This is a genomic window from Bacillus sp. ISL-41, assembly GCF_018613235.1.
GTDB lineage: Bacteria > Bacillota > Bacilli > Bacillales > Cytobacillaceae > Mesobacillus.
Window position 1 is genome coordinate 8,342 of record NZ_JAGGQP010000052.1, and the last position, 57,671, is coordinate 66,012.

Here is a 57,671-nt window from a genome sequence, read left to right on the forward strand (position 1 = left end):
CGAGGAGTTAGGAGCCGCAGCTAGACAAGTGACTCGAGGGGCTAGGCGCTGGAGCTGGACACTAATCTAAGTATAAAAATCGGACTTTATTAAAAGAAAATATAGGCCGGCTTGTCATTCAAACCGGCCTATTCAATTAAATAATTTCTAATTCTTTGCCTACTTTTTCATAAATAGAAATGGCATTGTCTAGCATTTCCTTCGTATGTGCGGCCGAAGGCATATTCCTTACGCGGCCAGTACCACGGGGTACGGTAGGGAATACGATTGACTTAGCGTATACTCCCTCTTCGTACAGCCTTTTGCTGAACTCTTGTGTCTTGACTTCATCCCCTATGATACATGGGGTGATTGGCGTCTCAGAATGGCCAATGTCGAAACCAAGCTTTTGCAGTCCATCCTTGAGATAGTTTGCATTGTCCCATAGACGCTCGTTCAGTTCTGTACTGTCCATCAGGATTTCAATGGCTTTAATGCTGGCTGCAACATCGGCTGGAGTGAGCGAAGTCGAGAAAAGGAATGGACGGCTTCTTACTTTCAGCCAGTCAATTAAATTTTGTTTACCAGCTACATATCCTCCGACTACACCAATAGCCTTTGATAAAGTCCCGATTTGGAAATCGACTTTATCTGAAAGTCCGAAATGCTTAACAGTTCCAGCACCTTCACCCAATACACCTGAACCGTGTGCATCATCAACATATGTAATTAGGTCGAATTCTTCTGCGATTTCAACAATTTCCGGAAGTTTTGCGATGTCACCATCCATAGAGAACACGCCGTCAGTGATCACCATGATTTTATTGTATTGGCCTGACTCTTTCGCTTCTTTCGCTTTTGCGCGAAGGTCTTCCATGTCTGAGTGGTTGAAGCGGATGATTTTTGCTCTGGATAAACGGCACCCATCAATGATTGATGCATGGTTCAATTCATCAGAAAGGATGGCATCATTTTTATCCATAACAGCTGAAATAGCAGCCATATTACACATGAATCCTGATTGGTATGCAATCGCAGCTTCTGTTTTTTTGAATTTCGCCAGAATTTCCTCAAGTTCTATATGCAGCTTGAGTGTACCGTTGATTGTCCGTACTGCACCTGCTCCCACTCCAAATTTGGCAATGGCTTCATCTGCAGTCTTTTTCAATCTCTCATCAGTTGCAAGTCCAAGGTAATTATTAGAGGAAAGATTGATCATTTCCTTACCATTGATTGTTATCACTGGTCCATTAGGGCTTTCAAGCGGGTCGATTACATTATATAAACCCTTCCCTTTTAGATCCTCCAGGTTCTCGTTTAAGAATTGATCCAATGTTTTACTAGACATCGTAAATCCCCTTTCTGCCGTTACATTTGGCATGTCATTATAATGGATACATCTGTCTTTTTGGAGAGGACAATTAATTTGTCACTTTTTCCGTATTTCATGTGTGTTCACAAAATATACTTTATCATATTTATTTTATTTGTACATCTATGAAGGACAGAAAACGCTTTCTTTTTTTACCTGTTTATTTTCCCCTATTTTTCGCCACAATGCATGATATTTTCTGAAACTGCATTCACATTGAAGACAGGTTTCTTATTCAACCTTAACACTGGTTTTAAAAGACGTTTTCTGGACTGTAAGCACCAAACTTTTATTCACGTGACTTTTAAAATTAGGTTTGAAAGTTTATTTGAGGGTATAGAAAAGGGAGCCAGTCTGCAGGCAAGCAGTTTGGCGGGGGCAGTGAAATTTGAGTTCTACATAATAATCACTTCCTCCTTATTTCAAATAGAAATAGATACTGAATATGGAGGCTGCTTTTATGAAATACCCTTTGAATGTAACATCTGAAATTGGCGAGTTAAAATCCGTGGTCCTGCACCGGCCAGGAAAAGAAGTCGAAAACCTTACGCCTAAGTACTTAGAGAGACTTCTTTTTGACGATATACCTTATTTACCCGCAGTCCAGAGAGAACATGATTATTTCGCCGATGTATTAAGAAACCGTGGAGTTGAGGTTCTTTACCTGGAAAAATTAATGGAAGAAGCATTGAATACTGAAGAAATACAACAACAGTTCATACATCAAGTATTGAATGAAAGCAAAAGCAACTTGAATGGCTCAAGGCAAACGGTTGAAGAGTATCTTCATTCACTTTCAACTGATCAAATGATCCAAAAAGTTATGTCTGGTGTACTTAAATCAGAAATCGAGCAGGAGAAAAAGGTTCACTTACATGAGTTGCTCGATGATTACTACCCATTCTTTCTTGATCCAATGCCAAACCTCTATTTTACCAGGGACCCGGCAGCTGTAATTGGAAATGGCATCTCTCTAAACAAGATGTGTGAGGGTGCAAGAAAAAGAGAATCATTGTTCATGGACTTTATTATTAAACACCATCCACGGTTCATCAATCATGATATTCCGCATTGGTATGATCGTGATGAATATTATCCATTAGAAGGCGGAGACGAGCTGGTGCTTAGTCCTGAGGTAATTGCGATCGGGGTTAGTGCAAGAACGTCCGCCCAGGCAATTGAAAAGTTGGCGAAACGAATCTTTACAAGAAACAATACTATAAAAAAAGTAGTTGCAGTTGAGATCCCTAAATTAAGAGCCTATATGCATCTAGATACTGTGTTTACAATGGTGGACCATGAGAAGTTTACGATCCATCACGGGATTGAAGGACCTAATGGAAATATGAAAATCTATATCCTTGAAAAAGGCATTGATCCTGACAAGCTCAACATTTCGGCACGCTCCAATTTAACTGAAACACTGAAGGAAGTCCTGGGCCTGCAGGAGCTCGTATTAATTCCATGCGGAGGAGGACATGAAATCGCAGCGGCCCGTGAGCAGTGGAACGACGGCTCCAATACACTGGCTATTGCCCCAGGTGTAGTTGTCACCTATGACAGAAATTACGTCTCAAATGACTTGTTGCGCAAAAATGGTGTGGAAGTTATTGAGATTCCAAGCTCTGAGCTATCAAGAGGACGCGGGGGCCCGCGCTGCATGAGCATGCCGATTTATCGAAAAGATGTATAATAATATGAAGATAGAAAAGGCAGTCCTCATTCATTTGAGGACTGCCTTTAGGCTGTTTCTAGGTGGTTGCCAGATAGCTTTGCAGTTCTTTGATCAATTGCTCAGCCCCTTCTTTGCTTAAGACGATTCTTCCTTCTGCCAGTGACATATTATCATTGCTGATTGTACCGGTTATGAGGCAAGTCAGATCTGGCTGGTATTTCTTCAGGATTATCATATCCTCATCAACAAATATTTCGAGCGGATCACTTTCCCCGATACTCAGTTTTTTCCTGAGTTCCATCGGTATGACCACCCTGCCAAGTTGATCTGTTTTCCTCACAATTCCAGTAGCCTTCATAAAGCATCCTTCCCTTCTAAAAAAGTATGGGATGTGGATGTCAGTTCTTCGAATAAATTCTAGCCCAATACAATTATAGCAAAACAAGTCATAATTTTACATTATGAATGTGTCATTTTAAGCAATCAGTGTTTGACCGTTACTAGAACCTATAAAGCTTCATCTAAGCATCAAAGTAGATTTAATAATCGATTTAAGACGATTGCAACACAAAAGGGCTAAATTCTAAAATTAGAATTTAGCCCCTAGTCTTATTTATGATGAAAAGGACATTTGCCTTCTATTGGTTTGCTATCGTCTCCAATAAAATACATTTTCCATTCTCGATGATCCGGGTCGCCATAATGGCTTACATTAGGGTGCTTTGGCAGGTTGTCCCATTTCTCAACGCGCTCCCTTACCTTTTCCCGTGACATAATTCCGCCCTTTGACGTTCCTTCAAGTCCCTCGAAAATCCGACGCGGCTGAAAACCAAGAACGAGACTATTGCCCAAGTCCCTAGTTTTCCGCTGTTTATAGGCCGGTGCATTTCCGAAAGCAAAAAATGGTTCGCCTGCAAACGAAAATGCCCATAAATGATGATCTGGATCTTTTGGATAATCAGCAGGCCATGGCTGCGTATCCTTTTCATGCAGGAACTGAAGCACATTCCAGAAGTATTCACGATAGTATTCAATTGTTTTTTCTTCCATTTCAGGTTCCACGAATACAAATAATCCATGTCTTATAAGTGGCTTGGCATCATCAAACAATGCAATGAATTCTTCAATAGCGCCGGGTAATTGATCCCAATTGTCCCGGCTTATATATGAATAACGGAGTTCTCCTTTTTTCTCGGCAGTCATTCCAAAGTAGCAAGGAAACTCTCGATTTGTGACAACATCCCGGAAATTCTTATATTCTTTTATCACCCATTCAGGTACAAGGTCTGGATTGACCATATCTTCCTTAGTAAACAAATAACTATTGGTAACTGCCATATTTTACACCTCAATTTAGTTAGTCAGTTACCATTTACCCTGTCTCTATGGTCCTAAACTTTATAATGAAAAAGTAAAAACACGCATTTCTGCGTGCTTTACTCTATCTTTATCTTACTCCCTGGCTCTGTGGTGCGGAGGAACTATTATTCTTCAATAAAACCTTTAATCCTGACCCGATATCAGATGCAAGAATATAATTCCTATCGACAAACACTCCCCAAACATCACTTCTTTCAGGAACATATTGACCTACTTGAACCGGTTTTGCTGGATCAGTAATATCTACTGCATATACTCCCCCTGCATAGTGGGACAAGTACAATGTGTTTCCATGGACTTTAGGGTCGTGGACTGTATTTGCGAAAGTAACACGATCCTCGACGTTATCAACCAAGTCGGTCTTGAACTCACTTAGCAATTTAGGATTTGTTTTATCCTTAATATCGAAGATCCTTGTGTAGCCATAGGATTGTTCATAACCTTCTTTCGTTGGGTTATAGACTTCCCTTGTCTCAATCAGTACATTTCCTCCTTTGGCAAGGGTCGCCGAATGCGCGGATCCCTGCTGGTCAGAACCGAAATCTGTACGTCCTAGATATTGAGGGTTTTCGGGACTGCTGATATCAAAAATGACTGTTCCCAGATCCCACATTGAGACATAGGCATACTTTCCGGTTTCATCTATCATCGTGCTGTGGTTGAATACTGGACGAATTTTTCCATCAGGAGAACTCCAATGGTATCCGTTAAAATCGTCCGGAATTTCCTCAAGCATTCTTGGGTCGAACTCCCATAGTTTTTGAGGGTTTGCAGGGTCGCTGACATCGACAACCTGAAAGTCCTTCTCCTCCCCATGGCTATAATAGTCTGCATAAGGATTGGCAGCAAGTACAATTGCACGGTTCCCCTGCATCGTTAAGTATAATTCGTGTGTACCGTTAGTCTTTTTCGTAACTTCATAGAATCCAAGCTTTTTGGGTTCTGAAGGATTTGTAACATCATAAAGCAAGAATCCGCCTTTTGAGTCAGGGTTATTACGGCTAAGCTGCTGTACGCTCACCACTGCAAGGTCTCCTTTAAACGATGGAGTGTTGACGCTTTTTACGATTACTTTTTCCTGCCAGGTTCCAGGGATATCATTATTGGCAAACACAGCAACCTCTTCAGGGTTTGACGGATCCTTCATATCAAATACCCTTACCCCGCCATTTCCGCCATTTCTTGTATGAGTTCCAAGATAGGCATAACCTTTATGCGCATAGACATCTGCAAAGCTGTTTTGCTTTCCGTCAGCCCTTACCGTCTCCATTTCAGGAGCTGCTGCTTCATGTAAAAATTGAAGGTTTTTGCTGCCCTCCATTACCGGGACAGAAACGTTGCTATAACCAGCCCTCTCTCCTTTTTCAATATTAACATCACCAAGTTCGTCGTGGGCAAGGACATTGAATGGAATTGAAGAGACCGTCAAGGCACCAACCAGAATCAGACTAGATAACAACCGTTTTTTCATTATATAAAACCTCCTTCTATGTATTGAATAACAATATAGCAGAGGTGGAAACTCGTCTTCAATTAATAGACTGTATTTTTTGTAAATTCAGTTAATTTATCCTAATAAAGGAATTTTCTGCTAAGTCTATGGTTGTTGTTTCGGGAACCGAATTAGGTAATATGCCACAAAGCTGGCAGGAACAGTTTCCATATCTTCCAGCCTAGAAAACGCTGGTCGAAATCCAGAGATTTTAGTATGATTAAGAAATGTGATTGTAAAATATTTGTTCTCTTAAAATAGATTAAAGCGAGGATTTTATCATGAGTTTATTGAATGTAGAAAATTTAAGCCACACATTTGGGGATCGTACCCTTTTTAAGGATGTTTCTTTTCGTTTGCTGGCAGAAGACCACGTTGGTCTTGTAGGAGCGAACGGTGTCGGAAAGTCGACCTTGATGAATATCATTACCGGGCAATTGATACACGATTCCGGTAAAGTCGAATGGACTCCAGGTGTTGAGTATGGATATCTTGACCAGCATACAGTTTTGACACCCGGAAAAACAATCCGCGATGTATTGCGTGATGCGTTTCTTCCTCTTTTTAAGAAAGAAGAAGAACTGAATGAAGTCACAGCAAAAATGGCGGACGCAACACCTGAGGAGCTCGAAAAGCTACTTGAACAAATGGCCGAAATCCAGGATGCCTTAGATGCAGGGGGTTTCTATTCCCTTGATATGGAGGTCGAAGAAGCTGCGAGGGGTCTTGGTTTGGATGCAATCGGTATAGACCGCGATGTTTCTGCTTTGAGCGGCGGTCAGCGCACAAAAGTCCTGCTTGCAAAGCTTTTGCTTGAAAAACCAAAGGTTCTCCTGCTTGATGAGCCGACCAACTACCTTGATGTCGAGCATATACAGTGGCTCACAAAATACCTGAAGGATTACCCTTATGCTTTTATCCTGATTTCACATGACACTGAATTCATGAACCCGGTTTCAAATGTTATTTTCCAGCTGGAATTTTCAAAGCTGACGCGCTATACTGCTACCTATGAAAAATTCCTGGAATTAGCTGAGATCAACAAGAATCAGCATATTAACGCCTATGAAAAACAGCAGGAATTCATCAAGAAACAAGAAGATTTCATTGCCAAAAATAAGGCGCGCTATTCGACAACAGGACGGGCAAAGAGCCGACAAAAGCAGCTTGACCGTATGGAACGGATTGACAGACCTGAAACAGCCGTCAAACCTACTTTTGAGTTCAAGGAATCACGCGCAAGCAGCCGTTATGTTTTTGAAGGCACCGACTTTGAAATTGGATATACTCACCCGCTTCTCCCGAAATTGTCAGTTACGATCGAGCGCGGTGAAAAGATTGCGATTGTCGGAATGAATGGTGTCGGTAAATCGACCTTGTTGAAAACGATGCTTGGAAAAATCCCAGCATTGAGCGGAAAAATTGAACGCGGCGACTTCCTCTACCCTTCCTACTTTGAACAGGAAGTGAAAGCAGGAAGCATCACGCCGATTGAAGATGTCTGGAGCGAATTCCCGGGCATGGATCAGCATCAAGTACGCGCGGCATTGGCACGTGGCGGCCTGAAGAATGAACATATATCACGTCCGTTGAACCAGCTTAGCGGCGGAGAGCAGGCAAAAGTTCGCCTGACAAAATTGCAGATGCACGAGAGCAACTGGCTGCTGTTCGACGAGCCTACCAACCACCTTGACATTTCTGCAAAAGCAGAATTAAAACGAGCATTGAAGGCTTATAAAGGGACGATAGTCCTCGTCAGCCACGAACCAGACTTCTACGAAGATTGGGTAACAAAAGTCTGGAATGTGGAAGAATGGGCGGAAAAGGCGAAATAGAAACATTAGGAACCTGATGGAGTTGCCCCGTCAGGTTTCTTTTTACTAAAGTGCTAAATGGCTCTGTTAAAAACCGTCTTTACTTAATATTAACCATGCTTGGACACCGAATAATCCCCCCTTCCATAATATTCATATTAAATTTCATCAAAATGTATTGAGTTATTCTCTTGTTATTGATAAATTTTATAGGATGCATAAAATTTATTTATAAAGGTGATAACAAATGAAAAAATGGCTAACATTATTAAGCTTATTGATGCTCTTTACCCTTGCGGCTTGTTCTGACAATGGTACAGACGATGGACAAAAGGACACAAAAAAAGAAACGATAAAAATTGGGGCGATTCCTGACCAGAATGCAGCAGACTTGAACAGGAGCATGGAGGATTTTGCGAAGGACTTAGAAGAGAAGACAGGATTAAATGTGGAGTATGTCCCTTCTGTGGATTATTCAGCGCTTGTCACTGCCTTTGAACGCGGCGAAATCCAGCTGGCCTGGTTTGGGGGCCTTACTGGTGTACAGGCCAGAAACTTAGTTCCTGAAGCTGAAGCATTTGCACAGAGACCAATTGATGAAAAGTTTAAATCCGTATTTATTGCCAATAGCGATGTTAAGATTGATAAGTTAGAAGATTTAAAAGGAAAGTCATTTACTTTTGGCAGTGAAAGTTCGACTTCCGGTCATTTAATGCCGCGCTACTTTATGATGGAAGCTGGCCTAGACCCGGATCAGGATCTTGATGGAAAACCTAACTACTCCGGTTCACATGATAAAACTTATAAACTAGTGGAATCAGGTTCGTTTCAGACTGGTGCATTAAATATTTCTGTATGGGAAGCAGCTGTTAAAGAAGGAAAAGTAGATGAATCAAAGGTAAAAGTATTTTATACAACGCCTGAATACTATGACTACAACTGGACATTAAACAAGGTTGATGCAGACACCAAAGCCAAAATCAAAGAAGCAATTCTTTCCATGACTTCAGAGGATAATGAAATCATGGCGTTATTGCAGACTGATAAATTTATAGAAACGAAGAATGAAAATTATGAAGCAATAGAAAAGGTCGCAAAGCAACTCCAGATCATCAAGTAGGTGGATTTTCATGCAGGAAGCAATAAGCCTTAAGCAAATATCAAAAATCTATGAGCGGAAGATAGCATTATCTTCCCTCTCTTTTACTGTTAACAAAGGAGAATTAGTTGCCCTTATTGGTCCAAGCGGAGCAGGCAAAACTACATTGCTGAACTTGCTGTCAGCCATTCTTCCACCAAGCCAGGGTGAAATCCTTATAGACGGCCACCCTCTCTCTGAGCTAATGGATCATAAGAAGAGAGCAAAAAAAATCGGTATCATCCGCCAACAGTTTGACCTTGTGGGAGAGCTTCCGGTCATCCATAATGTTCTTGCTGGCAGGCTTTCTGAATGGGGCCTTATTAAATCTATCCTATCCATGCTGATCCCACAGGATAAGGAATATGCTGCCCAGGCACTCAGACGGGTAGGGTTGACAGATAAATTGTATGAAAAAACTTCTTCCCTCTCAGGCGGAGAACAACAACGAGTAGCGCTTGCAAGGCTTCTTGTCCAAAGTCCTGAAATCGTCCTAGCCGATGAACCGGTTGCCTCCCTGGACCCAGCGCGTGCCGAAGACGTCCTGGAATTATTAGTAAAAATCGCTTTAGAGGAAAAGCAAACACTAATCGCAAGCCTTCATTCAGTAGAATATGCAAGGAAATACTTCGATAGGTTGATAGCCCTTAAAGATGGTGAGATCTTCTTTGACCTCCCCGCTTCTTCCGTAACTGATGACCAGATCAAGAACCTTTACAGACTAAAGGAGATCTCTTGATATGGATAAAAGATGGTTGAGCTTTGAGCTTCATAAACGGAAAATTTTAACACTGCTCCTATCGTTGGTGTTTATCATGAGCTTATTCTCTGTTGAATGGAATAGCGAATTGATTCATAGCAAGGGGTTAGAAACAGCCAAACAAATTGCGGCAGCATTTTTCACGCCTGAATTATCAGGTGACATCCTTATTCTGGCCATGGAGTCAAGCTGGACTACTCTTTCTTATGCTTCGGCCGGCATGAGCCTTGCGATTATCATTGCTTTTTTCTATGGAATTCTCGCCTCAGGAATTGTGGTATCAGAAGGTAACATCAAAAGGTATATTCGGCCTTTTTTCAGAGGCCAGCTTGGCTTCATGAGAGCTATTCATGAACTCGTTTGGGCCTGGTTATTCGTCGCCTCGATCGGCCTCTCTCCTTTTGCCGCGATTTTTGCACTGGCTATCCCCTACGGCGGCATCCTTGGAAGAATTTTTGCAGATATGCTAGAGGATATATCACAGGAACCCATTAAAGCATTGGAAGCAGCAGGAGCTTCAAAACTGCAGGCTTTATGGTATGGCTACTTGCCGTTGGTAAGAGCGAACATTACGAGTTATGCGATGTACCGGTTTGAATGCGCAGTCCGTTCGTCCGCCATCATGAGTTTTGTCGGTATCGGCGGCCTGGGGTATCAAATTCAGTTGAGTCTAGATGACCTTCACTATGATGAAGTTTGGACTTTCGTATACTTTTTAATCGCCCTAGTCATCGTGATTGATCTCTGGAGCAATCAATTAAGAAAGAGGCTGGTACAATGAAGAAATATAAACTTAGCTTTGTGACAGCTTCCGTCTATGCTTTATTGCTACTTATGGTTGGCTCGTGGGTTTCGATCTTTATTGTTGAAAAAGCAAGCTTGACCTTACTTTTTACAGAAAAGAATCTTTTTTACGCTAGCAAATTCTTTAAAGGGCTTTTGGGTATCGATGAAGAAAGTCCAGCCTATCTTCATGCTGAAAACTGGAAAAACGCACTCAATCTTACATTCGAAACTTTGATGATGAGTGTGATGGCAACTGGCTTCGCCACAATTGCCGCATTCCTGACAGTTGTACCAGCAGCAAGGAATGTTGCAGACGGGTCCCTCACGCTGGTTAAGAAATGGCATGGTTGGCTTTCATTTGGTATTGTTCGCGGAGGGTATATCTTTTCTCGGGCAGTTCCGGAGCTTGTTTGGGCAATGATCATCATCTTCATCTTTAAACCTGGAGTATTGCCGGGTGCAATCGCACTTGCTCTTCATAATTTCGGGATTCTCGGAAAGCTTTTTGCAGAGGTTATAGAAGATTTAGACTCAAGACCGGTTCGGAATCTTTCTTCATCCGGGGCAGGACGTTTTCAGCTTTTTTTATATGGTGTACTCCCAGCCGCTCTCCCTCGATACTTGACGTATATACTTTACCGTTGGGAAGTCATCATGCGGACGACGATTGTCGTAGGGTTTGTTGGCGCAGGCGGGCTAGGACAGCAATTCAAGCTGAGCATGAGTTTTTTCCATTACACAGACATAACTCTTTTGCTATTTTTCTATCTTGCCCTGGTATTTGCCGCTGACTACATTTCAGAAAAAGCGAGAATTTTCATAAAATAAATCCGGCCTGGATGTGGCCGGATTTTACTTTATAATATATCAATCTTGTCCAGTCCATTTTCCAGGAAGTATTTTTCATAACGAGCCTTCAGCTGGAAAAGCCGATTTATTTTTTGTTCTATAGAAGCATTGATGCTGACTTCGCGCTTCAAATCAATTGTTGCGAGCTTATGGGTTAGCTGGTCCCAAAATACGTCTTCCTCGTATTCATCTATAATCGCTTCAACTGTATTTTTAAGGTCCTCGGAAAGGTAATAATACTCTTCTTCCTTGTCATAGTAGATCCCGTCACCAGCTTCAAAGTCCCTTGCGAGCGAAAAAATGTATTGTTCAAGATCCTCCGCTTTACTCACCAGTTCCTTATTGGCTTCCGTCAACCCAAGCGGCCAATTTCCAAGCTGCATTAATTTCACGAGTGTTAAATATTGTTCTTTCGAAAGGTCAATTTTCATATATAACCCCTCCCCTTTCATATGCTTGTTTCATATATATGAAAGAAAGATGGCCAGCTTTCCTAAATATAACTTCAATTAAGACCTTTTTGTTAACCAGCCTTTTATACTATCTGGATTTTATGCTCCCCAAAATAAAAACGGCAAGCCGCTGTTCAGGGGCTCGCCGGAATCTATTTGAACCTAGTTGCTGATATTGATTGCTTCACCTAAAAGCTGAATATCTTTATAAATCTCATTTTTCAGTTCCTTATCCTCGCATTGTGCGTACTCATCGAATAAACGGCCAAGTTCCTTTATAAATAACAGATGTTCTTCGACTGCAACCATACAGAGACCCCTTTACACAGAAGATGACCAGTGGCTAATGCTGCAATTCTATTTCTGCTGACCAGAATATTTACCCGTTAAAACTTATATCAAACTACCAATTTTTATAATTATATGAAGGTACTGTCCACTATATGACAACCAGTTTGTTTAGTGGCCAATCCATTAAGGTATGTATTAAAAAGAGACATAAATATTCAGGGGGTAACCATATGTGGATTCAACGACCTTTTTTTAAATACGCAACAGCAACGATCCTGCTGCTGCTTATCATTTTACTCTTTGGGAAGATAGACTACTTCCTTTGGCCGCTGCAAAACTTTATTGTTGCCATTTTCTTTCCTGTTCTGATTTCTGGCCTCATATATTATATTTTGCGGAAGCCAGTTGAATGGCTTGACCGATTCATGCCAAAGATTGCAAGTATATTGATTGTATTCATCTTAGTAGCTGGGTTATTCACAGGATTTATTTATTTTGCGGGATCTCTATTAGGAGGACAGGTCAGTGACTTTACTGAAAATTTCCCACAAAAGGTAGAGGAAATTACGGAAGAATCGAAAAATGTCATCAATGATAATCAGCTTGGTTTTATTAATGCAGAGGATATCAAGCAAAGGGCACTAAACTATCTAAGCAGGGTTTCACAAAACCTGGGGGAAAATATTATGACAGTATTTTCCGTTATTACGAGTATCGCGACAGTACTCGTTGTTGTCCCGTTTCTTGCATTTTTCTTTCTGAAAGATGATGAAAAATTAAGGCCTTATATTATGAAGCTAATTCCTGATGAACATGAGCAGGAAGGCAATAGAATCTTGAAGGATATAGATAAAACACTGTTCACATATGTAACAGGCCAATTCATCATTGCCCTTGTCGATGGAACGCTTATGTATATTGGTTACAAGATTATTGGACTTGATTACGCTCTTATTTTAGCTATTTTCACGATGTTTTTGACTGTGGTTCCTTTTCTGGGACCGATTATTGGTGTCATTCCAGCGTTGTTTGTAGCTCTCACAAGCAGTCCAATGATGATGCTGAAGGTACTGGTTGTCCTCTTAATCGTGCAGCAGCTTGAAGGGAATCTTGTCACTCCTCAGGTGATGGGGAAAAAGCTCAGCATCCATCCGATTACCGTTATCCTTCTGTTAATTGCGGCAGGATCCTTGTATGGTTTCATAGGAATTCTAATCGCCATACCACTTTATTCAGTTGTAAAAATCGTCATAAAGGATGTTTGGAAATTTTACAAACTTAGGGAAAAGAAGAACTTTATCAACCCTGATTCATAAACGCATCACAAAAGGCCAGCATCGAAGCTGGCCTTTTGTCTGCTTAATTTGTATTCTGTCCCCCATCTTCCAAGCCATCAAGGATCAGAGGTCTTACTGTTGAATCAGTCAACAAACCGCTATGGCTTACACCACTAATTTCAATATTTTCTGCCCCCTCTATGATTGAACTCGTGTAAGGATTAATGACTGTATCAGCACTGCTATATATTGATGTGTATTGAATGGCCGCTGACGTGTCACTGCCATTCGGTGTTTCATCAACACTGTTTAAGTCGTTCAGGAAAGCACTTCCAGGAACCATTTCTCTTGCTCCTTCTGTCCACAACCCGAAATATGAAGAATTCGTTCCGTGATGAGGGGAACCTAATGTGACTACATCATCGACATTTTGAGAACCTTCCAGGTATTTTACATAGTATCGAGTACTTAGTCCGCCCATACTATGTGCAACTATATCTACTTTTGATGCTTTTGTCTGGCGCAAGACGTTTTTCACGAATGATTGCAGTTCGTACGCATTGTCTACACTGCTTCCTATAGTATCTGAATATTGAATGGCATACAGGTAATCGGATGGCCATCCCTTGCTGATAAGCCATTCTTTCATGTTATCAAAACTGGATGCTGAACCTGTAAAACCGTGGACAAAAACGATCGGGTCCTTCTCAGAAGCAACAGGCACTTTCTTAGCCGCTTCGGCTGTTGAAAAGATAGAAAGAATGAAAACAATTGTCACAGCGATACTCACTAAACTCCTGGTCTTTTTCATTGATAACCTCCTAAGATTTTATTCTATAAATCTTATGGCGGCGCTTTCATAAAATTCCTGCATCTTGTTTTTATCCGTATTCCCTTGTATTCCATTACACACTCGGCCATAAAATAAGACTCTTTACTCACTTTATTAAGTTGGGAAATTCTGAATAAAATTCCTTCCGTTTGGACATTCTATTTGCGATTCAAAAAAGAGGAGGATTTGCCAATGAAACGAATTAGCGTACAGATGCTTATCCTGATTATGACCGTCCTTTTGTTCACTGGGTGCAATACATATACGGATGAGGGAGCAGAAACTTATCAGATAAATAATGATGGTGCACAAATCCAGAGGATCAACCAGGAGTACACCTCCAATTCATATAATCAAACATACAGGATGCATGTGGATGAAAATGCGGAGGGACAAGTAGAAATGCTTAATGGTGTTCAAAACGCAACTGTCATCACTGTGCAGCGAAAAGCTTATGTGGCTATAGTTCTCGAAAACGGCGATACAAAGGCTATTCCGGGTGATTTAGAAAATAAAATTTCTCAACAGATTAAAATCGCCGATGAGTCAATTGCTGATGTTTATGTATCATCCAATGCGGATTTTGTTGTTGATATGACAGACTATAGGGAGCAGCTTCAGACCGGAAGACCAATCGTGGGGCTTACTGACGACTTTAATGCGACAATAGAAAGAATTTTCCCAGGCAACCGTTAAATAAACAGCAAGGGTCGCAAATGAGCAAGGGCATCGGGTCAAACCCGATGCCCTTTTATATTTAAGAAGGCAATTGTGTTCCTCCCCCACTCTCACCATTATTAAGCACTTCATCAATCATTTTATCAAGCCTGATAATGCTTTGTTTTGCCCGTTCAGCGTCTATTTTCCTGTAGTGGTGGTTTCCTCCTTCTTCTTCGTCTTTCTCATCTGCCCATTTCACTACCTGCTGAAGCGGAGTACGGACAATATCATTTGAAGGCAAAAAGGAGTCTGTGTGGAAAAGAATTGCAAGTGAAGTGGCTTTCGCCTGCACGGGGTTTTCACCCAATCGGATCAAGAGTTTATGCGCTCTCTCTGCTCCCTTAATTGGATGGATATCATTTTTACGGTAGAGCTCATAGTCCCATTTGCCGTTCCTGTACCAGGTGAAATGGCCGATATCATGCAGAAAACCGGCTTTTGCGGCAATATCAACGTCTACATTATGCTCCCTTGCAAGATGGAATGCGTGGTACGCCACAGCAATAGCATGGGCCATACCAGAACGCTTCAGATATTTCTGGGCAATATGGTGTTCAAATATGTTTAAAAGAGTTACATCCCTCATTTACAACCTCCTTAGCTGAGGTGATACCCTCATTTTTATGAATGTTAACAGAAATCATACAGAAATGCACTTTTTTCCTTTCTAACTTAAACCATACTGATTGATAAAATCTATATTAGAAAGCAGCAAAAGTTGCGAATAGTGCCTTACAAATAGACAAAGCTGGCAAAAGATCAATCCTTTGCCAGCTTTAATCAATTCCAGTTTTTCAATTTCAACAGTAGGTTTTCTTTCAACTTTATAAGGAAGGTTTGCTCCCCTTTGGTTCCTTTTTGTTTATTCCATTCAATGAAGCTGGCAACACTTATCAGGATTGATCCGGCAATCAATAAGTAACCCCACCATGGCAGATTTCCCCAGAAGGGTCTCGTCTGCATGACCATATTAAGGAGCAAGACGCCTGCTCCAACGAAGAAATAGGCTTTTACCCTCAGCCACATTCCTGCCAGCATGGAAATAAGCGACAGTGATCCAAGAATCAAGGCATCATAAACCGTATTGCTGTCCAGGCCATCCTGAATAAGCAAGAGTGAGACCAAAATCAATACTGCCCATTGAATATAGCTGGTGATTTGATTGCTTCTCTCTTTGAAAATAGACCGTGAAAATATCGCAAGAGCCACGAACGGAAGTACGTATACCTCCCTTTCCAATAAGGCAGGGATTGTAAGCTGCTCTATGGCTGCATAATAAGGAACCAGCAGGTACGCACCTGCGATAAAGAGAAGGACACTTACTCCTCTGCCATGAACCCTGCTCCTCTGCAGCCATAACCCTGCAGATATAAGGAGTCCATGGATAATGAGCGCCCAGAAGGTTTCGCCATTCATTAGTGCCACGGAAACAATGAACAAGAAGCCGGCTAATGAATAAGCATCCAGGCTTTGCAGTCCAAAAACTCCCCCCTTTTCCCAGAGATTCTTATAATTCCTTCTCCCTGAAAAAATAAGCAAAATTCCAGATCCTGAAAGAATGGCCAGATCCCAATAAACGTGAAGCTGTGCCAGGAACATGATTTGGATTGTGCCGTAAAAGATCATCAATAACGGGATCATTGCAGCTAAATCCCATTTCACTCTATGGAGCAAAACCAATATCGCTGCTGCATAACCAATTGTTATTCCGAACAGCAGCCAGCTGTAGGGATATGCTGAAAGGAAGCTCGCTACTCCTAACAACGAAATTGGAACTAGGTAAAATAAAGTTCTTTGTTTGTAATTTGTCGATGACAAAACCCAGAATACAGTCAACAAAATACTTGTCATCAAAAAGGCATAGTGGCCAGAATCTGTACCTGTAAAATAACTGATACCTGTCTTGATCGCTAAGAACAACGTTGTGTATGCTGCGTATAATAGCGTTTTTACTTTCCATTCTCTTTTTACAAAGAAAATGCTTGCCGCATAAACTCCAGTGGCAATCACATAGCTTAAAATCGCTTCTTCGCCATAAAGGATGAATTCAATGGCCATTATTGGAGCGAGGTAGACATGGGCTATCCATGAATAAGCAACTGCCAGCCCTCTCTGCTTTTGAAAAAGTAAAGCAGCTGCTCCCAACAATAACCATCCGCCGCAAGGGATGAGTAAAGACTCTACTGCGGCACTAAAATCCAATATTTCTTCATTAATTGAGGCGATTGATATCAGGTACCAGACAAGGCTGACTACACCGGATATTAAGGCGGCCATTGACTCTCTTGTCGCTTTATAAAGCGAAAGAGACATCAGGATTCCGCCAAACCAAATTAGCGATTCTCCGTAGATATTTGATATAGGAAATACAAATGTGTAAAAGAGGCTTGCTGCATAGAAACCATTGCCAATGAAAAAAGCATTTCGCGAAAGAGTGATTTCCTTTGTTTTGCGAAGGCCAACACTGACAACCAGTAAAAGAATACCCGCAAGCGCTAAATTTCCTGGGATACCGAGCAAATCGTTATAAAAGCTGGAATGGAGCCGTATCTCCTCACCGATTGAAGCGGCTGACAAGCCCAGAGCGGTAGGCATTGCCCATTGAGCCATTAGCAGCAAAAACGGTCTGTTTTCGATTTCCATCATGACATACAAAGCATAGCCAGTCAGGGAGAACATCAGTGCCAGCTCCCACCAGTCGAACATCGAAAAAGTAACAAGAATCATGAAAAGCATGATCATCATTCCGACATCCCGCGAGCTTTTTTTAATGGCTTGTAGATAATTCATCTTGACCAGCCAGCCTGCAAGAATGAAGAGAATGAATCCAATGAAATAAATTGGCAAAACAAGATTTTCGAAACCGAAATATTTTCCAATCTGCAAGATTGCTTCAAACATGGCGGCTGCAAGAAAAACCGGACTTAAATATTTAAAAATGATATTTTCATTGGTATTCGCAAGATAAATGAAGTTAGCTGAAATGATCAGGTAAGCTGCCATAAGAATAAAAGATGGATTTTCTGTATGAATCATCATCCCTTCAGCTGTTATGAACAAAAAAGCAAGACCTGATACAACAGCACTAGTAACTTGGAAAGCCCTTTTTAAGGCGTATTTATTATCCAGGAACCTTGGTATGAACAGAAACACGAACCCAAGAAGTGCATAACCTATTACGCTTACCTCTGTAAATCGCCAATTTTCAAGAATTTGATATGCACCATAAATGAACATGGCACTGAAAACAAAATGATACTCTTTATGCCCATTCACGAAAATCATCGACAGATATACAACAGCAGTCAATATCAAATTGAAGCCATTGGAAACATGATTTTCATAAGTGAAAAGCATTAATAAGGTAGACAGGACCAAGTTTGCCTGAGAATAATGAGCAAGTTCCTTTGTGAACAACGGCAGCTTAGCTTTCTTTTTAAGCTGGTGGTAGGCTGCAATCAGAAGTGTATTGAATAAAATCAAACCAAGGTAAAATCCGTCTGTCTCCAATCCAATCGCCCTCAGCAGGTATGCTGCTGCAATGGTTGTCGCAATTAAGGTAAACCACACAAATAACCTTGATGATAGCTTTTTGGCCAGAAACGCATAAATCGGGATTAAAATACAACTGCTAATTGTTCCTAAGATGAACCTCCCTCCACCATAGAACGATAAATAAGAGCCTAGCAATTCAAACCAGCCTAGTGATAAGGTGAAAATTGGCAGGAAAAGGCTGCCAAGGACGACGAACGCAAAGGCGGTCTTCTCGATTTTTATGATCTTGTAGCTCGTATAGGCAATTCCGTAAAATAAAGCCGAAACAAGTGCGATTAACCCAGCCTTCATCCACGGAGTCATACTTTCCCAGTTGCTTGTCGCTACGTACAATCCGCCTATTAATAGCATGATCACCCCAATATTCAATGACCAGGAAATATTCCGTTCACGAATCTCTTCTGCTGTTTTCTTTGGCCTGACCTTTGCTGGGCGCGCTTTGGGTTGTTCCTTCCTCGCAATAGTTGCTGGAGGTTGGACTTCAAAGGCTGTGGAATCATCCTTTCTGTTCCTGGCGGCCAACTCTTTTTCCTGCCGTTCTTGTGCCAGCAAATCCAGGAAAAATTGATTATGGGCTTCTGATACACTTTTATATTCCTCCGCTGAAACATAGCCTAATTCTTTTAAATTATAAAGCTCATTTCGGAAAATCCTGCGTCTTTCTTCTTTAGGAGCATGTTCCATTTTTATCCCCCTATCCCTCATTAATCCAATACGGTTCGTTTAGTGTAATTTTACACCTTTTATAAATTAATTCAACATTCAAATTAAAAAATGCACAAGTGATTTTTCGACAATTTCTATTCCAACATTGCGGGTGCACCTTTATAATAGGATAAGTATGTTTACAGGCTGTTTATCTAGGACACTGTGTCTTGCTTCGACCATTCTGTTTAAGTTTCAGAATTGGACAATTAAACAACTCCGGTAAAAAACTAATTAAAAGATTACGAGGTAAGAAAATGACTGATTTTTTATGGTTAATGTATTTAGGGTTTATGGGTACGACGGCAATTTGGTTTTTGATCAAAGGGAAATATAAAAACAATGTCACCAGGCTGGATTTTGTAATTTCAATCATTACTTGGCTTGGTTTATTCGGATATGTGACGGAAACAGAAATGCTAACCCCTTTAGTATGGAAATTCGTCTTCGTTTTCGGTCTCCTTTGGGATGTAATTTTCACCATATTCTTTGCAGAGCGGTTTGCAGGGGATTTTGGCCTGGAAGAAGAGGAAGAACCCATGCCGCTTGCAGCTAAGCTGAGTGGATTGATCTTTGTATTGCCCCTATATTATGGGATTTTCCAATATGCTTTTTAAAACGGCTTAGGCCGTTTTTTTTATTGCCTTTCTAAAGTTATATCAAAATAATTAAGTTGTTTTTCAATATAATAATAGCCGATTCAGAGGGTAAAACAGCAAGAATTAACAGTATCTCTCCACTTATTTAGTACCAGGTATTATTAGTGATCGGTAGTGTATTTCTCAGAAGGACACTTTGTTTTTGTTGGATTTGGTGAAAAAAAAGAGGATAAAACCTTTACTGGTTCTATCCTCGGGATGATTATGGATTGGTCGACCACATACCAGCTGTCTTGATGAAGACGCGGCGGTTCAATTTTAATTGTGCTACCATTAACTCGGCCAGATCTTCTGGCTGCATGACTTTATCCGGATTGCCATCTGTTAAATTCGTCTCAATGGCCAGATCAGTCGCTACTGTACTTGGAGTGAGTGCGCTGACACGGATATCATGCTTTCGAACTTCAAGCATTAGCGATTCAGTCAACCCTAGTACTCCGAATTTTGATGCGCTATAGGCATTTGTTAACGGTGCTCCCTTTTGCCCTGCAGTTGACGCAACATTGATTATGTCACCTGTCTTCCGCTCAATCATTCCTGGCAGGACCGCACGGGTCACATAGTATGTTCCCATCAAGTTGACCTGGACGATTTTTTCCCACTCCTGTGGCTCCAGATCAAGAAAGCCGCCGAATTTTGCGATTCCAGCATTGTTAATCAGGATATCTACAGGCCCTAGCTCCTCTGTAATATGCGCGACAGCATGCTGTACAGATTCCATATTAGATACATCCGCTACAGCTCCTGATACATTTACTCCATATTCCTCTATTTCAGTAGTAACTTTCTCCAGATTGGCAAGTGTCAGGCCGATCATGCCAATATTAACGCCTTCTTTTGCAAGTGCAATTGCGGCAGCACGGCCGATGCCTCTGCCAGCCCCAGTAATTAACGCTGTTTTCCCTTTTAATGATTCCATATGATGACTCCTTTCAATTATGTAGTCAAGGGTTAATTATAGAAAATCTTTTGGATGAAAACAAATCATGTGATTCTTATTAGCAAGGAAAGCGATTTGGTCAGCTTGAGCGATTTAGATATCTGCAGAACAAAAAGCGCAAGCGTCTCGTTCAGCCCCGACAAGCGCTGGAGGGCCGCCTAATGAAGTCGTTCTTTGACCTTCATTGGCAGGACCGAAACGTCTCGAGGAGTTAGGAGCCGCAGCTAGACAAGCGACTCGTGGGGCTAGGTGCTGGAGCTGGATTAAGAATACTACCTGTAGTTATCCACAATTAAATAATTTTATAATTTCCTAAGAAACAAAAAACCAGCAGTAAAGATTACTGCTGGTCTGCACATTATAATGGCAGCAATGCCACGGTCTCTTTATTTTTAAGCTGTTCCACCATCTTAATCCACTTCTCCGGCTTGTTTTCGAGCACGGAATAATAAGTGGTAAGAAAATCTGTAATCAATGCTGCAGGGAGCTCTTGAGTATTCTCATCTGTTGGCATGAAGCATAAATCAAGTCCTTCTACAGCTTCTCCGTCATTCTCCCAGGAAGGGTGAACGTAATCCATATCAATTCGCTTATAACCAAGATGAGATAATACTTCGCGTCTCACAAACGGATCCATTGTTTTTACTCCGCCAAAATCATGGTCTTTCTTTCGATATGGGTCATAAATTTCCGCAAACATCCCGAATAACTCTACACCTTTTTCGCCAGCAAGGTTTTGCAGGTCTTCCATTCTTTTATTTGCAAGGAAACGCCCAAGACTGAGGCCTGGCTTCCCAACAATGGTGAAATCCGTCATTGCGATATTCCAGTCTGGATAGTAACGGTATTCGGTTACTCCAACCACCTCATCCTCATGTACAGCAACAAACACCCTGATGCCTGGATCTTCGAGCGGCTCTTTCCATAAATCGAACTCTAGTACCTCTTCAGGTGGAAAGACTTCCTTCATTAAGTTATGAAGCTTTGTAAAAAGCGGATCTTCGATACTGTTAACGCGAATATATTCCATGAAGCGTGCTCCTTATCATTTTATATTTTTTCTGTCTGTTCCCAGTCTGGGTAAAGATCAGTGCGGCGGTCGCGCCATGTTGTGACCGAACCTCGCTCACGCACTTCGTATAATAGTTCCAAATCAAGGTCGGCAGTTACAATCATGTCATCATTAAGTTCTCCTTCGACCTGAAGGCCTTTTGGAGGGAACGGGATATCATTAGGCGTAATCACTGCCGCCTGGCCAAAATTAGCACGCATAAAGTCTACGGTTGGCAACGAGCCTACTGTTCCAGTCAAAACGACATAGACTTGGTTTTCAATTGCCCGTGCATGGCTGGTATAGCGGACACGATGGAAACCATGGCGATCATCTGTACAGGATGGAACAAAAATGACATCTGCACCTTTAGCTTTTGCCATTCTTACGATTTCGGGAAACTCAATATCATAGCAAGTCAGGAGCGCTATGCGACCCTTGTCTGTATCAAATACCCTGAAATCCTCACCTGCACTCATATTCCATTCATTCACCTCAGTTGGTGTGATATGAAGCTTCGCCTGCTCAACGATTCTCCCATCCGGGTAAAACATGTGCGCGACATTATAGAGCTTTCCTTCACGTGCAATGACATGTGTTCCGCCAATGATGTGCATGCCTGTTTCCAGGGCGAAATTCTGGAACAGGTTTAAGTACTGTTCGGTAAAACCGGGAAGTTCATTGATGGTAAGCCTCGTACCCTGCTCACTGCCGATTGATAATAATTGAGTAGTAAAGAACTCAGGAAACAAAACAAATTCTGATCCATACTCCTGTGCTGTTTTTACATAATGCTCACATTGCAGAGCAAACTCTTCAAACGACTTGATCGTGTGAAGATGGTACTGGACTGCTGAAACTCTCATTTTCATCCATCATTCCCCCTGAATCTATAAAAATTACATTTTGACTTCAAAATTTCAGAAATACGAAAATCATTATATAGCATTTTACTTTTTATGAATACATTTTTCGTAAAAATTGGGCAAGAAATTTACCATCTGTTAGATGCTTTTCCAGACAGCGAAAAAAAAACAGTTCCTTTCACCAAAAGATTAGACTATAATCTAATTAGATATATATATAATTGTATTAGTGGAGGACACTATGTTTAAAACATTTAGTCTGGAGAAATCCTACCGGAAACTATTCTTCGCTGGAATAATTAATGGCATTGGTGACCGGTTCAGCCAGGTGGCGTTGCTGGCCCTCATTCTGCAAATGACTGGTTCTGGCTTCTCTGTCGGGATCACAATGGCTCTCAGGATGATTCCATTTTTATTCTTCAGCCCTTTGAGCAGCAGCCTTGGAGTAAAATACGGAAGAAAAACAATCATGATCGTTACCGACTTAGCCAGAGCGGTCATAGCATTATCGTTTCTAGCGGTCGATAATCCTGATGATATGTGGATTGTCTATGCTGCCTCCTTCCTGTTGGCTTCTGGAGAAGCCATCTACTCACCCATTAGAAAATCAAGCATCCCTGCCATGGTTTCCTCGAAGTCACTAAAAGATGTAAATGGCTGGGAACAAGTATTAATCGGATTTGTATTAGTAATTGGAGCATTAAGCGGCGGGGTTATCTCATATTTTCTGGGAGCGAAAGCAGCATTTCTGCTAAATATTGTATCCTTCCTTGCCGCTGGCTGGATTTTATCGACACTGCCTTCCCTTGAGGCTAAGAAAGAAAATGACTTGATCATTAAACCAAAACATGAAAAGTATCCTGAACTGCTGCCCGTTATTGCAGCTTCCTCTTTCCTGTTGTTGCTAATGATGTTCGAACTTATTATCCCGCTGATTAATGGGATTGAGAACGTGTTAATAAGCGTGTATGCTGTCGAGACGTTTGTAAAAGCTGACCTGGGAGTGGGCATCTTTTACAGTGTGCTGGGCCTGGGGTTGATTATCAGCCCATTATTAACAAGGATGATCCAAAATAGATTTCTTTTATTTTCTTTTATATGTATTATTTGCGAAGGATTGTTCTTGACGACGATAAGCCAGACAAAATCCTTTTGGCTGGCCGCTGCACTATTTGGCATGACCGCAGTGTTCAGCGGAGTCGGCAACACACTTCTCGACACGGTGGCAATGGATACTATCCCTTCAAAATGGCACGGAATGTACTTCAGTATCACGAGTATGCTATCTAATACTTTCATCGGGTTCTCAATGTTCTTTACAGGCTTAGCGCTGGAATGGTTCAACCCAAGATTGGTGGGGATGTTCGGCGGGATCATGTATATTGCTTTCGGATTCTTGTTCTTAATGTGGTCTCTAAAATATAGCCTTGACCAGGAGAAAGTAAAATTAGCGCAAAAAGCTCTGTAAAAAAGCAAAGGCTCCATCGTTCTGCAGACGATGGAGCCTGTTAATTAGCTTAGAACTGTTTATTCTTCGCACTATCACATACTTCAATTCGATTTCGCCCATTTTGCTTTGCTTTGTATAGCGCGCGGTCCGCAAATTCGAGTATCCGTTTCATTTCTTCTGGATTCAACGGCTTGACACATGATACACCAATACTGATTGTAACGATTTCACTTACCTTGGAGTTTGCATGTTCAATCTTCATCTCCCGGATGGTTGACTGGAAATCTTCGGCTAAATGAGATGCTTTCTGTACATCCGTGTTAGGCAAGACTACAGCAAATTCTTCGCCCCCAAATCTTGCAGCAAAATACCCTTTGTCGTGGAAGAATGCTTCAAGATGACGGGCAACTGATTTCAAACACTCATCTCCCTGTATATGCCCATAAGTGTCATTATATTTTTTAAAATAGTCGATATCCAGGAGAAGTAAGGATATAGGAGTTCCATGTTTGCAAGCGAAAGCCCATTCAGTCTTTAGGAACTCGTCAAACGCCCGGCGGTTATATATTCCGGTCAATCCATCAAGAGACGAAAGCTTCCTCAGTAGGGAATTGCTTTCCCTTAATTGATTTTCAATTGTCCTCCTTGCCGTCACGTCCCTTGTGGCGAACATCATGCCTGAAGACTTTCCTGATTTGTCCTTAACCGGTCTTACTGTAGTCTCAGCCCATATAAAGTCGCCATTTTTATGCAGCATCCTATAACTTGAAGTAACGATACCGCTTAATTCTCTAGGGTTTCCATATTGCTCAAGCAGGATCTGGCGGTCTTCTGGATGAATTTTCCCAAAAAGATTCGTTCCAATCAATTCATCATTTCTATATCCCAAGATTCTCTTGCTCGAAGGAGATATATAAACAATGCTTCCGTCACTCGAAAGTCTTCCGATCATATCTGAAGAATTTTCAGCGATAAAGCGATACTGCTCTTCGCTTTCACGCAGAGCTCTTTCCATGCTCTTGCGCTTTGTTATTTCCTTTATAACAGTCAGAGCAGCTTTTTCTCCTTGATAGGTAATCAAAGAAGATGAAACTTCAATATCAATATAAGAATCTCCCATTTTCAACTGTTCTTCAAAGCTGATGACTGACTTTTCATTAAAATCCAATTTAGAAATGATGTTCGGATGGCCATGAAAAAAAGAACGAACAGGTTTCCCAATTATTTCTTTTAGGTTTGTGCCAAATAAAGCTTCAGTGTGTGGGTTAGCATAAACCACCTTCTCAAATTGAGTCAGAATGATGGCATTCGGTATAAGTTCTACAAGTGTCCTGAATTGTTCCTCGCGTTCTTTGAGCTGTTGAGAGAGTTTTTCCACTTCGGAAAGATCAGTATAGACAGCCAAGTAATGTACCAGGTCTCTTTCTTCATTCAAAATCGAGAAGATATTCACCTTCATTAAATAATGGCTGCCATCTTTGCGTTTGTTCCATAACTCGCCTTCCCAGCATCCTCTTGTCAAAATTGAGTCCCACATTCTCTTATAAAAAATTGGTGTGTAGCTGTGCGACTTCCATATCCGCGGATTTTTACCAATGACATTTTCCTTAAGGTAACCTGTCAATCGAGTAAAAGATTCACTTACAGCTTGAATTTTGCCGTCTGGATTGGTGATGACGATTCCTTTATTTGCGCTAAGGACCAGTGAGCCGGCCTCTTCCAGGTTTTCATTATCAACGGTAACTGGTGTGATGAATCGAAGGCAAGTTCTAATTGCAGCTTCCCCATTAAAAATGGTGTTTTCGGAATGAACCTCCAAATCTATCGGTATGCCGTTAATCGAGAAACTCATTATACTTCCTTCCAGAATCGACCCTTGTTCTATCGCAGTGATTCTGTTTGTGATTGTTTCTTTGCTCGTACTGGATAAATAGGAGAAAATTGATTTCCCTACCAACTCCCCAGGATATTTATAACCAAGCAATTGAGTGCCGCCTTCATCTATGGAAAGAATCAATGAATTTTTATGTATGCATTCAAAAAAGGGTGATAGATTATTGGCAGCTGCATCCAGGTTATTTAACCCGGTCCTGCTTTCCTTTACCGTCATTTCATTTCTCCTTGCAAAATCAAAATTGATACATAATCATTCTAAATCTCTTGATTTTGATATTCAATAAGGCAATTAGAACAATTACTATCCAAATATCAAGTAAACCCTTCGAACAATAAGCTATCTGATTGCTAGCAGATGATAACAAATTACTATCGAAAACTATCAATTATACTTGGATGCTGTCGAAACGCCTTGTATAAAGCTGTTTATGTGCTTCCCGACTTGTCGGATTGTCGCTTTTCCTGATTCCGTTTCTGAAAGACTATCAATCAAAACAACAATAAATGCCTGCTTTTCTCCATAGGTTATTATACCGCAATCGTGTTCGACACCGGGAAGTTCTCCTGTCTTATTACCGATTTTTAATAGAGAGTCATCCATATAAACTGGCAGTTTCTCTTTAAATTGTTGCTGTAGAAGAAGTGAATGGAACGTGTTACGGGATTGTGTTTTTAGTGAACCTTCAGTAACTGCTTCTTTCAGACATAGCGCGATATCAGCGGCAGATGTAAAATTGTCATTGCCGGATTGAATGGCATTGAAATCCAGCATTTTGCGCTGCAATATAGAATTCCTCATTCCCAGCCTGAATATAGTCGCGTTAATAGAGTCTTTGCCAAGCAAATCAATCATCAGGTTAGTAGCCGAGTTATCCGACACGATGATCATCAGGGACAATAAATCCAACACTGGCAGTTGTTTGACCCTCATAGCCTGAAGAACACCGGTGTCACCAATTTTGTCTCCTTCTTGAATCGCCAATTGGCTCTCTTTTTGCAGTGCGCCTTCATCAATCTGTCTCAAAGCCTCGAATAAAATCGGCAGTTTAATCAAACTTGCAGACTGGTATACATCATTGCTGTTAATTTCTACTACTTCTTCTTCAATTTCCAAAAACAAACTCGCCCGGCCTTTGCACCCAGCGAGTTCTTCTAATAGTTTATCTCTTAAATCATCTATATTCATGTCATTTCTGTTCCTTATCTGATATTGACCAGCATTTCTTTATTTGATTTTCCATCTAAATGTTCATCATATAAATGACAGGCGACGAAATGGTCTTTGTCAATCTCCTGCCAGACTGGTTTCTTTTGGGCACAGATATCCATTGCGTGCTGACATCTGGTCCTGAAAACACAACCGCTCGGCGGATCCATTGGGCTTGGCAGTTCTCCTTGCAGGATGATTCGCTCCCGCTGGTCTTCCACATCCGGATCTGGTATCGGTATGGCGGACAGCAAAGCTTGTGTGTAAGGATGGAGCGGTTTTTTGTATAACTGGTTACTGGCTGTAAGCTCAACGATATGTCCAAGATACATAACACCAATCCGGTTGCTGATTTGCTTTACCATTGAAAGGTCGTGAGCAATGAATAGATAAGTCAAGCCCTTTTCCTCTTGGAGCCGCTTAAGCAGGTTGACGACCTGTGCCTGGACTGACACATCAAGAGCGGAAATTGGCTCATCCGCTATGATGAAATCAGGATCAAGCGCAAGAGCCCTTGCGATCCCGATTCTCTGCCGCTGCCCGCCGCTGAATTCGTGGGGATAACGGTTCGCGTGGTCGCGATTTAAACCTACATCCTCCAGCAGCTGATAAATTCTCTCCAAGCGTTCTTTTTTGTTTGGAAACAATCCATGGACCTCCATCGGTTCAGATATAATTTCCTTTACTGTAGAACGCGGGTTGAGTGAGGCATAAGGATCCTGGAAGATCATTTGCATCTGCTTATGGAACTGGAACTTCTCTTTCTCTGAAAGCGAATGTACATCTTTGCCATTGAAAACAACTTCTCCATCTGTACGGTCATAAAGTCCGATCATTGTTCTTCCGGCAGTGGATTTGCCACAGCCAGATTCACCAACAAGGCCAAATGTCTCGCCTTTGTATATATCGAATGAAATACCATCCACAGCTTTAAGAGTTTCATTTTTCCCCATATTAAAATGCTTCTTTAAATCTTTAACACTTAATAAAACTTCGTTTTCCATGATTATTCCTCCGTATCAATCCAGTAGCGTCTCGCTGCACAGAGTTCTTTTTCGTAAATTGTTCCTTCAAGAGAAATGATTTCAATATTCTTTCCTGTATTAGGTGAATGGAGAAGCTTTCCGTCTCCATAATAAATCCCGACATGATGGATTCTGCCTTTCCCTTCTTCATAGGCGAAGAAAAGCAAGTCTCCTGGCAGGATGTCAGTCAGATGAACATGTTTGCCCGCAGCCGCTTGTTCATGAGCATCCCGCGGAATGATATAACCATTTGCCAGGCACATATTATAGCTAAAGCCAGAGCAGTCATAGCCATAGCTGCTCATTCCGCCCCAAAGATATGGCAGTCCGAGGAACTGCTCGCCAGCAGCCACAATGGCGGCCCCATTTTTCTTAGTAATATCCTTTCCCGCAGGGATTACTGTTGCATCCTCAGTTCGCAAGATCCCGATACCTGTTGGTGTCTTAACACGGATTCGATCTACTATATCCTCGACAATTGGCAAAATCGTCTGGTAGCTTAATTCCATCAGCTTTTCGTTCTTTTCGGAATATAGCAGGGCTTTCTTAGCAGTTATCACAGCTAATGGCCCTTGCTTGATATACCAATCTGATTGTTGAATCAGCTGATCCTTTGGTATCCACCCTGGGTATCCTCGGCTATCTTTTCCGGATGGCTGGTCTGGGAGAATAACATGTGCCCAATCATTCATTTCATCAATGATCAAGACCTCCTGGCCGAATAAAACCTGTGATTGAACCAGATTATCATCGCACAATTGGAGCCGCGGCTCATAGGTAAGCTTTTCAAGCCATTTCTCTATGTTCGGTGTACCTGAAATTACATCCGTGTCGATTTCCCTCGCTGAATCATGTGAAGTCCATAAAGTCGCCACCGGCACATTGACTAGCCAAATGTTATTGCTTTCCATTGGAATTTCCTCCTTCTGAAAGAACCTCTTCTATTCCAAGACCTGGCTGGTCCGGAAGTGTGATTTTCCTGCCATTATACTGTATCCCGCCCAGGATCGCCTCATTTGCCAACATTAATGGCGCGTCGAAATCAAAACGAGTGATGTTTTTCTTACTTGCTGCGAAGTGGGCAGCGGCGCTAATTCCCAGCCTTGTTTCAATCATGCTCCCAACCATGCATTCAATCCCGGCGGTTTCAGCCATTTGGTTAATCATTTGAGCCTGATAAATACCGCCTGACTTCATCAATTTAATGTTAATGAGGTCCGCGCCTCTCCTTCTGATCACCTCAAATGCCTGTTTAGGTGAAAATACACTTTCGTCGGCCATGATTAAGGTATCTACTGAATCAGTTACCTGCTTTAAACCATCTAGGTCTTCTGCTTTAACTGGCTGTTCAACCAGTTCAATATCAAGTCCAAGGTCCTCCATTTTTCGGATTGCCCTGACTGCATCCTTCGGTTTCCACCCCTGGTTCGCATCAAGCCGAATTTTAATATCATTGCCAACCCTGTGCCTGATTTCCTGGATCCTCGCAATGTCCGTTTCGATTTCACCGATTCCTACCTTAACCTTAAGTACGTTGAATCCATTGCTTACATATTGAACAGCATCTTCACCCATCTCTTCAGGGCTGTTGACACTTACGGTAAAATCAGTTTCAATTTCGTTTCTGTAGCCTCCAAGGAATTGATAAAGCGGGAGACCGCAGTTTTGAGAGATACAGTCATATAATGCCATATCAACCGCAGCCTTTGCGCTCGTATTGTTAATAAGGATGGTTTTTAATCCCTGGAAAACAGCTTCATAGTTCAATAGGTTCTTTTTTAATATAAATGGCTTAATCACGTCATGGATTGCACCCTCGACACTTAAGAGGCTGTCCCCGGTAATAACCAGAGTAGGCGGTGCCTCACCCCAGCCCGTAATCCCGTTATCACACGTGATTTTCACAAAAATGGCTTCTGCAACAGTAACTGTGCGGAGTGCGGTTTTAAACGGCTTTTTCAAAGGGACAGCATTGCGGAAGGTCTCGATTTGTTCAATAATCATAACTCTATCTCCTTTGGTTCTATTTGATCCCGCTCTCGACAAATAGCGTTTTTTCTTTGGTATTCATAGAGGCAGCGGTACCAAGCGGCACACCAATGTGGGGACTGCAATGCCCCATATTGAACCCTTTAAGCGCCGGCCTTCCGGCAAGTTTAATGTAGTGGTCAATTACTTCGTCCAGAGATAAAGACAGCTCCCTTTCTGGTACACAGTTATTAAAATCACCAATAAGAATCCCGGCTGATCCCTGAAGCTTCCCTGCCATATATAGCTGATTCAGCATTCGGTCAACAGCCCGTGGCTCTTCATTTATATCTTCTATTAGGAGGATCTTTCCCTCTGTGTCAATTTCAAACGGTGTGCCCATGGAACTTGAAAGAAGTGAGAGGTTTCCTCCAACCAATGAACCATCGGCCGATCCAGGCACCAGTTCTTCAATGTGCGAAATCGCAGAACTATAATTCAGGTCTGTTGGTGCAAACAATTGCTGGAACGTATCCTTGGAAATTTGATTGACCTCTTCTTTGCCTATGTCTGAAGCGAGCATTGGACCGTGAAAGGTTACCATTCCTGTCTGCTGCCTGATTGCAGTGTGCAAGAATGTAATATCGCTGTAGCCCCAAAAGATTTTAGGATTATTTTTAATAGCGTCATAGTCTATTGCTGAGGCAATTCGTGCTGTGCCATAACCGCCGCCAGCACAGATAATCCCTTTGATTTCATTATCGAGGAACATTTCCTGCAAGTCAGCTAATCTATCTTCATCATTCCCGGCAAGATAGCCATATTCTGCATACAGCGATTTACCTAATTTATAATTGAGCCCTAAATCCTCAACGAATTTCAATCCGCGCTTCAAATTTTCTTTATTAGGCGGACTAGCTGGAGCTACCACAGCCACAGTGTCGCCCTTTTTCAATCGCTCAGGTTTGATTGGCATGTTAATCAACTCCCTTTATTGTGGATTATTACCCTTTTATTGAATCAAAAAAATGGATATCTGCTTTGCCCCAAATTAAGTTCATGGACTCTTTCGGTAAAAGCAACAGCTCTGCTTTGCCCCAAAATCAGTGCTCCGTCTCTTTTCGGTAAATACTAGCTGGGATTTGCCATGAAATAACAACTCATATGTTATAAGATATTTTTAAAGAGTATGTACTAGTAAAAAAGAGGTGTTCCAAGATGAACACCTCTTTCTTAGAAAAATTACTTCTTATCTGCCCATTTTAATTCAAGGTATCCAACCGGATGGCGGACAACATCAGAAACTACTTCATTTTGCAGATAAACCTGGTTATAGAAGTGGACTGTGAAGATTGGTGCTTCGTCAAACAGGATTTTTTCTGCCTGATACATCAAGTCAAAACGTTTTGCTTCGTCAGATTCATTCTTTGCTTGTTGAATCAGCTCATCATACTTTGGATTTCCCCAGCCAGTACGGTTCATGGAGTGGCCAGTCTGGAAGTTTTCCAGGAAGTTGATTGGATCAGCATAGTCAGCAAGGAACGAGCTGCGGGAAAGCTGGTGCTTCAGTGCTTTTTGTTCTTCGGCGAATACATTCCATTCCATGTTCGCAAGCTTGACCTCTACGCCAAGGTTTTCTTTGAACATTTGCTGCAATGCTTCAGCGATTTTCTTGTGGACATCACTTGTGCTGTACGTCAAGGTTACTTCAGGTAGTTCAGTATAGCCTTCTTCTTCCATTCCCTTTTCTAACAATGCTTTTGCTTCTTCTACATCAGTTTTATTGAAGTCTCCATTCACTTCACGGAAATCCTTGCCTGAAGGATCCTGGAATCCTGGAGATACAAAGCCATAAGCAGCTTTTTCTTTGTTCTTTGTAACAAAGTCAACAATCTTCTGCTGGTCTACTGCAAGTGCGAACGCTTTACGGATATTCACGTTTTGGAATGGTTCCTTCGTAACATTGAAGCGGTAGAAATAATCTCCAGCCTGATCTTCAACCTGAACCTTTCCTTCTTCAAAAAGCTTATCACTCAGTTCTGCCGGAACATCAGAAACGTCAAGGTCCCCAGCCTGATACATTTGATACTCTGTGTTTGTGTCATCAACGATCGCCCACTCAACACGGTCAAGATTTACGTTTTCTGCGTCCCAGTACTGGTCGTTCTTTTCCATGACGAATTTTGTATCATGCTCCCAGCTTGCCAGATTGAAAGGACCATTCCCTACGAACGATTTTGCTTCAGAGAACCACTCTGGATTTTCTGTTGCCACCTTTTCATTGATCGGGAAGAATGAAGGATTGGCAATGACACTTAAGAAATATGCCTGCGGGCTTGTTAACGTAACTTCAAACGTCTTGTCATCTACAGCTTTTACTTTTACATTGTCAGCAGAACCTTCTCCGCTGTTGAATTCCTCTCCGCCTTCAATGAAATAGCCAAGGAATGCCGCAGCAGAACCAGTTGCTGGATCCAAAAGACGCTTCCAGGCAAATTCGAAATCCTTTGCTGTTACATCATCACCATTGGACCATTTTGCATCTTCACGGATGTGGAATGTGTATGTCTTTCCATCTTCAGATACATCCCATTTTTCTGCAGTAGCAGCTTCTGGCTGATGATCTTTACCTAGACGAGTAAGACCTTCCATCAGATTGTTCAATGCGTTCCAAGAAGCTGAATCAAAGCCGATTGGCGGGTCAAAGGATGTTGGTTCCTGTCCGTTGTTCAGGTAAAGGACTTTTTCCTCTCCTGCTTCCCCATTGTCTTTACCTTCTGTTTCTTTACCTGCATTATCGTTCGCGGTACATGCAGCCATCGTGAACACAAGCAGTGCTGCCATGAGCATGGTTAAAAACTTCTTCACTCTGTTTCCCCCTTATGTTGATCTAAATTTATATCAAAAAGGCATTAGCCTGATTGAACCTTATCTGCTTGCAATAAATTTTTTCGCTCGCTCATCCTGCAGCCAGCAGTCCACACCGTGGCTGTCGGAAAGCTTGGTTGCTGCAGGGTAGACTTTGTCACAAACCTGCATTGCATATGGACAGCGAGCAGTAAAAGGACAGCCCACTGTCGGAGAAAATAAATCTGGCGGTGTCCCGCCAATCGGTACCAGGTCAGCACCGTCAACATCCAACCGAGGAACAGAGTTCAATAACCCTTTTGTATACGGATGCTGTGGGTTGTAAAAAATCTCTCTCCTTGTCCCTGTTTCGACAATTTTGCCAGCATACATAACGGCGATCCGGTCAGCGACCTGTGCAACAACTCCTAGATCATGAGTAATCAGGATAATCGAGACACCTGTTTTTTTCTGTATATCACGGAACAATTCTAATATCTGTGCCTGAATCGTCACGTCAAGTGCTGTGGTCGGTTCGTCCGCAATCAACACTTCCGGCTGGCAAACCAGCGCCATGGCAATGACAATCCTTTGCCTCATGCCGCCGCTGAATTGATGCGGGTATTGTTTCAGGCGAACATGAGGGCTCGGGATTCCAACCAGGTCCAGCATCTGCACCGCTACTTCCTTTGCCTGCTCCTTTGACAGCTTCATATGCTGGAGAATCCCCTCTGTCAGCTGATCACCGATTGTCAAGGTTGGATTCAATGCAGTCATCGGATCCTGGAAAATCATTGATATATCTGATCCGCGAATTTTCCGCATATCAGGATCCCTCAGTTTCGTCAGATCCTTCCCTTTAAAAAGGATGGATCCGCCATCAAACTTGCCCGGCGGTTCAGGAATCAGTCTCATGATACTTTGGGAAGTCACGCTTTTCCCGCAGCCGGACTCCCCTACAATCGCTAAAGTTTCCCCTTTATGTAAATCAAAAGTGACCCCACGGACAGCTTTTACCTCACCGCCGTACGTTTTGAATGAAACATGAAGGTCTTTTACTTCCAATACCTTTTCCATGGTGCTTACCTCCTTAGCTTCGGGTCAAGTGCGTCCTGAAGCCCATCACCTAAAACATTAAACGAAAACATTGTCATTGAAATGAAGAATGCCGGGAAAAACAGCCTCCACCAATCACCGGATAAAATAACCGGCAAAGCATCGCTTGCCATCGATCCCCAACTCGCTAACGGTGCCTGGATGCCTAGACCCAGGAAGCTGAGGAATGCCTCAGCAAAGATAGCGGATGGAACAGAAAGTGTTATTTGTACAATGATTGGTCCCATCGTATTAGGCAGCAGATTTTTGCGAATGATTCTTGCTGTTTTCGTTCCGAATGTTTTAGATGCTAAAACGTATTCGTAGTTCTTGATCTGGAGGACTTGACCGCGAACAATCCGAGCCATGCCTATCCATCCAGTTATTGTCAGTGCGAAAATGATAGTGGCCAGGCTAGGCCCCATTACAACGCTAATTAAAATAACAACTAGCAAATATGGAAGACCGTATAGGACCTCGATGATCCTCATCATGAAATGGTCAGTTCTACCGCCTTTATATCCTGCAATCCCGCCATAGATGACCCCGATAAGAAAGTCGATCAGTGCTGCAGCAATACCAACAAACAGTGATATTCGAGCACCATACCAAGTCCGGGTGAACACATCGCGCCCGAGCTCGTCGGTTCCAAACCAATGCTCACTTGACGGCGGAAGATTCTGGTTGACCAAATCCTGATGATCAACCGTATGAGGCGAGATGATCGGTCCAAATATAGCCATGAATGTCAGAACGGATAAGAAAAATAATCCCAACATGGCCAGTTTATTTTTCAGGAGTCGTCTCCATGCATCCTGCCAATAAGACAGGCTGGGCCTGACAACGGCTTCTGCTTCTGAGTCACTTTTTTCTATAGGAACAAACCAGTCGTCAGGAATAGACGAGACTGCCGGCGGTTCCTGATGCTTACGCAGAGCCATCATTTCCCCTCCTTTTTATGAAGCTTGATCCTTGGGTCAAGGATGCCGTAAGCGAGGTCTACCAGGAAAAGCATTACAATCAATACTGTACTGTAAAAAATCGTTGTTCCCATTATGACTGGATAGTCACGTTGGTTGATGCTTTCGACAAAGTACTTGCCCATTCCCGGAATCGCAAAAATCTTTTCAATGACGAAAGTTCCTGTAAGTATGCTCGCTGCCAATGACCCAAGAATTGTGACAACCGGGAGCAATGCATTTTTTAAAGCATGTTTGAACACGATTTTTACAGGTGACAGCCCTTTTGCCTTTGCTGTCCGTATGTAATCTTGCGTCAAAACCTCAAGCATGCTGGACCTCGTCAAGCGAGCGATAATTGCCATTGGCCCGGTTGCAAGAGCCAAGGTTGGCAGAATCATATGCTTTGGACTGGTCCATGTGGCAACCGGAAGGATCTCCCAGGTAACGGCCAGCTGCTGGATCAGCAGAGTTGCCATAACAAAGTTCGGAACCGAAATACCGACTACTGCAACACTCATCGCTAGATAATCAATCAAGCCATTATGACGTAGCGCTGCAATGATTCCCAGAAGGATGCCAGAAAAAATAGCCACGATCAGAGTGATCATCCCTAGCTCGAATGAAACAGGGAAACCTCTGCCAAGCATTTCGTTTACAGTCTGGGAGGACTTTTTAATAGAAGGGCCGAAATCAAATGTTGCGACCGATTTTAAGTAGATAAAATATTGAACGTATAAAGGCTCATCCAAATGGTAAAAACTTTCAAGGTTCTTTTGGACCGCTTCGCTCGTCGCCCGTTCCTCATTAAAAGGAGACCCGGGAATTGAATGCATCAAGAAGAAGGTCAGCGTGATAATGACCAGCAGGGTGACTGCCATCGAGCCGAGCCGTTTGAGTAAGTATTGGAGCATTGACCCACATCCTTATCATGTCTTTATGTCAGTTCTTAAGGTGGAGGAAACAGTTTAAGAAAATGTCGTCCTCATCGCCAGCTCTGTCATTACAAGCATAGCTTGATAGGCTTCGAGAATATTCTTAGCCTGGTATTTTACAATTGTCGTCCCTTCTTCAATTTCTGTACCCGGCATCAAGTTTGCCCACTCTGCTTGTCCATAGTTGGCAAATTCAATTCTTAATACAGGGTTCTCAGGAGGAGTAAGCGGTTTCACTTTATCCAAATTTTTAATAGCCGCCTCTGTCTTTTCGGCAAGAAGTTCACCAGCTTTTTTTGGAGTCAGAGACTTTGCTGCAGACCGCGAAATGGACTGTTTAACAACTGCAGTTGTAATGTTAGGGATTAAAGCCTCAGCTTCACGGGCAGCACCATCATCTCCTGCTACCATGATGACAGGCACTCCATAATGACCTGCTACATAAGCATTGAATCCTAGCTCGCCTATTTGGACATCATTAATCCACATATGGCGGACACCGAAAATCATCGAATGCGACATTACACCGCTCATCGAAGCTCTTGCATGGTATCCGACAAAAACGGCTCCTTCAAAACTGTCATCGAGTCCCTGGACCATAGAGAAAGGCTTCACGTCCCCGGTAATTAACTGTGTTTCTGGATGAAGGTCCTCTATTAAAAGATTGTTCATCTTAGAGTGGCTGTCATTGACGATGACTTCCCGGCAGCCAGTCTCAAAAGCTTTTTCAATTACGTAGTTTGCTTCCTGAGTCATGATTTTCCGGCCGCGTTCGTAGTTGTGTTTGGAGGAGTCAACTTGGGTATGGTCAACCAGACCAGTTATCCCTTCCATGTCCACAGATATGTACAATTTCATTTTTTGCCCAACTTTCTATGAATAATTATCTTAAAATTATAAATAATAAATCTACCAACCGCAACATATTTTCCTATTAATTTCTGTATTTACAAGGAAATAGTAGATTTGTCACTGGTTACAATTCGACAAAAATACTATTTGTTGAATAATATTTTCGGCCTGGTTATTTATAAAAGCGCTAAGGAAATGAATTTCCATATCCTTTTCCGTACCTGGGACCGTTTTATTAACAGTTTTTTCAAGATAATGGTTTTGGGGGCAAAAAAAAAAGCGCAACATCTGCGCTCCTATTCTCTGAGTTTATGTTGCTCCATCAATTCAATAAAATGGGTCAGCACCCTCGCTGTGAGTCCCCAAATCACCTTGCCTTTTACGCGATAAAAATATTCATCCATTGTTCTGGTTTGCCAATTGTAATTCTCGCCGCCGATAATCAGATCGAAAGGAAAACCATCTTCTGGTTCCACTTGAAAATTTATCTTATAACTGTCAGGCTGGTTCTTTTTAAAAAAGGAAAGAGGAACTGTGAATACCTCACCCACTTCTGCTTCGTTAGGGACAATCGCATCAAGATTACTGATTCTCCCGGCAAATGGGTAAATGATCGTTCCGAATGCCGATACCATGTAGTCCAAAGGAAAAACATCGATAATCTCTGTTTCAGGTATGCCAAGTTCTTCTGAGGTTTCCCTGACCGCTGCTGTTTGAGGATCTTCTCCCTTTTCTATCTTTCCGCCTGGGAAGCAAACCTCGCCAGGCTGTCTCCTCATCGTAAGGGATCGCACTTCAAATAAAATATGGACTTCATCATCGACTTCCACTAATGGGAGCAATACTGCGAACTTGATAAATTGTTCATGGCCCATAATCGAAGGTGTACGCCCCAATAAAGTTTTTGAAATCTGATTTATATTCATTATTGGACATCCACTCTCCCTGTAAAAGTATGTATTGTCATTGTATTATGAAAGACCAATGAAATAAAGGAAATGGCTCTTGGGCTATATTAAATTTTCAAACTGGCGTTAATTTGATTAACAGAGCACCAACGTAGGTTTCAAAAGCCCCTTGATTTCGGACAACACGAAATCAAAACATGGTTGGCGACGTAAAATTCCTGACTTCACAACTCAGGTCATAAATAAGCCAGATTGGTGATCAAAAATTCCATATATTTCAAAAACAGAACACCAATAAGCCAGATTGGTGATCAAAAATCCTAGATATTTCAAATCAAGGACGCCAATAAGCCAGATTGGCGACATTAATTTCCTATAATTTTAAAAAACAGGTCAACAATAATTGGTGTTCTAAGTTTTCAGTGAGATCCTTACAAACAAAGTGAAAGGCAGCGACTTATTTGCCGCTGCCCTTAATTCTCATATCAACCAGAAGCCCGTCCTTTGATCGCCTTATATGCAATCAAGATAATTCCGATTACCAGGAGGATATGAATGATTCCGCCGGCAATTTCAAAAATCAGTCCGAGCAGCCATAGCACCAGCAATATTCCGGCTATTGTCCATAACATTTGCAACATCTCCTTCCTTATTGTTTTCTTGGTTAAAGTTTACCCTTTTGTTAATTCTATTAAACAAGGCGCACCTCACATTCCAACTGTTCAAATATTTGATAACTTCATGGTCATTGTGTAACACTTATACTATCCTTTTGAAGTCAGGAGAAATTGGCATGGGACAATACAAGATTTTATTTTTGGATATAGACGGAACGATTCTAAGGCCTGATGATACGATTGAAGACTCTACGAAGACAGCCATCAATGAAATGAAGAGGCAAAATATTGAAGTGGTATTGGCTACAGGACGACCGCTCCATGAGATATCAGATCTTGCAGAGGAGCTTCAGATTACTTCTTTTATCGGATATAACGGCGCACTGGGCATTTATGAAGGCGATACGATTTTTGCCGAACCAATGCCACCAGAGGATGTCAAATACATATTGGATGTGGCAGCAGCAAATGGCCATGAAGCTGTTTGTTATACGCATGAAAAAAATTACTTGACCAACCTTGAAACCGAACCGGTACAAGCTTTTCTCAAGCAATTCCATTTGCGGCAGAATGCCATTTTTACTGAGGATACGATTGATAAAATTCTTGGCATGACAATCATCACTGCTGGAAAAAAAGGAGATTCACTATACGAATTCAAGAATGGAATCCATTTGTCGCAAGTGAATGTCGAGGGTATGCAGCATTGCTACGATGTCATTCGTGATCATGTTAATAAAGGAATTGGTGTCGAATTCCTTATAAATAAGCTGGGAATTAAACGTGAAGAGTCGATTGCCTTTGGCGACGGAATGAATGATAGGGAAATGCTGAAAAGCGCAGGTGAGGGGTTCGCGATGGGCAATGCCCATCCTGACCTGTTTCAATATGCAAAGCATAAGACAACTGCTGTCACAAATTCCGGGATTTACAATGGTTTGAGATCTCTTGGATTATTATAAAATTTGCCCGTGACATAAAAATGGAACCTCTGCCTCAGAGGTTCCATTTTTATTTACTTGCTGCCCGTTTTTTTGCGCTTGCCTTTGAAAATTGATCCTCAGGCTGTGCAGCAGACTTTTTGAGGCTGTCTTTATAACTCATCCAATAAATCAAAGCTACGAAGACTCCACCGCCAACTGCATTGCCTAAATAAACGGGTACAAAATTGGCAAAGTATGCACCCCAGGTATAATATCCCGCAAAAATCGCTGCAGGGATGACGAACATATTTGCGACTACGTGCTGGAAACCTATTGCCACAAAGCCCATGATCGGGAACCAGATGGCCAAAACCTTCCCCGTCATGTCGGATGCCCCGTATGAGAGCCATACCGCTAAACCAACGAGCCAGTTACAGCCGATACCTGAGAAAAAAGCCGCCCAAAAACCAGCATCCAGTTTTGCGCCTGCTATAGCGACTGTTTTATCAAGATAAGGACCTGTTTCGGTCAAGCCGACAATATGTCCAAAAAAATAGGCTACAAATAGCGCACCTACAAAGTTACTGAGAGTAATCCAGAACCAATTTTTCAACAGCATCTTTACTGTTACTTTCTTCGCAAGACTGGCCATTGAAATGGCAGTCATATTCCCCGTCAGCAGCTCTCCTCCAGCAAGAAGGATCAGAATCAGGCCAAGAGGAAATACCGCTGCACCCAGGAATGTTCCAAAAGTACCCCACTCGTGCGGCAGATTTGCGATTACCCTGATATCCAACAAATATCCAATTGCAATAAAAGCGCCGCCCAGGAATCCCAGTGCCAGCATGTTTTTTACGGGCATAGCAGCCTTGTATGTCCCAGAATCAATGGTCACTTGAGCAATTTCCTGGGGTTTACGAAATGCCAATTCTAATTCCTCCTGTTCTTTAGATGCATTATTTCTTTTGGCTATTGAACATTTCTTTAATGCCTTATTTCCCCTTTGTCCAATAAAAAAACAGCGTTCTAATTCTTTTTGACATTTTTTTAAAATACACATATCATATTGATATATCAAAGTTATATATATATAACAAAAGGAGAAATGAACATGTCAATCGAACATTCGATCCTTGCAGTGATTAGCTTCCGTCCAAGTACTGGTTATGACATTAAAGCTGAATTCGAGCATAAAGCAGCAGGTCTTTACTGGGGTATGAGTTACGGCAGTCTCTATCCAAAACTTAAGAAGCTTGAAGAACAGGGTTATATCATCACCATTGAATCGGAAGCAGAAGGCCGCAAGAAAAGGCTTTACGAGCTGACCGGAAAAGGCTGGACAGAATTGGAAAGCTGGCTTGCCAGAAAGCCTGAACCTCCTTCCATAAAGGATGAGTTATTCATTAAAATGGCTGCCTGGCATAATGAAATGGATTTAAAGGTTCTGGCAGGGCATTTAAAAACAAGAGCGAACGATTCAAAGGAAATCTTAAGCTACATCAGAGGCTGGAAGCAAAATAATACATCATATATTAACAGTGTCGGAATGCTGGCAATTAGATACGCTGAGTTAAAACTCGAAGCGGAACTTCAATGGATAAAAGAATCACTTACCTTCCTGGAGAATGATGGACTTCCTGAAGGCCAAGACCCGAATAAACTTGGAGAGAAACAAATGGAGCGGAGAAAAGCAGCACTCAAAGAAGACCATTAGGAGGGTACAGTATGGATACCGGCGTTTTTAAACCGTTGAAAAATAAGGCTTTTCGTTCTCTTTTTGGAGCACAGGTATTTTCTGATTTGGGAAACTGGCTCGACTTTATTGCCATACAGGTTATAGTAGCCTATCATTGGGGCCTTGGCGAAGGAGCAATCGCTTCCGTCATAATCGTCATGGGAATACCATGGGTGATCATCGGTCCGCTTGCCAGTGTGTATGTTGACAGACTTCCGCAAAAGGTGCTGATGATATCATGTCTGTGGTTAAGAATTCTGTTTGTTGCTGGTTTGTTTTTCGCTCCCAACCTTTATGTAATGCTGCTTTTTGTATTCCTTAAGGCGACTGTAGCCGCATTGTATGATCCCGCAAGGCAAAGCGCGATCAGGCATACTGTTGCCGATGAGGAACTCCCTGAGGCTGTAACTTTGAGTCAGTTATCAGTCAATACAATGAAAATCATTGGCCCCGCCTTGGGTGGCGGCATCATTGCCCTTTACGGAGTAAAAAGTCCATTTATTTTTGAAGCAGCAGGTTTTTTGATCGCAATTGCGATATTATTCACACTGCCAAAAATTGAATCAGAAGCGGCTGGGCATTCACAAAATAAAAACTCATATATAGAAGATCTTACTGAAGGAATCCGGCATATTTTGTCAGCCAGGATTCTGAAAGCTGCAATCATCCTCTCCTCCATCGCCTTTTTCATTATCTTTCTTTATGACGGATTGTTTATCTTTGTTGCGCAGAACCTGGGATTTAGCGGGGAAGAGTTCGGCTTGCTTGTCAGTTCTGTTGGATTTGGCAGCGTTATTGGTGCACTTTTCCTCGGCCGGTATACTGCCTGGAAGAATAAGCCCATCCAGCTAATGGCCTCGGCTTCTGTGCTGAGTGGTATCTTGATCCTTATTATCGGAATCGGCGTGCTGGGGACATTTGAACTCCCTAAACTTTTGTGGATGGCTGGAGCTTTCTTGCTTGGACTTCTAGCTTCTGCAGAAGGTGTTCCATACGGTTATGTCCTGCAATCAGAAACACCCAAGAACATAATGGGAAGAGTATCGTCAGCAGCTGCCTCCCTGCAGACATTCTCCATGCTCGTCGCGCCTGCTGCGGGTGCATTTCTGGCGAAATCGATCGGTGTATCAGGCGTGCTGATAGGTGCAGGGATTGCCACCTTTTTTCTCGGGACAATCGCATTAGCTTTCCATTTAAGAAAAAACGAAAAAGTAAAAAGCCTTGAAGCATAGAAAAAACAGAGGCTGACCCCCATCGGATTAAATCTACTTCACAGCAGGTATAACAATAAAAGGGTGTCCCAAAAGCTTAAACCTCTTGGAACACCCTTTTCGCACTCAGTCTTTATTCAGCAATTCTTCCCCTGCTATACCAGGGTTGGTCATTTCATATGGGTTCAGAATCAAATCAAGCTCTTCTTCTGTAAGCACATCATAAGCAAGGCAAAGTTCCCGTACAGATTTTCCTGTCAGGATTGCTTCCCTTGCAATTCTTGATACCGCTTCATAACCAAGGTGCGGATTGACAGCGGTGATAATGCCTACACTTCTTTCCACATCTTTTTCGAGCTTCTCTTTGTTCGCTTCAATCCCTACGAGACAATGGTCAGTAAATACCTTAAAACCATTGTTCATGATGCTGATCGATTGGATCAAGTTGAAAATAAGCACTGGTTCCATGACATTCAACTCAAGCTGACCAGCTTCGGAAGCAAGACATATCGTATGGTCGTTTCCTATAACCTGGAAAGCAACCTGGTTGATAACCTCAGGCATGACCGGGTTCACCTTGCCAGGCATTATTGATGAGCCTGGCTGCCTTGATGGAAGGAAAATTTCGTTAAAGCCCACTCGAGGGCCGGAAGCCATCAATCGTAAGTCATTGGCTATTTTCGACATATTCATCATACAAACCTTCAAAGCAGCAGACACAGTTGTATAAGCATCGGTGTTTTGGGTTGCATCCACTAAATGATCAGCGTTCCTTAATGGATATCCGCTGATTTCTGAAAGGTGCCGGACAACATTTTTGATATATTTAGGATTGGCATTAAGCCCGGTCCCTACGGCCGTCGCTCCCATATTCACTTCAAACAGGTGACCGCGGGTATGCTTAATTCTGTCAATATCACGCCCGATTACCCTTGTATATGCTTCAAATTCCTGGCCGAGACGAATTGGCACAGCGTCTTGCAAGTGTGTCCTGCCCATTTTAATGACTGCATCAAATTCCCTTGCTTTCTGGGAAAATACATCCCGCATGATTTGCATTGTATCCAACAGCTTGTCCAGAAGCGACAGAACAGATATGTGCATCGCTGTAGGAAATGCGTCATTGGTTGATTGAGCCATATTTACATGAGAGTTGGGACTTAATGTGAAATAATCCCCTTTCTTCTCCCCAAGCAATTCCAGCGCTCGGTTGGCAATTACTTCATTCGTATTCATGTTGATGGAAGTTCCTGCGCCTCCCTGAATGGGATCCACGATAAATTGTTCATGCCATTGCCCCTGGATGATTTCATCAGCAGCTTTTACAATGACCTCCCCCAGGCCGCCGTAAAGCCTTCCTGTTTCCATATTGGCAAGTGCCGCTGCTTTTTTCACCATAGCCATTGCCTTTATAAGGTCACTGTGGATTCTGTATCCAGTGATCGGGAAGTTTTCAACCGCCCTTAAAGTTTGAATGCCATAATACGCATCCGCTAATACTTCCTTCGTACCCAAAAAATCCTTTTCAATTCGGACTTTAACCTCAGACATTTATCTACCCCTCCAAAAACCGTTAAATGATTGTATTGTTCTAAAGTATGTATTGAGGGCAAGCATTTTCCGACATTTTTTTGTTACTTTTAATCCCCCTTAGCCTTGAAATTGGCCTACATGACTATTGTAAATCAAAATGAAGAAATCATCACGATAAATGATAATTTGCTGAAGGAATGTTTGCGAACACTGTATGTTTTCAGGTTGTTATGCTGAAACAACACTACTTTTGATAGCTTTTGTCACCATGCAGGAAAACAGGAATGTTCTTGCTGAATTGTAATAGGACATTTAATTTTTCATAAACCAAAACAGAAAGGAATGTGCATGATGACTGACACTCAATTCATGAAGGCATATACAATCAAAGAGGTGTCCAAGAAAATTAATGTTCCGTCAGGCACCATTAGACAATGGGAAAAGGATCTTGCTGGGCTGCTGGTTGTTCCAAGAACGAAACAAGGCGCAAGATTCTATACGGATATCGAAATAGATCAATTGATGAAAATAAAACATATGCGCGACAAAAATCTGAGCAAAGATATGATTCGGGAGCTATTACAGAGACATATGAGTACTGATCCGTTTACCGAACAAGCTCAAAATGAAAACAGCCTTACAGTAAAAACAAACATGCCAGCACCTCCTCCGGAAGACAGCCAAAATGATTATGCCGCTTTTATGATGGCAATGGAACACTATAAGAAATCCCTCCTCGAAGAAGTCAAGGCAGAGATCAGAAATGGCATCCGAAAGGAAGTGTTGGAGGAAGTAAAGAAAGAAATCTCAAAAGGTACTCTTACAACCGTAAAAACACTTTCAGATTCTGTCTATAAAACAGGTGAAAAAACCAATGAACATATTATGGTGCTATCTGAAACGGTGGCCAAAAACTCAGAAGAAACTTCCGAACGTCTCGGAACCATATCATCAGAGCTTACGAATGTTTCGAAGGGCACTTCCGAAATCAGTACAAATCTAGCTAAGGTTTCAAAAGGCACAGCAGAGATGTTCGGCAAGCTTACTGATCGAGTAACGAAAGCTTCGCAGGGCACAACTAAAAAAATAGCTCAACTATCTGAAGATATCCAGAAGAACTCTAAAGGAACGACAGATACAATTACCAGGCTGACCGAGAGTGTTGCGAAGGTTTCAAAAGGTACTTCCGAGAAAATCAATGCCCTATCAGGAAGTATTTCGTATGTCTCAAAGGGCACTTCAGAACGCATCGCATCTCTAACTACCAGTTTGACTAAAACATCAAAAGGCACAAATGAAAAAATCAATAAGCTAGAAAGTACGGTGGATAAGCTATCTTCCGGCACAAATAAGGAATTGTCACTTTTGGCAAAACGCTTGAACGACACCACTGAGACGGTTTCCGAGGAATTTAAAATACTTGCGGATTATGTTTCAAATAGTCGTGAGGCAACAAACCAGGAGCTGTCGAATTTAAATCAGGTCATAAGTCAGGAACGAGATTATCTTGTCCGTACTCTCCAGTCTGAACGCGAAGAATTCCGCCGGGAAATCAGGGAGCGGGACGAAACATTTAAAAATATGGTCGATAGTTTCAGGGAAACCGCAGCTTCTAAACAATCCAAACGCAATTGGTGGAAGGTTTGGAAGTAGTTTTCATGTTCCTGACATATAACTTGTAAAGATGTAAATAATATTCACACTTAAGCACGCGCTTTTTTTCTCCGTAATAGCAATGGAAAACTCTTAGGAGGGACAATTGGAGATGGTCGGATATTTTCGCTGGGTGGCAATTGCATCATTGGTTATCTACTTATCAGGGGCGTCATCAGATTTTGTTACTGCGGAAATCTCCTCGGATTACGGGCAAATAAAGGCATTCAATATTTCTCACCGTGGGGCATCAGGCCATGTTCCCGAACATACACTTCTCGCTTATGAACTTGGGAATAGCATGAATGGCGATTACATTGAAATCGACCTTCAAATGACGAAGGATGGGGAATTGATTGCGCTGCATGACGAAACCATTGACCGGACCACGGACAAAAAGGGACTAGTCAAAAACCTTACTCTTAAGGAAATAAAAAAACTTGATGCAGGCTCATGGTTTAATGAAGCATATCCTGAAAAAAAGAATAACGAATATATGGGTCTTCAAATCCCTACCCTGCGTGAAGTGCTTGCCAGGTTCGGTGCAAATTCGAAGTTTTTCATTGAAACCAAATCACCTGAAGTCTATCCAGGAATGGAAGAAAAGCTAATAGGTATTCTGAATGAATATAATCTTATCGGTGCTCAGCCATTCGGTAATGTTATTGTTCAATCATTCAGTGCCGAAAGCTTGAGAAAAATACATCAAATGGATGAATCAATTCCACTGGTCCAGCTGTTGTCCTACTATGCTCCAGCGGTCATTACTGATCGTGAAGTGAATAAAATCAAAGACTATGCGGTTGGAGTCGGATTGCATTATACAGCAGTCAGCCCAGGGTATATTCAAAAAGTCACAGGATCTGATTTAATGATTTTCCCTTATACAGTCAATGAAAAGGAAGATATGGACATGCTGCTGGATTGGGGAGTTACAGGTATGTTCACCAATTACCCTGACCGGTTGGACGAAGTCATACAAGACAGATCACTCAGGAAGTCGTAATTTGATGATTGAAACAAAGCTGCCCTCTGGCAGCTTTGTTTTTGACCGTGCTTTTATTCATATATCAAAGATATTGAACGTACCCTAGGTAAAGTAAACCCTTTATAAGGGATTATTCGCTCTGAATCGTACCCTTGTGTGAACCAGGAACCCTCTATAAGGGTACGGTTCGCCCCTCCTAATCGTAACCTTATTCAAACTGCAATTTCCGCATAAGGGGATAGTGTTTAGAAGCGGAGGAGCTTAACCATATACCTCCTCAATAAAGCCTATTCTTATACCCTTCTTCCAATCTCAGCTCTATATCAGCTACTGATCCTTCAGGCATTTTTGAGTGTGCTGCCAGTATTTCAGCACCTTTTGGCAATGTTGATGGGTCAGCCCAGCGGTCAGGATTCCATAAGCCTGACCGCTTCAATGCCTTTCCACATTGTATATAGCATTCTTCAACTTCAACTACTATTCCCAGCAAAGGTTCCTTTCCGCCGGCTTTCATTCTTTCCAGAAGCTCTGGTTCCCTTGTCAAGCTGGCCTTTCCGTTTACTCTTAATGTCTCAAGCATCCCCGGAATTATAAATAATAGTCCTACCCTCTCATTTGATAGAATATTTTTCAATGAATCCATTCTCTTATTGCCGGGTCTCTCCGGAATCACAATCCGGTTTTTGTCCAGAACAAGCACAAAACCAGGCGCATCTCCCCTCGGAGAAGCGTCTGTATACCCTTTTTCGTCAGAGGTAGATAAGACAAGAAACGGGGATTGCGATATGTAATTACGGCAATGTTCATCTACCATTGAAATAACCTTCCGTTTGGCCAACTCGCTTGGCTCTCCAAATAATGTTCTTAATTCTTCAAAGCTACTAATTTCGTGACTCATTACATCATCTCCCAGAACAGTTTATAATCTATATTTTAATGCAAATATACCAATCCTGCTTTTAACTGATAAATATAATGTGCTAGGATGGTATTACCACATTTTGGAGCAATCATTTATTTAGAAGGTGCAGCATTGAAAAAGAGCTTACGTAATAATTCATTTCTAACAGCATTTTTGATAGCTTTGGCTGGCGGCCTGGTGTTTTCATTCCTATCCATTCCAGTTCCCTGGCTCCTCGGGCCAATGTCGGCAATTTTGATCGCTAATCGCTTTAAAGGAATTTCATTATATTGGCCCCGCGCATTAAGGGATACAGCATTAATTCTGATCGGGTACTCTATCGGCCTTTCGTTTACACGCTCATCTGTTGAGAATATGGCCGAAAACCTTCCGGCAATGCTGTTCATGACAGTGATTCTCGTGGCGTCTGCTGCTTTAATTTCCAAAGTGATTTCACTGATATCTGGAGTAGACTATCCAACGGTATTGACCGGGAGCATTCCAGGCGGATTGTCACAAATGATTATTTTTGCAGAAGAAATGAAGGGAATCAATATTACAACGGTCACCTTCCTTCAGGTCTCCAGATTATTGATGATTGTTTTCGTCGTACCTTTTATCATATTCGGTCCAGTTTTCAATATTAGTCATACGAACACAGAATTGGCTGGTTCAGCACAATTCGATTTTGAACCAATAATGCCTGTTGTATTTTTGATAGTGTGCATCCTTGGAGTGTTGATCGGTAAAAAGCTCCGCCTGCCTACTCCATTTTTACTTGGCCCCATATTAGGCACAGGTTTCTTGACATATGCCGGCCTTACCGGTCCAACACTGTCATCCTCCGTCATGGATGCATCACAGCTAATGATAGGCGGATATATCGGCATGCTTTTAAAGCCTGAGAAATTAGAGAGGAAATCGTTAACGATCACTCTTGCATTGTGTAGTGGGTTCCTGCTTGTCATGGAATCCCTGTTGTTAAGTTTCTTTTTATCAGACGCTTTAAATATCAATATCGTTACAAGTTTTCTCAGTTTGGCTCCGGGTGGAATGGATCAGATGGGCATCATTGCACATGAGGTCAATGCTGATTTATCCATTGTTTCGGGATTTCAGCTATTCAGGCTGTTCTTTATCTATTTTGCAGTACCTCCGATATTAAGATGGTATTTCAAACGAAAAATAAACAGGAATGAGGATTCTCTTTGAGATTCCCGGGTATATTAACTAACATCTGAAAAAATGCTTAGTTGGAGGTATGAAATTGAACCTATCTTTTAACCACTTGCTAAATAAAGCAAAAACAACTCTCAATCATGCATTTGGCCACGCCAAGGAAACCCTATATTCCATCACGGGTACATCCTCAGCGTCAGTCCAGCAAATAGCAGATTACATCAGCAGTCATCCGGATGCAAAGGTTGTAAGGAAAGAATACTTAGGGTTTACGATATCATTTTATGAACTCACCCAGGGTGAGATGAGATACTATCTAGAATTAAAAAACGAAAAAATTCTACAGCTTGATGTGCATTCACATAATCACACTGTGATTGCATACCGTTCATACCGGGATAATTCATCGGTAAATACGCCGGTAAAATTTCCTGATTTACAAAATGCGAAATAGTATCTATCCAAGGTGGATATGGTCATTAAGCCTGAAACAGATAGTTGAAACTAAATGTGTATTCACCGCAAAAAAATAAGAGGATGTCCCTAAGCCATCAAAGGGACATCCTCATATTTAATTCAATCCAGACAGCTGATTCCGATCGTCAGCCATTGGTGGTTCCTCCAGCCAAGAATTTTGGATCATAATATTGGCCCCATCCTCTGCATACAGGGCTATCTCAGGAATCAGCGAAGCATATTTCATCCCTATATCCTTTCGCGGACTTGCAGCCATGGCGGCTCCATAGTTCCCAATCCCTGCGGCAATCATGGCGGAAATATGAAATAAGATGAGCTTATCTGAAAAAACCTGAGTTGTACTGTCTGTTACAGCGGCATCCCAAAACATTGGAGCTGGAATATCATTGTTCTTGAGGATGTCACTAAACAAGTCGACATGTTTTTGAGCGATTTTCTTCCCTCTCTGCAAATATGCCTTGACCTCTTTGTCCTGCGCCACTTGCATGAATCCCATGATTAATGCTTTCCCTATTTGGTTTGTTTGTATATTCATAAATAAATGAGTGATTTCAACTGAGGTCAGTGCACGTCTCCTGCTTTTGATTCCGGAAAGGAATTTTTGTTTCTCAACAAAGTCAACCTTATCCGGAACTGAAATATAAGGCGGCCTGATATAAGTCCCTTGTTCCAGCATTAACTCCCTCGTCGAATCCTGGAGACCGGCCGCAGATTTCAAAACACTTTTATGCAGCGATATCACATCCGAGCGAGTTCCAAGGCCAATTGCCGCACAATTTGCTGTCATTCCGAGTATCGACATATGTCTGAGATACATCAAGACAAAAGTATCTGAGAAAAGCCGTGGTGCGTGGATATTCACATCTTTCTTAGTGAAACCAACTGGGCAGGGAAAGTCTTCACGATCGAATATCTCCTTTAAAAGAGAGATATTTTTTTGTGATGCGCCAATAGCAAACTCAACAATTTCTTTAACCTTTTTGTCGTCTACGCTGTTCATAAAATAGCTTAATACACAAACTGAGACTGTATCGTTTATATATTGTGTCCACAAACTAGACATTTCTGCGGCAGTCAGCCGGATTTTTGTCTTGTCCTCCATCTACACACCTCAATATACTGATGATACATTTATCTTTCCATAACCGGCCAAATTTTATTTAGTTACTATTTGAACTTTTCCCCTTTTATAATCAATAGCATGGATGATTTTATTCCTGCCACAGATAAAACAGTCTATGATTTTTTCAAAAAAATAGTAAAATGGATATAGGATTCAAATTAGGAGTGAGCAAGCTGGATGCTATTATAATATTAATCATTGCGGCTGTTAGCGTATCACTGACAGTCAATTTAATCAGATTCCATGTAAGCGCTTTTCTGAATCAATTGCTCTTCTCTGTCTCATCATTGATCGTTATTGAGCTTTCTGTTTATCTGAATGGAATTGATCATTTAAAATGGAGTATCTTATTATTTATCGCGACAGCCGGTTATTCCTTTAAATTAAAAGGAGGTATTTTAGCAGCCATATTCAGCATGCTTCTCGTTTTTTTACAAACAGAAGGAGCTGCTTTAGTTCTTTTGCCGGTATATTTGCTAATCGGGACGATTTCCGGCTTTATCTCACAATATTTACTGAATAAGAAAAAAGATCATAATCGCTGGCTCAATATGCTTATGGAGCAATCAAAGCATTTACAAGTCTTTCGAGAAGTGAGTACAACGATGCAGCGCACCCTGCAGCAGGATTTACTTTTAAAAGTAATCCTGACATCTGTTACCGCCGGTCATGGCCTTGGCTTTAACAGAGCAATGATTTTCCTTGCTTCTAATGAGGAAAAGTCGCTTAAAGGGATCGTAGGTGTTGGCCCTATGGATGTGAGGAAAGGCTATGAAGTTTGGGAAAAGATTTCAGAAAACAGGTTAAAGCTCAGCGATTTAATTGAACACAATTTTGACAGCAACTTTACCGACCCGGAACTGAATGCTCTTTTGCGTTCATTGGAAATCCCAATTGATGAACATAATGTGTTCGGATTAGCGCTGTCAAGGCAAAAACCAGTTATAGTCAAGGGCATCCAGAAAGAGGATACCTCACAAGTTTTAATCTTTGAATTGTTCCAAACTGAGGAGTTTGCAGTGATTCCGCTGATTAACCAGGGAAAGAATATTGGGATCCTTCTTATTGATAATATTGTTAATAAGAGACCTATTACATTGATGAATACAGAAGATATCCTCCCTTTGGCTAACCAGGCGGCGATTGCACTTGATCATGCGAATCTCTATGAGCAGATCGAGGAAATGGCTTTGCGGGACGGGTTGACCGGTCTTCTTAACCAGCGGGCATTCCAGACAATTCTTAATGAACATTTTCCGATTGAAGGAGAAGGGGCAGTTCCCCTTTCGTTAATCATATTTGATATCGACTTCTTTAAAGTTTTCAATGATAAAAATGGTCACCTGCTTGGAAATGAAGTCTTGATGAAGCTGGCGAGAGTAATTGAGGGTTCATTAAGACCAGGAGATTTTTCCTTCCGTTTTGGCGGAGAAGAATTTGTTGTCCTTCTTTCCGGAACCAATTTGGAACAAGCTGAAATTATTGCTGAAACCATTCGTTTGAACGTTGAAAAGACAAGCTTTCCCGGGGAAAAAGCTCAGCCCAATGGCACTTTAACTGTGAGTGTTGGAACAGCTTGTACAGACCATTCTGCCATTAAAAGTAAAAATGAGTTAATTGAAGCCGCCGACCAGGCCCTTTACAAAGCTAAAAATGCAGGCAAAAATACAGTAGTTTCTTTTAAGGAGTTCGTGAGCATTGATTGAACTGGCATTGATTCTGGCATCCCTATTCTTTTTCTTGGTTTCCGCTTTGACTAGCAGGCCATTGTACAATCTATCGCAGAAATATTATTCCAAACGGGTAACCGCACATTATGGATTCAAGGTTTCAGACCTGCATTATTCCTATGATCAAATGATCTACTTTATCTCACTGCCCACTACATTGCCATATATCAAGGATGCGTTGAAGGAAGATTTGGTTATTGAACAAGATTATTCATCTTATTTTTTTCCTCTTTTAAAAGGAATCAAAATCTCATTAAAGCAACATGGGACAAAGTTGTACATTGCCTATTTGCCAATTGGCAGCTTTCGTCTGCCACATCTTGATAAATTGCAGCAGGAAGGCACCATTGATGAACACACATATTTAAGAATCAGCACCAGTAAGCTGCTCCATCGTGACACTTTGCAGGAAGTGCGCGAAGAAGTTTACAAGCAGTTGCAGGTGGGCCGCTACTAGAGATAAAAGAGCCAGCATTATGTAATGAACTCCATAAGTTAAAAACTAATCCTGGAGAACATGTACATTATATGCTGGCTCTTTTGATTTCCTCGATATTCGCTTTCTCATTTTGCTTTGGCACATCTTTATAAATCCACCTTTTTAATAAAACAGCCCAAAAAATCATCGAAAAATGGATTGCATTATTGATAACAAAATGTCGGAAATTTTGTTTCGCAATCCCTGTTCGTAAAACCATTATATCCATAATCTGTGTAAAACCAAAAGATCGGCATATCCCTTTCCAGCCGCTGTTATCCTTAATGATCAATGTTGTTGCCGCAGATAAAATAAACGAATAGATTGGTGCTATTTTAAAATGTTCTTCCCAACTATGCCATTTTTCCAGACCAAATCTAAATTTCCTGAATATCGACAAAGAATACATCAAGTTCAGCCCATTGACCAGCACGCCAAGGAATAGTGAGCTGAAATGAAAAATAGGTGTCCCAAGCCTAAGCTGTTGATACCAAAAATCAATGATGTAAAAGAATATAGGAATGAGAGTCACCGTATATCTCGTCTTCCACCAATTATTTTTATGAATTCCCATAAACAAGAAAAGCTTCTCAACCAGTCCGAAAAACATAGCGAATAAGAACTTGCCCTTCCATCCAACTTTAAAAGCTGTAAGGAAAATAGCGGTAAAGGGAACAAATACAGCCTGGGACATAATCGCACCAAAAAAATTATCCAAATCCTTATTCTTGAACAACTTCGGCTTGTAACGATAAGCTTTCAAATGACTTAAAATAAAGTATTCAAAAATAAAACAAATGCCCATACCGGATAAAAGAGTAATGAACAGCAGCTTGCGGTCTTTTCTCTTATAAAAAGTATAGATCAATAAAGAAGAGTGGATGAAAAGGAGGACGAAAAACGGCAAATAATGCTTTTTGTTCCTGTTCATACAGAACCTTCCACCTTTCGTGATTGAATATCTCTTTTAAGGTTGACTGATTCATAATGTATTATTCAAAAGAAAATGGAGTGAAAATAGCCCAGTCACCTGACTGGGCTGATATATCACTTTAAATTTCCAATAAAATTGAGTGTATCTGCACTTGCTATACTCGAAGGATTATCAAGAATTTTTTTAACATCATTCAAGGTGTCCTGGAGCTTTACAAACTCTCCCTTCTTGCCAGTAAAAGCTTCGGCAACAAAGAATGGCTGAGTCAGATAGGCTTCCAATTTCTCCCCCTGCTGATAAATTTGCGATTCTGAGGCTGGCAGGCGCCCGATACCATGGACATTGACAATCGAACGCAATTCTCTATACCTGCGTAAAAGCTTTTGAGCTCTCTGTTGAATGCTGTGATGTACAGGGTCTAAATAGGACCCTTCTAAGATGGAGGAAGTGGAGTAGATTGGGTTGACTGCAGGGTACTTATGGCGAGCTGCAAGATCCGCATCAAATTGCCACAAAGTATCAAGTGGCCCATACGGAAGGTCCTCATCGACAGTCTCACCTTTTAAGTCTATCAGGAAAGTAGTTACACTGCTGACTCCTTTGTCATCAAAGGTTTCCTGCAAAGTGAACATCTCGCCTGATATGACATAAGACCTGTCGACTGTAAATGCATAATCTTTTTCTATACCTTCTCTAAGCATGATCTTAAATGTCTCTTCAATATTGTTTGTAACATAATCAACGTCTTCCAGAACATCTTCTAACTCAGGGTGATTCCCTGAAGGTTTAATGAGGATGGTCACATACCCTTCTCGTTTCATTCGATATAACATTTCTGCGAGCACCACTAACTGCCCCATCCCCGGCCTTGCAACGAGCCCAACGGTTCCCCCTTTTGAAATTGGGGCAAATAGATCCAAAGTTTTTATGCCAGTTTCTATCATTTCCACACTCTCCCCTCTTAAAATCAGTTCATCCAAACTGCAGCCAGCAAGTTCTGCAAGAGCTACTATTGTCCGTACCTCTGCCCTCCCGACCGGTATTTTACCGGTAGATAAATTCGAAACGGTTGCAGGTCTAAGGCCAACTGACTTAGCTGCTGACGTCAAATTTGGAACCTTTTTTCTAAGTAACGCTACATTCAATCTAATATTTTCCATTAATTCCACCTCCTTACTTTTGATAGTAATTTACTTTACTTTAAAAAGCAATTAAAATTGCTTCATAAAGTAATTTTAATTTCCTTGAAAAGAGTGTTTATTGCAGAACGCAGGGTAAACTAATTTAAAACAAAGGCAGATTTCGCTTCATTTCTTGCTTTTAGGATAAATACAGTTCCCGCTTCTTTGATCTGCCGAACTGTTTTTGAAAATGCAAGGCGAAGCAACAAAATTTACGAAACAGAGAGAAAACAAACAAAAGTTAAAAGGAGAGATTGTATGATTCCAATCGGTGTATCAAACCGGCATATTCATTTGAAAAGAGAGGATTTAAATCAGCTTTTTGGTAAAGGATATCAGCTCACGACAGCTAAAGAGCTTTCACAGCCGGGGGAATTTGCAGCCAATGAAACAGTTAGGGTCCTTGGTCCAAAAGGACAATTTCCGGAGGTCAGGATACTTGGTCCTCTGAGAAAGTTCACCCAGCTTGAAATTTCCAGGACTGATTCCTATTCGCTTGGTGTAAAAGCACCATTAAGGGCTTCAGGGAATATCGAAGGAACTCCGGGTATAAAACTTGTCGGGCCAAAAGGAGAACTGGAAATACAGGAAGGCGTCATTATTGCGGAACGGCATATACATATGACAACTGGAGACGCTTCCAAGTTTAATGTGAAAGATGGAGAGTATGTAAGTGTTAAATGTAACGGAGAAAGAAGCTTAACCTTCAATCAGGTTCTCATAAGGGTAAGAGATTCCTACGCTCTCGATATGCACATTGATACAGATGAAGCGAACGCAGCAGGTTTGCGAACGGGAGACCATGTTGAAATAGTTAAATAATCGTGGCCTGCAACCTTGCCACGTATGTCGACTTTAGGCTGCATTTCGGCTGTTTTTTCTTTCCTATCCATTTCTATCCGCCATTCTCTTGATGATGGATAGACTATTAAAGTCATTTAGATTTAGATTTACGCCTCTCAACGCTCTGAAAGTTTGCGTTGATTAGTTCAGGGTATAAAAGAATATACTCAACTCAAATAAAGGAGGCCATAATCATGAATGACAAACAAACAAAAGGCGCATTTGACCAGGTAAAAGGTGAAGCTAAAAAGCAATTCGGAAAGCTTACCGACAATGAATCGATGGAAGCAGAAGGCCGCCTTGATAAAGGAAAAGGAAAACTAAAAGAAACAGCTGGCGAGATGAAAGAAGATGTTTCCCGCGCTTTAAACGACTCGTCAAGAGATTAATAACACCGTATAAAAAAGCCTTTGCTGGACAGCAAAGGCTTTTTGTATGCTAATCAATATTATTTTTATTTTTCCCCTTCACGAAACGATAGGCCAAATACGCAACATATAGTGGTGTTGCAATATATATTAAGTATGGGAATTGGCTGTAGGTCCCTTTCCAGATAACGAACAGCAAAGAACCAAGGAAAATTGTCACGATTGTTCCATATTTCGGGAGCGGTACTTCCTTAAAGCTTGGAATTCTTATTCTGCTCACCATCAGGAAGCTCAATGCCGTAAAGACGACAGTAGTGACGATATTAGGGATCAAGTCTCCAAATAAAGTAAGGATCGCCATGATTCCGCCCGCAGCAGTAATAGGAACACCAATAAAGTAATTAAGCGATGATTTATCGGTACTGATATTGAACCTTGCCAGGCGATAAGCACCGAATAAAGGGAAAAGCCCTGCTACCAATAAACCCCACAGTCCAAATTGATAGAAGTATGTATAGTAAACCAGAAAAGACGGTGCTACCCCGAATGTAACAATATCCGCAAGTGAGTCTAATTCTTTGCCGAGCTGGCTGTCCGCTTTAAGCATCCTCGCCAGTCTTCCGTCCATGCTGTCCAGCATCATGCCGATCAAAATTAAAATGGCTGCATTGTTAAATTGGCCATTTGCCGCAAATCCGATTGATAGAAAACCACAATACAGATTCCCAAGTGTGAACATATTGGGGATCATTTTTGTAAACCGCATCAGTTGTCATCACTCTCCGAACCTTTTTCATATTTTGCTTATGCCTATTTTTACCCCAGCCACCTAATAATCATGTTTATTTTATTAGAGAATCGCCGAAAATATAGTTTAACTATATCATTTTTTCTCCTTCTGGATAGAGGTTAACAAGAAAAAATCCTCTCCGAAAATCGTATATCGTACCGCTTTGGAATAAATATGTCAAAAAGGCTATTAAAATGATTCATCAAATTGTATACTAATTTGGGGCTGGTGAATTATGATCAATACAAACTTGCGCAGATTTAAATTCCTTCTTATAAAATTATTCAGAATCAAAGAGAACGCACATAATGTGTCTTTGGGGTTTACCCTGGGATTTTTAATCCACTTTATCCCTTCATTCGGAATGGGCCCTATTCTCTCGACCGTTGGTGCCAAACTCTTTAAAGGAAATCCGGTAGCTGGATTCATTAGCGGTGTCGCACTCATCTGGCTTTTCCCATTTTTATTTTATTTGAATGTACTTGTTGGTGAGACCCTGTTTCCTTATGGGATCTTCCCCTCAGCAGCGGGTATGCCTACTCATGGTTTAGATGCCGGAATCCATTTAGGGGCTGTCTTTTTCATTGGCATGATCATAAATATCATTCTTTTCGGGATGTTCGTTTACTATATCATTTATACAATCATGAGAAAATATCGTTCAAACTTCCTTGCTTTAGTTAAGAAGTGGGAAATAAAAAAATAAGGAATGAAGTACATTGTTTTTGTTCCATTCCTTAAGAAGACTTCGATGAATTCATTCAACTGATCGTCGGGGAAATAGAACTAATTAAAAAGGCTGCAAATTTTGCAGCCTTTTTTCTTTGTTTAACCCTCGATCAGATATACGATTGCTTCATATGGCCTCAAGGATATTACAGAACCGTACCCTTCGCCTGCTTCGTAATTTGAGATCAGGATTTCATTTTTCTTTCCTTGCAGCTCAACAGGTACTGCAAATCCTTGCTCCTCATCAGTGAAATTCAATAGAACAAGTAATTTTTGAGACTCGAGTGTTCTTGTATAAACATAAATACTCTCATCCTCAGGAACCAGGATGTCGTATCTGCCATGGACAATTATCGAATGCTCTTTCCTTAGTTGGATTAGCTTCCGATAATAGTGGTAAATGGAATTTTCATCAGCAACTGCCTGCCTGGCATTAATCTCGGTATAGTTTGGATTAACCTGTATCCATGGGGTGCCTGCAGTAAATCCTCCATGCTCGCTTTCATCCCACTGGAAAGGAGTACGTGCATTGTCTCTTCCTTT

Annotated in this window: 55 protein-coding genes (1 of these 55 cut by a window edge); 22 read left to right on the forward strand and 33 right to left on the reverse strand. The window is 41.6% G+C overall.

Annotated elements, in window-relative coordinates:
- Positions 1-136: 136 nt before the first annotated feature.
- Positions 137-1,327: a glycine C-acetyltransferase gene (locus J7I80_RS22060; RefSeq protein WP_214741439.1), complete on the reverse strand. Its 1,191-nt coding sequence runs from the start codon at positions 1,325-1,327 to the stop codon at positions 137-139.
- Positions 1,328-1,811: 484 nt separating this feature from the next.
- Here J7I80_RS22060 and arcA point away from each other — a divergent pair, with 484 nt between their 5' ends.
- Positions 1,812-3,044 carry an arginine deiminase gene (gene arcA, locus J7I80_RS22065; protein ID WP_214741441.1) on the forward strand — a complete coding sequence of 411 codons (1,233 nt, stop codon included), beginning with the start codon at positions 1,812-1,814 and terminating at the stop codon, positions 3,042-3,044.
- A 58-nt stretch (positions 3,045-3,102) separates the two neighbouring features.
- Here arcA and J7I80_RS22070 read toward each other — a convergent pair whose 3' ends face one another.
- The 3 genes from J7I80_RS22070 to J7I80_RS22080 form a co-directional block, all read right to left on the reverse strand.
- Positions 3,103-3,384: an AbrB/MazE/SpoVT family DNA-binding domain-containing protein gene (locus J7I80_RS22070; protein WP_214741443.1), complete on the reverse strand. Its 282-nt coding sequence runs from the start codon at positions 3,382-3,384 to the stop codon at positions 3,103-3,105.
- 251 nt (positions 3,385-3,635) lie between these two features.
- Positions 3,636-4,364 carry a YqcI/YcgG family protein gene (locus J7I80_RS22075; protein ID WP_214741445.1) on the reverse strand — a complete coding sequence of 243 codons (729 nt, stop codon included), beginning with the start codon at positions 4,362-4,364 and terminating at the stop codon, positions 3,636-3,638.
- A 109-nt stretch (positions 4,365-4,473) separates the two neighbouring features.
- Positions 4,474-5,877, reverse strand: coding sequence for an LVIVD repeat-containing protein (locus J7I80_RS22080; protein ID WP_214741447.1), 1,404 nt, complete (start codon positions 5,875-5,877; stop codon positions 4,474-4,476).
- 302 nt (positions 5,878-6,179) lie between these two features.
- Here J7I80_RS22080 and J7I80_RS22085 point away from each other — a divergent pair, with 302 nt between their 5' ends.
- From J7I80_RS22085 to J7I80_RS22105, 5 genes are all read left to right on the forward strand, one after another.
- Positions 6,180-7,733, forward strand: coding sequence for an ABC-F family ATP-binding cassette domain-containing protein (locus J7I80_RS22085; protein ID WP_192472369.1), 1,554 nt, complete (start codon positions 6,180-6,182; stop codon positions 7,731-7,733).
- A 226-nt stretch (positions 7,734-7,959) separates the two neighbouring features.
- Positions 7,960-8,832, forward strand: a complete 873-nt coding sequence (locus J7I80_RS22090) for a putative selenate ABC transporter substrate-binding protein (RefSeq protein WP_214741449.1) — start codon at positions 7,960-7,962, stop codon at positions 8,830-8,832.
- A 10-nt stretch (positions 8,833-8,842) separates the two neighbouring features.
- Positions 8,843-9,589 (forward strand): phosphonate ABC transporter ATP-binding protein, encoded by a 747-nt coding sequence (locus J7I80_RS22095; RefSeq protein WP_214741451.1) that lies wholly within the window; start codon positions 8,843-8,845, stop codon positions 9,587-9,589.
- A gap of 1 nt (position 9,590) precedes the next feature.
- Positions 9,591-10,391, forward strand: a complete 801-nt coding sequence (locus J7I80_RS22100) for a PhnE/PtxC family ABC transporter permease (RefSeq protein ID WP_214741453.1) — start codon at positions 9,591-9,593, stop codon at positions 10,389-10,391.
- Positions 10,388-11,224: a PhnE/PtxC family ABC transporter permease gene (locus J7I80_RS22105; protein ID WP_214741455.1), complete on the forward strand. Its 837-nt coding sequence runs from the start codon at positions 10,388-10,390 to the stop codon at positions 11,222-11,224. Before J7I80_RS22100 ends, J7I80_RS22105 begins: the two co-directional genes overlap by 4 nt.
- A 29-nt stretch (positions 11,225-11,253) precedes the next feature.
- On the opposite strand, the gene J7I80_RS22110 is transcribed toward J7I80_RS22105, so the two are convergent.
- Both J7I80_RS22110 and J7I80_RS22115 read right to left on the reverse strand, forming a co-directional pair.
- Positions 11,254-11,676: a hypothetical protein gene (locus tag J7I80_RS22110; RefSeq protein ID WP_214741457.1), complete on the reverse strand. Its 423-nt coding sequence runs from the start codon at positions 11,674-11,676 to the stop codon at positions 11,254-11,256.
- Positions 11,677-11,859: 183 nt separating this feature from the next.
- The gene (locus J7I80_RS22115; RefSeq protein ID WP_167830874.1) at positions 11,860-12,006 is read right to left on the reverse strand and encodes a hypothetical protein; all 147 of its coding nucleotides are present in this window, start codon (positions 12,004-12,006) and stop codon (positions 11,860-11,862) included.
- 212 nt (positions 12,007-12,218) lie between these two features.
- On the opposite strand from J7I80_RS22115, the gene J7I80_RS22120 reads away from it, so the two are divergent.
- Positions 12,219-13,304, forward strand: coding sequence for an AI-2E family transporter (locus J7I80_RS22120; RefSeq protein WP_214741459.1), 1,086 nt, complete (start codon positions 12,219-12,221; stop codon positions 13,302-13,304).
- 43 nt (positions 13,305-13,347) lie between these two features.
- Here the strand turns inward: J7I80_RS22120 and J7I80_RS22125 are convergent, their stop codons facing one another.
- Positions 13,348-14,076, reverse strand: coding sequence for an esterase/lipase family protein (locus tag J7I80_RS22125; protein WP_214741461.1), 729 nt, complete (start codon positions 14,074-14,076; stop codon positions 13,348-13,350).
- A 213-nt stretch (positions 14,077-14,289) separates the two neighbouring features.
- Here J7I80_RS22125 and J7I80_RS22130 point away from each other — a divergent pair, with 213 nt between their 5' ends.
- Positions 14,290-14,793, forward strand: a complete 504-nt coding sequence (locus tag J7I80_RS22130; protein ID WP_214741463.1) for a YhcN/YlaJ family sporulation lipoprotein — start codon at positions 14,290-14,292, stop codon at positions 14,791-14,793.
- A 61-nt stretch (positions 14,794-14,854) separates the two neighbouring features.
- Here J7I80_RS22130 and J7I80_RS22135 read toward each other — a convergent pair whose 3' ends face one another.
- On the reverse strand, positions 14,855-15,403 hold the full coding sequence (locus J7I80_RS22135) for an HD domain-containing protein (protein WP_214741465.1): 549 nt from the start codon (positions 15,401-15,403) through the stop codon (positions 14,855-14,857).
- 194 nt (positions 15,404-15,597) lie between these two features.
- On the reverse strand, positions 15,598-19,056 hold the full coding sequence (locus J7I80_RS22140; protein ID WP_214741467.1) for an SCO7613 C-terminal domain-containing membrane protein: 3,459 nt from the start codon (positions 19,054-19,056) through the stop codon (positions 15,598-15,600).
- A gap of 278 nt (positions 19,057-19,334) precedes the next feature.
- Between J7I80_RS22140 and J7I80_RS22145 the strand changes: the two genes are divergently transcribed.
- Positions 19,335-19,694, forward strand: a complete 360-nt coding sequence (locus J7I80_RS22145; protein WP_214741557.1) for a hypothetical protein — start codon at positions 19,335-19,337, stop codon at positions 19,692-19,694.
- A gap of 244 nt (positions 19,695-19,938) precedes the next feature.
- On the opposite strand, the gene J7I80_RS22150 is transcribed toward J7I80_RS22145, so the two are convergent.
- From J7I80_RS22150 to J7I80_RS22160, 3 genes are all read right to left on the reverse strand, one after another.
- Positions 19,939-20,655 (reverse strand): 3-ketoacyl-ACP reductase, encoded by a 717-nt coding sequence (locus J7I80_RS22150; RefSeq protein WP_214741469.1) that lies wholly within the window; start codon positions 20,653-20,655, stop codon positions 19,939-19,941.
- A 379-nt stretch (positions 20,656-21,034) separates the two neighbouring features.
- Positions 21,035-21,706 (reverse strand): GNAT family N-acetyltransferase, encoded by a 672-nt coding sequence (locus J7I80_RS22155; protein WP_214741471.1) that lies wholly within the window; start codon positions 21,704-21,706, stop codon positions 21,035-21,037.
- A gap of 20 nt (positions 21,707-21,726) precedes the next feature.
- Positions 21,727-22,599, reverse strand: a complete 873-nt coding sequence (locus J7I80_RS22160) for a carbon-nitrogen hydrolase family protein (RefSeq protein WP_214741473.1) — start codon at positions 22,597-22,599, stop codon at positions 21,727-21,729.
- A gap of 235 nt (positions 22,600-22,834) precedes the next feature.
- On the opposite strand from J7I80_RS22160, the gene J7I80_RS22165 reads away from it, so the two are divergent.
- Entirely contained in the window at positions 22,835-24,061 is a 1,227-nt protein-coding gene (locus J7I80_RS22165) for an MFS transporter (RefSeq protein WP_214741475.1), read from the forward strand.
- 49 nt (positions 24,062-24,110) lie between these two features.
- Here the strand turns inward: J7I80_RS22165 and J7I80_RS22170 are convergent, their stop codons facing one another.
- The 13 genes from J7I80_RS22170 to J7I80_RS22230 form a co-directional block, all read right to left on the reverse strand.
- The gene (locus tag J7I80_RS22170) at positions 24,111-26,153 is read right to left on the reverse strand and encodes a sensor domain-containing diguanylate cyclase (protein ID WP_214741477.1); all 2,043 of its coding nucleotides are present in this window, start codon (positions 26,151-26,153) and stop codon (positions 24,111-24,113) included.
- A gap of 168 nt (positions 26,154-26,321) precedes the next feature.
- A complete protein-coding gene (locus tag J7I80_RS22175; protein WP_214741479.1) occupies positions 26,322-27,125 on the reverse strand; it encodes a serine hydrolase in 804 nt (267 codons plus the stop codon).
- Between the two features lie 14 nt (positions 27,126-27,139).
- Positions 27,140-28,150, reverse strand: coding sequence for an ABC transporter ATP-binding protein (locus J7I80_RS22180; protein WP_214741481.1), 1,011 nt, complete (start codon positions 28,148-28,150; stop codon positions 27,140-27,142).
- A 2-nt stretch (positions 28,151-28,152) separates the two neighbouring features.
- On the reverse strand, positions 28,153-29,082 hold the full coding sequence (locus J7I80_RS22185) for a C40 family peptidase (protein ID WP_214741483.1): 930 nt from the start codon (positions 29,080-29,082) through the stop codon (positions 28,153-28,155).
- Complete coding sequence (locus J7I80_RS22190; RefSeq protein ID WP_214741485.1) at positions 29,069-30,175, reverse strand: mandelate racemase/muconate lactonizing enzyme family protein; 1,107 nt, start codon at positions 30,173-30,175, stop codon at positions 29,069-29,071. The genes J7I80_RS22185 and J7I80_RS22190 overlap by 14 nt, the downstream gene beginning before the upstream one ends.
- A 19-nt stretch (positions 30,176-30,194) precedes the next feature.
- A complete protein-coding gene (locus J7I80_RS22195) occupies positions 30,195-31,115 on the reverse strand; it encodes a S66 peptidase family protein (RefSeq protein ID WP_214741487.1) in 921 nt (306 codons plus the stop codon).
- Between the two features lie 266 nt (positions 31,116-31,381).
- Positions 31,382-33,007, reverse strand: coding sequence for a peptide ABC transporter substrate-binding protein (locus tag J7I80_RS22200; protein ID WP_353050146.1), 1,626 nt, complete (start codon positions 33,005-33,007; stop codon positions 31,382-31,384).
- A gap of 60 nt (positions 33,008-33,067) precedes the next feature.
- Positions 33,068-34,063: an ABC transporter ATP-binding protein gene (locus J7I80_RS22205; protein ID WP_214741489.1), complete on the reverse strand. Its 996-nt coding sequence runs from the start codon at positions 34,061-34,063 to the stop codon at positions 33,068-33,070.
- 5 nt (positions 34,064-34,068) lie between these two features.
- A complete protein-coding gene (locus J7I80_RS22210) occupies positions 34,069-35,022 on the reverse strand; it encodes an ABC transporter permease (RefSeq protein ID WP_214741491.1) in 954 nt (317 codons plus the stop codon).
- Positions 35,022-35,954, reverse strand: coding sequence for an ABC transporter permease (locus J7I80_RS22215; protein WP_214741493.1), 933 nt, complete (start codon positions 35,952-35,954; stop codon positions 35,022-35,024). Before J7I80_RS22215 ends, J7I80_RS22210 begins: the two co-directional genes overlap by 1 nt.
- 54 nt (positions 35,955-36,008) lie before the next feature.
- Entirely contained in the window at positions 36,009-36,833 is an 825-nt protein-coding gene (locus J7I80_RS22220; RefSeq protein ID WP_214741495.1) for a M55 family metallopeptidase, read from the reverse strand.
- 290 nt (positions 36,834-37,123) lie between these two features.
- Positions 37,124-37,753, reverse strand: coding sequence for an NUDIX hydrolase (locus J7I80_RS22225; RefSeq protein WP_214741497.1), 630 nt, complete (start codon positions 37,751-37,753; stop codon positions 37,124-37,126).
- Positions 37,754-38,220: 467 nt separating this feature from the next.
- The gene (locus J7I80_RS22230; RefSeq protein WP_167830891.1) at positions 38,221-38,367 is read right to left on the reverse strand and encodes a lmo0937 family membrane protein; all 147 of its coding nucleotides are present in this window, start codon (positions 38,365-38,367) and stop codon (positions 38,221-38,223) included.
- A gap of 161 nt (positions 38,368-38,528) precedes the next feature.
- On the opposite strand from J7I80_RS22230, the gene J7I80_RS22235 reads away from it, so the two are divergent.
- Positions 38,529-39,314: an HAD family hydrolase gene (locus J7I80_RS22235; RefSeq protein WP_214741499.1), complete on the forward strand. Its 786-nt coding sequence runs from the start codon at positions 38,529-38,531 to the stop codon at positions 39,312-39,314.
- 49 nt (positions 39,315-39,363) lie between these two features.
- On the opposite strand, the gene J7I80_RS22240 is transcribed toward J7I80_RS22235, so the two are convergent.
- Positions 39,364-40,203: a formate/nitrite transporter family protein gene (locus J7I80_RS22240; protein ID WP_214741501.1), complete on the reverse strand. Its 840-nt coding sequence runs from the start codon at positions 40,201-40,203 to the stop codon at positions 39,364-39,366.
- A 183-nt stretch (positions 40,204-40,386) separates the two neighbouring features.
- On the opposite strand from J7I80_RS22240, the gene J7I80_RS22245 reads away from it, so the two are divergent.
- On the forward strand, positions 40,387-40,989 hold the full coding sequence (locus J7I80_RS22245) for a PadR family transcriptional regulator (protein WP_214741503.1): 603 nt from the start codon (positions 40,387-40,389) through the stop codon (positions 40,987-40,989).
- A gap of 11 nt (positions 40,990-41,000) precedes the next feature.
- Complete coding sequence (locus J7I80_RS22250; protein ID WP_214741505.1) at positions 41,001-42,242, forward strand: MFS transporter; 1,242 nt, start codon at positions 41,001-41,003, stop codon at positions 42,240-42,242.
- A 105-nt stretch (positions 42,243-42,347) separates the two neighbouring features.
- Here the strand turns inward: J7I80_RS22250 and aspA are convergent, their stop codons facing one another.
- Positions 42,348-43,772 (reverse strand): aspartate ammonia-lyase, encoded by a 1,425-nt coding sequence (gene aspA / locus J7I80_RS22255; protein WP_214741507.1) that lies wholly within the window; start codon positions 43,770-43,772, stop codon positions 42,348-42,350.
- A 333-nt stretch (positions 43,773-44,105) separates the two neighbouring features.
- On the opposite strand from aspA, the gene J7I80_RS22260 reads away from it, so the two are divergent.
- Positions 44,106-45,407 (forward strand): MerR family transcriptional regulator, encoded by a 1,302-nt coding sequence (locus J7I80_RS22260; RefSeq protein WP_214741509.1) that lies wholly within the window; start codon positions 44,106-44,108, stop codon positions 45,405-45,407.
- A 112-nt stretch (positions 45,408-45,519) separates the two neighbouring features.
- Entirely contained in the window at positions 45,520-46,413 is an 894-nt protein-coding gene (locus J7I80_RS22265; protein ID WP_214741511.1) for a glycerophosphodiester phosphodiesterase, read from the forward strand.
- 259 nt (positions 46,414-46,672) lie between these two features.
- Here J7I80_RS22265 and J7I80_RS22270 read toward each other — a convergent pair whose 3' ends face one another.
- Entirely contained in the window at positions 46,673-47,293 is a 621-nt protein-coding gene (locus tag J7I80_RS22270) for a pyridoxamine 5'-phosphate oxidase family protein (protein WP_214741513.1), read from the reverse strand.
- 135 nt (positions 47,294-47,428) lie between these two features.
- Between J7I80_RS22270 and J7I80_RS22275 the strand changes: the two genes are divergently transcribed.
- A complete protein-coding gene (locus J7I80_RS22275) occupies positions 47,429-48,508 on the forward strand; it encodes an AbrB family transcriptional regulator (RefSeq protein ID WP_251027918.1) in 1,080 nt (359 codons plus the stop codon).
- 55 nt (positions 48,509-48,563) lie between these two features.
- Positions 48,564-48,929, forward strand: coding sequence for a hypothetical protein (locus J7I80_RS22280; protein ID WP_214741517.1), 366 nt, complete (start codon positions 48,564-48,566; stop codon positions 48,927-48,929).
- Between the two features lie 117 nt (positions 48,930-49,046).
- On the opposite strand, the gene J7I80_RS22285 is transcribed toward J7I80_RS22280, so the two are convergent.
- Positions 49,047-50,054 (reverse strand): DUF3231 family protein, encoded by a 1,008-nt coding sequence (locus tag J7I80_RS22285; RefSeq protein ID WP_214741518.1) that lies wholly within the window; start codon positions 50,052-50,054, stop codon positions 49,047-49,049.
- A 185-nt stretch (positions 50,055-50,239) separates the two neighbouring features.
- Between J7I80_RS22285 and J7I80_RS22290 the strand changes: the two genes are divergently transcribed.
- Together J7I80_RS22290 and J7I80_RS22295 are read left to right on the forward strand one after the other, a co-directional pair.
- Positions 50,240-51,781: a GGDEF domain-containing protein gene (locus J7I80_RS22290; protein WP_214741520.1), complete on the forward strand. Its 1,542-nt coding sequence runs from the start codon at positions 50,240-50,242 to the stop codon at positions 51,779-51,781.
- The gene (locus J7I80_RS22295; protein ID WP_214741522.1) at positions 51,774-52,262 is read left to right on the forward strand and encodes a hypothetical protein; all 489 of its coding nucleotides are present in this window, start codon (positions 51,774-51,776) and stop codon (positions 52,260-52,262) included. The genes J7I80_RS22290 and J7I80_RS22295 overlap by 8 nt, the downstream gene beginning before the upstream one ends.
- A 67-nt stretch (positions 52,263-52,329) precedes the next feature.
- Here the strand turns inward: J7I80_RS22295 and J7I80_RS22300 are convergent, their stop codons facing one another.
- Both J7I80_RS22300 and J7I80_RS22305 read right to left on the reverse strand, forming a co-directional pair.
- Positions 52,330-53,214 carry a hypothetical protein gene (locus J7I80_RS22300; protein ID WP_214741525.1) on the reverse strand — a complete coding sequence of 295 codons (885 nt, stop codon included), beginning with the start codon at positions 53,212-53,214 and terminating at the stop codon, positions 52,330-52,332.
- 116 nt (positions 53,215-53,330) lie between these two features.
- The gene (locus tag J7I80_RS22305) at positions 53,331-54,377 is read right to left on the reverse strand and encodes an ATP synthase beta subunit C-terminal domain-containing protein (protein WP_214741527.1); all 1,047 of its coding nucleotides are present in this window, start codon (positions 54,375-54,377) and stop codon (positions 53,331-53,333) included.
- A gap of 279 nt (positions 54,378-54,656) precedes the next feature.
- Between J7I80_RS22305 and J7I80_RS22310 the strand changes: the two genes are divergently transcribed.
- Together J7I80_RS22310 and J7I80_RS22315 are read left to right on the forward strand one after the other, a co-directional pair.
- On the forward strand, positions 54,657-55,220 hold the full coding sequence (locus J7I80_RS22310; protein WP_214741529.1) for a phosphate propanoyltransferase: 564 nt from the start codon (positions 54,657-54,659) through the stop codon (positions 55,218-55,220).
- A 215-nt stretch (positions 55,221-55,435) separates the two neighbouring features.
- Positions 55,436-55,630, forward strand: a complete 195-nt coding sequence (locus tag J7I80_RS22315) for a CsbD family protein (RefSeq protein ID WP_214741531.1) — start codon at positions 55,436-55,438, stop codon at positions 55,628-55,630.
- Between the two features lie 49 nt (positions 55,631-55,679).
- Here J7I80_RS22315 and pssA read toward each other — a convergent pair whose 3' ends face one another.
- Positions 55,680-56,375 carry a CDP-diacylglycerol--serine O-phosphatidyltransferase gene (gene pssA, locus J7I80_RS22320; RefSeq protein ID WP_192471565.1) on the reverse strand — a complete coding sequence of 232 codons (696 nt, stop codon included), beginning with the start codon at positions 56,373-56,375 and terminating at the stop codon, positions 55,680-55,682.
- 259 nt (positions 56,376-56,634) lie between these two features.
- Here pssA and J7I80_RS22325 point away from each other — a divergent pair, with 259 nt between their 5' ends.
- Positions 56,635-57,105, forward strand: a complete 471-nt coding sequence (locus J7I80_RS22325) for a DUF2062 domain-containing protein (RefSeq protein ID WP_192471566.1) — start codon at positions 56,635-56,637, stop codon at positions 57,103-57,105.
- A 122-nt stretch (positions 57,106-57,227) separates the two neighbouring features.
- Here J7I80_RS22325 and J7I80_RS22330 read toward each other — a convergent pair whose 3' ends face one another.
- On the reverse strand, positions 57,228-57,671 hold the 3' portion of the coding sequence (locus tag J7I80_RS22330; protein WP_214741533.1) for a glycoside hydrolase family 13 protein. Its footprint extends 1,239 nt past the window's final position; 444 of the gene's 1,683 nt are visible here — the last part of the coding sequence; the start codon falls outside the window, past its right edge; its stop codon occupies positions 57,228-57,230.

Excerpts from the sequence above, each read along its gene's own strand:
- J7I80_RS22060 (WP_214741439.1), bottom strand. The coding sequence starts at position 1,327 with ATGTCTAGTAAAACATTGGATCAATTCTTAAACGAGAACCTGGAGGAT.
- arcA (WP_214741441.1), top strand. The coding sequence starts at position 1,812 with ATGAAATACCCTTTGAATGTAACATCTGAAATTGGCGAGTTAAAATCC.
- J7I80_RS22070 (WP_214741443.1), bottom strand. The coding sequence starts at position 3,384 with ATGAAGGCTACTGGAATTGTGAGGAAAACAGATCAACTTGGCAGGGTG.
- J7I80_RS22075 (WP_214741445.1), bottom strand. The coding sequence starts at position 4,364 with ATGGCAGTTACCAATAGTTATTTGTTTACTAAGGAAGATATGGTCAAT.
- J7I80_RS22080 (WP_214741447.1), bottom strand. The coding sequence starts at position 5,877 with ATGAAAAAACGGTTGTTATCTAGTCTGATTCTGGTTGGTGCCTTGACG.
- J7I80_RS22085 (WP_192472369.1), top strand. The coding sequence starts at position 6,180 with ATGAGTTTATTGAATGTAGAAAATTTAAGCCACACATTTGGGGATCGT.
- J7I80_RS22090 (WP_214741449.1), top strand. The coding sequence starts at position 7,960 with ATGAAAAAATGGCTAACATTATTAAGCTTATTGATGCTCTTTACCCTT.
- J7I80_RS22095 (WP_214741451.1), top strand. The coding sequence starts at position 8,843 with ATGCAGGAAGCAATAAGCCTTAAGCAAATATCAAAAATCTATGAGCGG.
- J7I80_RS22100 (WP_214741453.1), top strand. The coding sequence starts at position 9,591 with ATGGATAAAAGATGGTTGAGCTTTGAGCTTCATAAACGGAAAATTTTA.
- J7I80_RS22105 (WP_214741455.1), top strand. The coding sequence starts at position 10,388 with ATGAAGAAATATAAACTTAGCTTTGTGACAGCTTCCGTCTATGCTTTA.
- J7I80_RS22110 (WP_214741457.1), bottom strand. The coding sequence starts at position 11,676 with ATGAAAATTGACCTTTCGAAAGAACAATATTTAACACTCGTGAAATTA.
- J7I80_RS22115 (WP_167830874.1), bottom strand. The coding sequence starts at position 12,006 with ATGGTTGCAGTCGAAGAACATCTGTTATTTATAAAGGAACTTGGCCGT.
- J7I80_RS22120 (WP_214741459.1), top strand. The coding sequence starts at position 12,219 with ATGTGGATTCAACGACCTTTTTTTAAATACGCAACAGCAACGATCCTG.
- J7I80_RS22125 (WP_214741461.1), bottom strand. The coding sequence starts at position 14,076 with ATGAAAAAGACCAGGAGTTTAGTGAGTATCGCTGTGACAATTGTTTTC.
- J7I80_RS22130 (WP_214741463.1), top strand. The coding sequence starts at position 14,290 with ATGAAACGAATTAGCGTACAGATGCTTATCCTGATTATGACCGTCCTT.
- J7I80_RS22135 (WP_214741465.1), bottom strand. The coding sequence starts at position 15,403 with ATGAGGGATGTAACTCTTTTAAACATATTTGAACACCATATTGCCCAG.
- J7I80_RS22140 (WP_214741467.1), bottom strand. The coding sequence starts at position 19,056 with ATGGAACATGCTCCTAAAGAAGAAAGACGCAGGATTTTCCGAAATGAG.
- J7I80_RS22145 (WP_214741557.1), top strand. The coding sequence starts at position 19,335 with ATGACTGATTTTTTATGGTTAATGTATTTAGGGTTTATGGGTACGACG.
- J7I80_RS22150 (WP_214741469.1), bottom strand. The coding sequence starts at position 20,655 with ATGGAATCATTAAAAGGGAAAACAGCGTTAATTACTGGGGCTGGCAGA.
- J7I80_RS22155 (WP_214741471.1), bottom strand. The coding sequence starts at position 21,706 with ATGGAATATATTCGCGTTAACAGTATCGAAGATCCGCTTTTTACAAAG.
- J7I80_RS22160 (WP_214741473.1), bottom strand. The coding sequence starts at position 22,599 with ATGAAAATGAGAGTTTCAGCAGTCCAGTACCATCTTCACACGATCAAG.
- J7I80_RS22165 (WP_214741475.1), top strand. The coding sequence starts at position 22,835 with ATGTTTAAAACATTTAGTCTGGAGAAATCCTACCGGAAACTATTCTTC.
- J7I80_RS22170 (WP_214741477.1), bottom strand. The coding sequence starts at position 26,153 with ATGACGGTAAAGGAAAGCAGGACCGGGTTAAATAACCTGGATGCAGCT.
- J7I80_RS22175 (WP_214741479.1), bottom strand. The coding sequence starts at position 27,125 with ATGAATATAGATGATTTAAGAGATAAACTATTAGAAGAACTCGCTGGG.
- J7I80_RS22180 (WP_214741481.1), bottom strand. The coding sequence starts at position 28,150 with ATGGAAAACGAAGTTTTATTAAGTGTTAAAGATTTAAAGAAGCATTTT.
- J7I80_RS22185 (WP_214741483.1), bottom strand. The coding sequence starts at position 29,082 with ATGGAAAGCAATAACATTTGGCTAGTCAATGTGCCGGTGGCGACTTTA.
- J7I80_RS22190 (WP_214741485.1), bottom strand. The coding sequence starts at position 30,175 with ATGATTATTGAACAAATCGAGACCTTCCGCAATGCTGTCCCTTTGAAA.
- J7I80_RS22195 (WP_214741487.1), bottom strand. The coding sequence starts at position 31,115 with ATGCCAATCAAACCTGAGCGATTGAAAAAGGGCGACACTGTGGCTGTG.
- J7I80_RS22205 (WP_214741489.1), bottom strand. The coding sequence starts at position 34,063 with ATGGAAAAGGTATTGGAAGTAAAAGACCTTCATGTTTCATTCAAAACG.
- J7I80_RS22210 (WP_214741491.1), bottom strand. The coding sequence starts at position 35,022 with ATGGCTCTGCGTAAGCATCAGGAACCGCCGGCAGTCTCGTCTATTCCT.
- J7I80_RS22215 (WP_214741493.1), bottom strand. The coding sequence starts at position 35,954 with ATGCTCCAATACTTACTCAAACGGCTCGGCTCGATGGCAGTCACCCTG.
- J7I80_RS22220 (WP_214741495.1), bottom strand. The coding sequence starts at position 36,833 with ATGAAATTGTACATATCTGTGGACATGGAAGGGATAACTGGTCTGGTT.
- J7I80_RS22225 (WP_214741497.1), bottom strand. The coding sequence starts at position 37,753 with ATGAATATAAATCAGATTTCAAAAACTTTATTGGGGCGTACACCTTCG.
- J7I80_RS22230 (WP_167830891.1), bottom strand. The coding sequence starts at position 38,367 with ATGTTATGGACAATAGCCGGAATATTGCTGGTGCTATGGCTGCTCGGA.
- J7I80_RS22235 (WP_214741499.1), top strand. The coding sequence starts at position 38,529 with ATGGGACAATACAAGATTTTATTTTTGGATATAGACGGAACGATTCTA.
- J7I80_RS22245 (WP_214741503.1), top strand. The coding sequence starts at position 40,387 with ATGTCAATCGAACATTCGATCCTTGCAGTGATTAGCTTCCGTCCAAGT.
- J7I80_RS22250 (WP_214741505.1), top strand. The coding sequence starts at position 41,001 with ATGGATACCGGCGTTTTTAAACCGTTGAAAAATAAGGCTTTTCGTTCT.
- aspA (WP_214741507.1), bottom strand. The coding sequence starts at position 43,772 with ATGTCTGAGGTTAAAGTCCGAATTGAAAAGGATTTTTTGGGTACGAAG.
- J7I80_RS22260 (WP_214741509.1), top strand. The coding sequence starts at position 44,106 with ATGACTGACACTCAATTCATGAAGGCATATACAATCAAAGAGGTGTCC.
- J7I80_RS22265 (WP_214741511.1), top strand. The coding sequence starts at position 45,520 with ATGGTCGGATATTTTCGCTGGGTGGCAATTGCATCATTGGTTATCTAC.
- J7I80_RS22270 (WP_214741513.1), bottom strand. The coding sequence starts at position 47,293 with ATGAGTCACGAAATTAGTAGCTTTGAAGAATTAAGAACATTATTTGGA.
- J7I80_RS22285 (WP_214741518.1), bottom strand. The coding sequence starts at position 50,054 with ATGGAGGACAAGACAAAAATCCGGCTGACTGCCGCAGAAATGTCTAGT.
- J7I80_RS22300 (WP_214741525.1), bottom strand. The coding sequence starts at position 53,214 with ATGAACAGGAACAAAAAGCATTATTTGCCGTTTTTCGTCCTCCTTTTC.
- J7I80_RS22305 (WP_214741527.1), bottom strand. The coding sequence starts at position 54,377 with ATGGAAAATATTAGATTGAATGTAGCGTTACTTAGAAAAAAGGTTCCA.
- J7I80_RS22310 (WP_214741529.1), top strand. The coding sequence starts at position 54,657 with ATGATTCCAATCGGTGTATCAAACCGGCATATTCATTTGAAAAGAGAG.
- J7I80_RS22315 (WP_214741531.1), top strand. The coding sequence starts at position 55,436 with ATGAATGACAAACAAACAAAAGGCGCATTTGACCAGGTAAAAGGTGAA.
- pssA (WP_192471565.1), bottom strand. The coding sequence starts at position 56,375 with ATGCGGTTTACAAAAATGATCCCCAATATGTTCACACTTGGGAATCTG.
- J7I80_RS22325 (WP_192471566.1), top strand. The coding sequence starts at position 56,635 with ATGATCAATACAAACTTGCGCAGATTTAAATTCCTTCTTATAAAATTA.